Annotated in this window: 35 protein-coding genes; 26 read left to right on the top strand and 9 right to left on the bottom strand. The window is 46.2% G+C overall.

All coding sequences use genetic code 11. The annotated features are described in order from the left end of the window. The first annotated feature begins 206 nt into the window (after positions 1-206). The 20 genes from QME20_RS16645 to mutT all read left to right on the top strand — a co-directional run bounded on the left by QME20_RS16645 (position 207) and on the right by mutT (position 24,358). On the top strand, positions 207-1,031 hold the full coding sequence (locus QME20_RS16645) for a hypothetical protein (RefSeq protein WP_281716278.1): 825 nt from the start codon (positions 207-209) through the stop codon (positions 1,029-1,031). A 491-nt stretch (positions 1,032-1,522) separates the two neighbouring features. Then, on the top strand, positions 1,523-1,981 hold the full coding sequence (gene mraZ, locus QME20_RS16640) for a division/cell wall cluster transcriptional repressor MraZ (RefSeq protein WP_012519465.1): 459 nt from the start codon (positions 1,523-1,525) through the stop codon (positions 1,979-1,981). Next, complete coding sequence (rsmH, locus tag QME20_RS16635) at positions 1,978-2,919, top strand: 16S rRNA (cytosine(1402)-N(4))-methyltransferase RsmH (protein WP_014950437.1); 942 nt, start codon at positions 1,978-1,980, stop codon at positions 2,917-2,919. Before mraZ ends, rsmH begins: the two co-directional genes overlap by 4 nt. Further along, positions 2,916-3,251, top strand: a complete 336-nt coding sequence (ftsL, locus tag QME20_RS16630; protein ID WP_014950436.1) for a cell division protein FtsL — start codon at positions 2,916-2,918, stop codon at positions 3,249-3,251. The genes rsmH and ftsL overlap by 4 nt, the downstream gene beginning before the upstream one ends. Continuing rightward, positions 3,248-5,023, top strand: a complete 1,776-nt coding sequence (locus QME20_RS16625; protein WP_281716277.1) for a penicillin-binding transpeptidase domain-containing protein — start codon at positions 3,248-3,250, stop codon at positions 5,021-5,023. The genes ftsL and QME20_RS16625 overlap by 4 nt, the downstream gene beginning before the upstream one ends. Further along, the gene (locus QME20_RS16620; protein ID WP_281716276.1) at positions 5,013-6,578 is read left to right on the top strand and encodes a UDP-N-acetylmuramoyl-L-alanyl-D-glutamate--2,6-diaminopimelate ligase; all 1,566 of its coding nucleotides are present in this window, start codon (positions 5,013-5,015) and stop codon (positions 6,576-6,578) included. The genes QME20_RS16625 and QME20_RS16620 overlap by 11 nt, the downstream gene beginning before the upstream one ends. Continuing rightward, positions 6,575-7,984: a UDP-N-acetylmuramoyl-tripeptide--D-alanyl-D-alanine ligase gene (murF, locus tag QME20_RS16615; protein WP_014977225.1), complete on the top strand. Its 1,410-nt coding sequence runs from the start codon at positions 6,575-6,577 to the stop codon at positions 7,982-7,984. Before QME20_RS16620 ends, murF begins: the two co-directional genes overlap by 4 nt. After that, a complete protein-coding gene (gene mraY / locus QME20_RS16610; protein WP_014950432.1) occupies positions 7,978-9,060 on the top strand; it encodes a phospho-N-acetylmuramoyl-pentapeptide-transferase in 1,083 nt (360 codons plus the stop codon). The genes murF and mraY overlap by 7 nt, the downstream gene beginning before the upstream one ends. Positions 9,061-9,081: 21 nt before the next feature. Then, on the top strand, positions 9,082-10,623 hold the full coding sequence (gene murD / locus QME20_RS16605; RefSeq protein WP_156086810.1) for a UDP-N-acetylmuramoyl-L-alanine--D-glutamate ligase: 1,542 nt from the start codon (positions 9,082-9,084) through the stop codon (positions 10,621-10,623). Then, positions 10,623-12,047, top strand: a complete 1,425-nt coding sequence (ftsW, locus tag QME20_RS16600) for a cell division protein FtsW (RefSeq protein ID WP_049586055.1) — start codon at positions 10,623-10,625, stop codon at positions 12,045-12,047. The genes murD and ftsW overlap by 1 nt, the downstream gene beginning before the upstream one ends. Continuing rightward, positions 12,040-13,158, top strand: a complete 1,119-nt coding sequence (gene murG, locus QME20_RS16595; protein ID WP_014950429.1) for an undecaprenyldiphospho-muramoylpentapeptide beta-N-acetylglucosaminyltransferase — start codon at positions 12,040-12,042, stop codon at positions 13,156-13,158. Before ftsW ends, murG begins: the two co-directional genes overlap by 8 nt. After that, positions 13,158-14,603 (top strand): UDP-N-acetylmuramate--L-alanine ligase, encoded by a 1,446-nt coding sequence (gene murC, locus QME20_RS16590; RefSeq protein ID WP_014950428.1) that lies wholly within the window; start codon positions 13,158-13,160, stop codon positions 14,601-14,603. Before murG ends, murC begins: the two co-directional genes overlap by 1 nt. A 1-nt stretch (position 14,604) precedes the next feature. Further along, on the top strand, positions 14,605-15,588 hold the full coding sequence (locus tag QME20_RS16585) for a D-alanine--D-alanine ligase (protein WP_014950427.1): 984 nt from the start codon (positions 14,605-14,607) through the stop codon (positions 15,586-15,588). A 2-nt stretch (positions 15,589-15,590) separates the two neighbouring features. After that, positions 15,591-16,361: a cell division protein FtsQ/DivIB gene (locus QME20_RS16580; protein WP_014977223.1), complete on the top strand. Its 771-nt coding sequence runs from the start codon at positions 15,591-15,593 to the stop codon at positions 16,359-16,361. A gap of 7 nt (positions 16,362-16,368) precedes the next feature. Then, complete coding sequence (gene ftsA / locus QME20_RS16575) at positions 16,369-17,598, top strand: cell division protein FtsA (RefSeq protein ID WP_014980043.1); 1,230 nt, start codon at positions 16,369-16,371, stop codon at positions 17,596-17,598. Positions 17,599-17,706: 108 nt separating this feature from the next. Continuing rightward, positions 17,707-18,873 (top strand): cell division protein FtsZ, encoded by a 1,167-nt coding sequence (ftsZ, locus tag QME20_RS16570; protein WP_014980042.1) that lies wholly within the window; start codon positions 17,707-17,709, stop codon positions 18,871-18,873. Between the two features lie 214 nt (positions 18,874-19,087). Continuing rightward, positions 19,088-19,999: a UDP-3-O-acyl-N-acetylglucosamine deacetylase gene (gene lpxC / locus QME20_RS16565; RefSeq protein WP_014980041.1), complete on the top strand. Its 912-nt coding sequence runs from the start codon at positions 19,088-19,090 to the stop codon at positions 19,997-19,999. Between the two features lie 207 nt (positions 20,000-20,206). After that, positions 20,207-21,085 (top strand): M23 family metallopeptidase, encoded by an 879-nt coding sequence (locus QME20_RS16560; RefSeq protein ID WP_278711813.1) that lies wholly within the window; start codon positions 20,207-20,209, stop codon positions 21,083-21,085. Between the two features lie 181 nt (positions 21,086-21,266). Further along, a complete protein-coding gene (gene secA / locus QME20_RS16555; protein WP_014980040.1) occupies positions 21,267-23,975 on the top strand; it encodes a preprotein translocase subunit SecA in 2,709 nt (902 codons plus the stop codon). Continuing rightward, complete coding sequence (mutT, locus tag QME20_RS16550; RefSeq protein WP_049586068.1) at positions 23,975-24,358, top strand: 8-oxo-dGTP diphosphatase MutT; 384 nt, start codon at positions 23,975-23,977, stop codon at positions 24,356-24,358. The genes secA and mutT overlap by 1 nt, the downstream gene beginning before the upstream one ends. Positions 24,359-24,477: 119 nt before the next feature. On the opposite strand, the gene QME20_RS16545 is transcribed toward mutT, so the two are convergent. The 9 genes from QME20_RS16545 to QME20_RS16505 all read right to left on the bottom strand — a co-directional run bounded on the left by QME20_RS16545 (position 24,478) and on the right by QME20_RS16505 (position 32,186). Continuing rightward, positions 24,478-25,350: an aspartoacylase gene (locus QME20_RS16545; protein ID WP_281716275.1), complete on the bottom strand. Its 873-nt coding sequence runs from the start codon at positions 25,348-25,350 to the stop codon at positions 24,478-24,480. Positions 25,351-25,570: 220 nt separating this feature from the next. Then, positions 25,571-25,798: a DNA gyrase inhibitor YacG gene (yacG, locus tag QME20_RS16540; protein WP_014950407.1), complete on the bottom strand. Its 228-nt coding sequence runs from the start codon at positions 25,796-25,798 to the stop codon at positions 25,571-25,573. Between the two features lie 133 nt (positions 25,799-25,931). Beyond that, positions 25,932-26,684 (bottom strand): cell division protein ZapD, encoded by a 753-nt coding sequence (gene zapD / locus QME20_RS16535; RefSeq protein ID WP_281716274.1) that lies wholly within the window; start codon positions 26,682-26,684, stop codon positions 25,932-25,934. Between the two features lie 243 nt (positions 26,685-26,927). Then, positions 26,928-27,539: a dephospho-CoA kinase gene (gene coaE, locus QME20_RS16530; RefSeq protein WP_281716273.1), complete on the bottom strand. Its 612-nt coding sequence runs from the start codon at positions 27,537-27,539 to the stop codon at positions 26,928-26,930. Between the two features lie 20 nt (positions 27,540-27,559). After that, positions 27,560-28,453 carry an A24 family peptidase gene (locus QME20_RS16525; protein WP_281716272.1) on the bottom strand — a complete coding sequence of 298 codons (894 nt, stop codon included), beginning with the start codon at positions 28,451-28,453 and terminating at the stop codon, positions 27,560-27,562. Positions 28,454-28,505: 52 nt separating this feature from the next. Further along, a complete protein-coding gene (locus QME20_RS16520; RefSeq protein WP_281716271.1) occupies positions 28,506-29,714 on the bottom strand; it encodes a type II secretion system F family protein in 1,209 nt (402 codons plus the stop codon). Between the two features lie 71 nt (positions 29,715-29,785). After that, positions 29,786-30,211 (bottom strand): prepilin-type N-terminal cleavage/methylation domain-containing protein, encoded by a 426-nt coding sequence (locus QME20_RS16515; protein WP_281716270.1) that lies wholly within the window; start codon positions 30,209-30,211, stop codon positions 29,786-29,788. A 569-nt stretch (positions 30,212-30,780) separates the two neighbouring features. Next, the gene (gene nadC, locus QME20_RS16510; RefSeq protein WP_131138172.1) at positions 30,781-31,635 is read right to left on the bottom strand and encodes a carboxylating nicotinate-nucleotide diphosphorylase; all 855 of its coding nucleotides are present in this window, start codon (positions 31,633-31,635) and stop codon (positions 30,781-30,783) included. 32 nt (positions 31,636-31,667) lie between these two features. Beyond that, the gene (locus tag QME20_RS16505) at positions 31,668-32,186 is read right to left on the bottom strand and encodes a TIGR02281 family clan AA aspartic protease (protein WP_014950400.1); all 519 of its coding nucleotides are present in this window, start codon (positions 32,184-32,186) and stop codon (positions 31,668-31,670) included. A gap of 183 nt (positions 32,187-32,369) precedes the next feature. Between QME20_RS16505 and ampD the strand changes: the two genes are divergently transcribed. From ampD to lpdA, 6 genes are all read left to right on the top strand, one after another. Beyond that, on the top strand, positions 32,370-32,909 hold the full coding sequence (ampD, locus tag QME20_RS16500) for a 1,6-anhydro-N-acetylmuramyl-L-alanine amidase AmpD (protein ID WP_075176912.1): 540 nt from the start codon (positions 32,370-32,372) through the stop codon (positions 32,907-32,909). Between the two features lie 42 nt (positions 32,910-32,951). Then, entirely contained in the window at positions 32,952-33,854 is a 903-nt protein-coding gene (ampE, locus tag QME20_RS16495; RefSeq protein ID WP_278344526.1) for a beta-lactamase regulator AmpE, read from the top strand. 365 nt (positions 33,855-34,219) lie between these two features. Continuing rightward, entirely contained in the window at positions 34,220-34,966 is a 747-nt protein-coding gene (gene pdhR, locus QME20_RS16490) for a pyruvate dehydrogenase complex transcriptional repressor PdhR (protein ID WP_014950397.1), read from the top strand. A 211-nt stretch (positions 34,967-35,177) separates the two neighbouring features. Next, positions 35,178-37,853: a pyruvate dehydrogenase (acetyl-transferring), homodimeric type gene (gene aceE / locus QME20_RS16485; RefSeq protein WP_239218153.1), complete on the top strand. Its 2,676-nt coding sequence runs from the start codon at positions 35,178-35,180 to the stop codon at positions 37,851-37,853. 21 nt (positions 37,854-37,874) lie between these two features. Next, the gene (gene aceF, locus QME20_RS16480; protein WP_281716269.1) at positions 37,875-39,926 is read left to right on the top strand and encodes a pyruvate dehydrogenase complex dihydrolipoyllysine-residue acetyltransferase; all 2,052 of its coding nucleotides are present in this window, start codon (positions 37,875-37,877) and stop codon (positions 39,924-39,926) included. Positions 39,927-40,058: 132 nt separating this feature from the next. Then, positions 40,059-41,480, top strand: a complete 1,422-nt coding sequence (gene lpdA, locus QME20_RS16475) for a dihydrolipoyl dehydrogenase (RefSeq protein WP_014950394.1) — start codon at positions 40,059-40,061, stop codon at positions 41,478-41,480. Positions 41,481-41,597 lie beyond the last annotated feature (117 nt).

The raw sequence follows: 41,597 nt of genomic DNA, 5'->3' as shown, positions 1-41,597 counted from the left end.
ACCCCAGAGTAGTGAGGAAAAGACCGACTAAATACCCCACAAAGAAAAATGCCAGTCAGCTTAACTGACTGGCATTACGCAAAGTTGCGGGTTTTTTTGTACCTAAAATTCACGTTCAGACTTCGTCATGTTTCGTTCAGAAACCGTTAAGTTTTAATGTCTTATCTTACACCTCGTTCCCAACACATTTTTTAAGGACAAAAGACATGAACACTAACACTAATAAGCTAAAAACTACGCTAACTGCACTATCACTTATCACAGCTTCAGTATTTACAGTCTCAGCAGCACATGCAGCTACACAAAACGAAGTACAGTTTACCGCTGTCGATCCTGAAGGATTCGATGACAACCTCTACGGTGCAAGGTATGTGCGCTACCTGGAAGAAGTTAGCGGAAACAGCGGCGCTTACCTTATAAACCCTTATCTTCAGCGTGTATCGAGTTTATCTGGTGGTTACGCCAATTTAGATGGAGCCGACTTTTTTAATCTTGGAGCGACGTTTTACATCGATGAAAACTTAATGTTAGCAATCGAAGGGGTTCATAGGAAATGGAACAATGGCTATGGCGAATCTGATAGCACCGACATAAATGCTAAGCTGGGTTACAACTTATCACATGAGTGGCAAGTTGGCGCAGGTTTGACTTATCAGCACTTCAGCACTGAATATGCCTTCGAAGATGACGTGTTTGAAGCTAGCGGTAACGAATCTTCTGCATTAATTTTTACTCGTTACACAACTGTTGGAAAGGAGGGTAAAGGCTGGGACTTTATGGCCGAGTATATAGCTGAAAGTAATGACGTTTTTTATGGCTCAGCTCGTTACTTCTTCAATAAAGGTTTCAGTGTTGCTGGCTTGTTCACCTATTCAGATGCGCCAGACGGCTTTGTAAATGAAAAGGCTGTTGGAGTAGCACTCGATTATTGGGTCAATGAACAGTTTTCAATATCAGCAAGCTATGAAACGGATATTGATGGGGAAGAAAGCAGTGACGTTGCTTCACTTTCAGCATCCTATCGTTTCTAAGTAAGAACTCCCTGATTATTGCTATGCGTTAGCACGCGTTGATGTAAATGCAGTGAGTTAGCACTAGTCGTGTTAACTCACTCGTTTTTTAACGTGCTGATGTGGCGCAGCTGTTTGAATTACGACTCAGCATACGCGCAATACCGCTGAAAACAGCGTTAAACATAATCGTGAGATCCCGCCGCTTATTTACAGTCAAAAACAGCAGTTCATCGATTAATTACACCTTTATTTTTTCTCACCTGAATATTTTTTAATCTTTTTTACACGCCTAATCATACACTTCCTAAAAATACTGTATATCCAACCAGTTTAAACCCAGTGTTTATGCGGCCTTCACGCCTTTTTTCTACTTGACAGTGGGGATCATTGATACCTAAACTGTATCTCAGTGGGTAAATGTGGCGAATTGTGGATCAAATCATCATCACTTTGCAGATTAGTACTCAAAAAACAAGAAAACCAAGAGCAAATAATAAAAGGCTAGGGGAATGTTCCGCGGCGCTAACGCAATCAATCTGGATACAAAAGGCAGACTGGCTATACCGACGAAGTATCGTCAGTCGCTGCTGGATGATTGTCAGGGACAACTGGTCTGCACAGTCGATACACAACAAAGTTGTTTGCTACTTTACCCACTTCCCGAATGGGAAGAGATTGAGCTTAAACTATCTAAACTTTCAAGCATGATCCCAGCCGAGCGTCGCTTGCAGCGATTGCTACTAGGTTATGCTTCTGAAGGTGAGATGGATAAAAGCGGGCGCATTCTTGTTCCTACTCCACTGCGAAGTTTCGCAAAACTCTCAAAAGAAGTCATGTTAGTTGGTCAGTTAAACAAATTCGAAATTTGGGATGCCGATATTTGGGCACAACAAGTTGAAGCTGATATAGACACCGAACGCAAAGGCGAATTTGAACTTACCGAACGATTACAGGACTTTTCTCTATGACGCAGCCTAGCGAATTTAAACATATTTCAGTATTGCTTGATGAATGCATTGAAGCCCTAGCGATTAAACCGAACGGTATCTACATTGACGCCACTTTTGGCCGTGGGGGGCACTCAGCACATATTTTGGATGCATTGGGTGAACACGGGCGTCTCATCGCCTTTGACCGTGATCCGCAAGCAATCAAAGCGGCAGAACGCTTCGCTGATGATAAACGTTTTAGCATTATCCACTCACCGTTTGGTGATATGGCAGAAGAAATCGAAGCGCTGGGACTAACCGGTAAGATTGACGGTGTGCTTATGGATTTGGGGGTGTCTTCACCTCAGCTAGATGATGCCGAGCGTGGTTTTAGCTTCCTTCGTGACGGCCCGCTGGATATGCGTATGGACACCTCACGTGGACAAAGTGCTGCAGACTGGTTGGCTAACGCCGAAGAACAAGACATTACGCAGGTTATTAAAGAGTTTGGCGAAGAGAAGTTCGGCAAACGCATAGCCCATGCCATTGTAAACACGCGCAAAGAAACACCCATTACGCGCACAGCTCAGCTAGCCAAAATTATCGACGAAGCGGTTCCTGTAAAGGATAAGTTTAAACATCCGGCAACCCGTGCATTCCAAGGTATTCGCATTTATATCAATGCGGAACTTGAGCAACTTCGTGTTGGCCTTAAAGCCGCGACACAGGTGTTGGCGAAAGAAGGACGTCTTGCCGTTATTTCGTTTCACTCTCTTGAAGACCGTTTAGTAAAACGCTTCATTAAAGATCAAAGTAAAGGGAAATCAGTACCACACAACTTACCGATCACTCAGGCTGAAATAGATGCAGATAAAGTGTTAAAAGCCTTGGGCAAAGCGATAAAACCTTCAGAACAGGAGATTGCGAACAACGTTCGCTCTCGCAGTTCGGTATTACGTGTGGCAGAAAAGTTATGACCAAAGCCGCGCCAGACAAGGCCAGCACTAATTTTAAATTACTGCTAATAATTGTATCAGATTTGACCCGCAACAAGTTGCGGGTTTTGTTGTATTTAATGGTTATCACAAGTGCCATGGCAGTGACACTAAGCAGTCATCACAACAGACAGCAGGTCATTGCCCTTGAAGACCTTATGCAAGAGAAAGATGAGCTTGATGTCGAGTGGCGTAACCTAGTGCTTGAGCAACGCGCGTTGACCGAGCATAACCGCATAGAAAACCTGGTTGAAAAACAGTTAGAAATGTACCGTCCAACCGCAGACGATGAAGTAGTGGTGAAGTTAAAATGAGTACAACAGCACTTTCTCGTAAGCGTAAAAAAACCGGTGCAAAACAAAATGTAACGCCAAGCCTAGTGCACTGGCGCTTTGTCGTTGTGCTTGTTGTTATTATGCTAGTTTTCAGCGTGCTAGCCGCCCGTGCAGCCTATATTCAAGTTATTGAGCCAGACGAGCTAATTCAACAGGGCGACAACCGCACACTAAGAACCCGTGACATGCCAACCTATCGCGGGCTCATTACCGATAGAAATGGTGTTGAGCTGGCGGTGAGTGTGCCTGTTCGGGCCATCTACGCAGATCCTAAGGTTATCCATGAAAACAACGGCTTCGAGGAAGAGCGCCGTTGGGAAGCGCTGGCAGATGTACTGCGCCAAGACGTCAATGAACTCAAAGAAAAAGTGGCAAACCCCAAACGCCGCTTTGTTTACTTGCAGCGTCAGGTGTCGCCTGCCATGGCAGAGTACGTTGATAAACTGGACATTCCAGGCATTTATCTTCGCCGTGAAAGCCGCCGCTACTATCCTACAGGTGAAGTTTCAGCGCAGTTAATCGGCGTAACCGATGTTGACGACACGGGCGTTGAAGGCTTGGAACGCATGTATAACGAGTGGCTAACGGGCACGCCGGGTTCTCGTAAAATACGCCGCGATGCGAAAGGCCGTCAGGTAGAGATCTTAGAAACAAAATCAGGCGAAAAAGCCGGCGACCTGCAGCTGACTATTGATCAGCGTATTCAGGCACTTGCTTATAAAGAAATTAAAGAAGCCATGATTTATTACCAATCAAGCTCGGCTTCCGCCATTGTCATCGATGTAAAAAGCGGTGATGTGTTAGCCATGGTGAATGCACCGTCATTCAATCCGAATGACAGAAGCGATATTTCTGCGCACAGAATGCGTAACAGGGTTATTACCGATGCGTTCGAACCAGGCTCGGCGCTAAAACCGCTGGCCGTCCTTACTGCATTAGAGTTCGGTGAAGTGGAGCCTGAAGACTCAGTAAACACTCATCCAGGATGGATGCGATTAGGCGGCAGCCTAGTAAAAGATTCGCGCAACTACGGCGAACTAACGCTAGAAGAAATTATTCAGCATTCCTCAAATATGGGGACGTCGAAGCTGGCGCTTTCTGTGCCTAAACAGTTTCTGCTGGATACCTATTACAATATGGGCTTAATGAGCGATACCGGGCTTAATATGGCGGGTGAGAGTAGCGGTATCTTTCATGAGCGCAGCCGCTGGTCTGAATTTGAGCTAGCCACGCTGTCATTTGGATACGGCATTTCGGTTACCACTGCACAGTTGGGGCGTCTTTACGCAACGTTGGCGAACGGCGGTATTAAAACACCGCTTAATGTCATCAAGTCGCCAGAGCAACCTTCATGGCAGGCTCAATCTGAGCGGGTGATCAGCGAAGAAAACGCTAACGCTATTGTTCAAATGATGGAAAGCGTAACCCAGCGTGGCGGCACAGCAACAAAAGCGTCGGTACCAGGTTATCGCGTTGCTGGGAAAACAGGAACAAGCCGAAAAGCGGTGGCCGGCGGGTACGGCGAAGAGTACGTCAACATTTTCGCCGGTATCGCACCTGTGTCTGACCCCAGGCTAGTAACTATTGTATTGATCAACGAACCTGGCGGTGATTTGTATCACGCGGGGGATACCGCTGCACCTGTCTTTTCATCAATTATGGGTGGCGCACTGCACATGTTAAACGTTACGCCCGATGACAAGCAGGTTACATCTAGCCGCTTATTGAAAGGAGGTCAAAGTGGTAGTTAGTGCCTTTATTCAAAGTATAAAAGCTTTATTGGCGAAATTTGGTGTAGACGCCCCAGATATCCGCATTGAAGGTTTAACGCTAGACAGCCGAGAAGTGAATACACGCTTAGCGTTCTTGGCAATTAAGGGCCACGAACGCGATGGTCGAGATTTTATACCCCAGGCAATAAGTTTAGGGGCCCGTGTAATTCTGGCGCAAACTGAAGACAGTAGTGCCCATGGTCAGATGGAAATGCGTGACCACAGCGTCATTATCTCGCTGTATGAATTACCACAAATGCTCTCTGCATTAGCTGCTGCATTTTACGACTACCCTGCTCAGAAAATGACGACGGTAGCAGTGACAGGGACAAACGGAAAAACCTCTACAGTTCAATTGCTTACCCAGCTTAAGGATGCGTTAGGTACACGTAGTGCAAGCATCGGAACTCTAGGGAGCAGTGTGTTTGAAGGCGATGAAACCCAGTGGTCGAACACGCCGGCAGCAAACACTACGCCCGATGCCATACGTATGCAGTATTTGTTGGCAGACTTTGTGCAAAGTGAAGTGCGCCATACGGCCTTCGAAGCAAGTTCTCACGCATTGGTTCAAGGTCGGCTTGGTACAGTAAAAACCGATATCGCTGTTTTCACCAACCTTACTCGAGATCATCTCGATTACCACGGCACCATGGAAGAGTACGGCAAAGCCAAGCGCTTGCTGCTTCAGCAGCCAGGTTTAAAGGCTGTGGTATTAAACGCTAATGATGATGAAAGTAAGAAGTGGGATGGTGCAGCAGATAAGTCGATTACACGCATCTGGACAGGTATAGACGAAAGTGGTCAGGATGGAAGCGGTGAAAGTGAGTACTTGCGAGAGCATAACAATCCTCAAAGTCGCCATTGTTTCGCCACAAATGCTTCTTATCATGCAGGTGGATGTAGCTTTGAACTGGTGAGTTCGTGGGGAAGCGCTGCTATTTCGCTGCCACTATTCGGAAAGTTCAATATCAGTAATGTATTGAGTGCTATAGGTACGTTACTCGCTGAAGGTGAGCGTTTTGATGACGTGGTTAACGCGGTAAATGCAATCACGCCTGTACCCGGGCGAATGGAAGTTTTCCCTGTAACGGGTGCGGCTAACTTGGTGGTGGACTACGCGCACACACCAGACGCTCTGGAGAAAGTGCTGTTAAGCGCCAAATTCCATACAACGGGCAAAGTGTGGTGTGTGTTTGGCTGTGGCGGGGACAGAGACAAAGGCAAGCGACCGTTAATGGGGCAGGCTGCCGAGGTTGGTGCTGACGCTATTGTGATCACCACAGATAACAGTCGCAGTGAAAGCCCTGAATCTATCGCCGAGGATATCATTGCGGGTTTGAAAAACCGTGAGCTGGCAGTGTCTATTCCCGATCGCGAGCAAGCTATTCGTCATTGCCTTGAGCATGCGCATGAAAGCGACATCATCATCGTGGCCGGAAAAGGACATGAAGATTACCAAATTATCGGTGACAAAAAGACTAACTATAACGAACGTGCAGTTGTGGCGCGACTGCAACAGGAGTACAGCAAATGATAACAACAACGCTGTCATGGATAGCCGAAAAGGTTAATGGAAAATTATTGAAAGGCGCTGCTGACGTTGAAGTGTCTGCAGTAAGTACCGATACCCGCACCCTAGAAGATGGCGCAGTTTACTTGGCCTTGAAAGGTCCGAATTTTAACGGCCATGATTTTATTTCAACGGCGGAGAAAGCGGGAGCAAGTGCGGTTATTGCCAGTGAAGACGTAGCAACCTCGTTACCTGTCATCATGGTTGAAGATACCAAAGAAGCACTTGGTCTATTAGGTGCGGCAGTAAAAGCTTATGTGGCGCCCAAAACGATTGCGATTACCGGAAGCAGTGGCAAAACCACCGTAAAGGAAATGTGTGCCGCTATTTTGGAGCGAAGAGGCAATGTATTAGCCACAAACGGTAACTTCAACAATGATATCGGTGTGCCGCTAACCCTTCTACGCCTTGAACCTCAGCATGAATATGCAGTGATGGAGTTAGGCGCAAATCACATTGGTGAAATCGCCTATACCACGAACCTTGTTAAGCCGGACGTCGCGACTATCGTAAACGCCGCCGCTTCTCATCTAGAAGGCTTTGGAAGTTTGCTAGGTGTAGCGCGCGCCAAAAGTGAAATTTTTAAAGGCTTAGGCAGTGACGGCGTGGCGGTAGTCAATGTTGATAGCCAGTTTTCTGAATTTTGGCAAGGCAAACTTAAACAGACCAAAACGCTAACGTTTTCGCCCCAGCAGAAAAACGATGCTGATTTTAGAGCAGAAGATATCACTATTGGGCTAGATGGGTGCGCCGCATTCCACTTGGTTTGCCCGCAAGGAGATATGTCTATTCAGCTTACTATTCCTGGCGTTCACAACGTGGGGAATGCCCTTGTCGCTGCGGCATTAACGCTGCAAGTTGGCGCCACACTAGAAAACGTGCGCGACGGCTTACTTGCCATGAAGCAAGTTAGCGGCCGCTTGAATGTAAAGCAGCTTACCGAACAGGTTCGGCTGTTAGATGACACCTACAACGCCAACGTGGCGTCTGTAAATGCGGCAATTGATACGCTAAGTAGCTTTTCAGGTATCCGCGTTCTTGTTCTAGGCGACATGAAAGAGTTGGGTGAAAAAGCGCGTTTTTACCACGAGCAGGTGGGGGAATACGCTAAACAAAAAGGAATTAATTACCTGTATACCATGGGTGTTTTGAGTCAATCAGCCAGTGCTGTGTTTAATGAAAATGGTGGCCATTTCAGCGATGTTGAAAGTTTGTTGGCCGCAATGGAGAGTGATTTGTTAGTGCAGCAGCGCGATATTTCAATTTTAGTTAAAGGTTCACGCAGTTCCAGAATGGAACGTGTGGTAGAGGCGGTAGAGGCCTCTGCGCTGGGAAAGCACGATAGCCGTCGGGAGCGAATAGCATGTTAATTTGGCTAGCCGACTGGCTGACACAATTCGATTCAGGGTTTAACGTATTTTCATACCTTACCCTTCGTGCAATTTTAAGCACGCTGACCGCATTGCTTATTGCCATTCTTATTGGCCCTAAGATGATTCGTTACTTGCAGCGTATGCAAATTGGTCAAACCGTACGTGACGATGGCCCGCAAAGCCATTTGTCAAAATCAGGCACACCCACTATGGGCGGGTTACTTATACTCGCAGCAATTGTAGTAAGCGGTCTGCTTTGGGCTGACCTGACTAACCGTTATGTTTTGGTAACCCTTACCGTGGTTGTGGCCTACGGTATTATTGGGTTTGTTGACGACTACAGAAAAGTGATCCGCAAAGATTCGAAGGGGCTTATCGCCCGTTGGAAATATTTCTGGCAATCTGTGGTTGCGTTAGGCGTCGCATTCTATCTATACAGCAGTGCAACAATAAGCGCTGAAACCTCACTACTGGTGCCTTTCTTCAAAGAAGTGTTCCCGCAGTTAGGTGCGTTCTTCATCATTATTACCTACTTTGCCATTGTAGGCACAAGTAACGCGGTAAACCTTACCGATGGATTGGATGGACTTGCCATTGTGCCCACTATATTGGTGGCAGGCGCATTTGCCATTTTCGCCTATGTGACAGGTAATGCGAACTTTGCTGAATACCTGAATATTCCTCATATTCCGCTTACCAGCGAACTGGTGATTGTGTGTACCGCCATGGTCGGTGCAGGCTTAGGCTTTTTATGGTTTAACACGTATCCGGCACAAGTATTTATGGGTGACGTTGGCTCACTAGCGCTAGGCGGCACACTAGGTGTGTTAGCTGTATTAGTGCGCCAAGAACTCGTGTTAATCATCATGGGTGGTGTTTTTGTTATGGAAACCCTGTCGGTCATCCTTCAGGTAGGTTCTTACAAATTGCGTGGCCAGCGTATTTTTCGTATGGCGCCTATTCACCATCATTATGAATTGAAGGGCTGGCCAGAGCCGCGCGTAATAGTGCGTTTTTGGATCATTTCAATCATTTTGGTGTTGGTGGGTCTTGCTACCCTCAAACTTAGATAAGCGGTAAAGAGATAAATCGTAATGTCGTATAACGTACGTGAGCATAGTTATGTAGTCGGTGGCCTAGGTGTTACAGGTCAGGCTTGCGTGCGCTTTTTTTTGCAAAAGCAGGCAACGGTTAAAGCATTTGATACCCGTGCTAATTTTACTCTAGTTACCGACCCTGATTCTGATCTTGATACCGACATGCAAGCGTTTATGGCAGAGAAGGTCACTTGCACTGCTCTAAGCGAAGATTACTTTGATGGTGTAGACACCTTGGTGTTAAGCCCGGGGCTTGCTCTGAATATTGAACAAGTGGCTTTGGCGCAAAAGTGTGGTGTTGAGGTGATCGGCGACGTGGAATTGTTTGCCCGATTAAATGCCTCCACGAGTGATGCTATGCCAGCTAAGCGCGTAGTAGGTATAACCGGCTCTAACGGTAAAACCACGGTTACTTTATTAGTGAACCATCTGCTCAAAAGCTGCGGCGTAGAAAGTATTGAAGCGGGTAACGTAGGTCGCCCTGTGCTTGAAGCGCTTCAAAGTGATGCAGATGTAGTGGTGATGGAGTTATCAAGTTTTCAACTTGAAACAACGTCTAGCTTGGTGCTCGAAGCTGCAACTGTCCTTAATATTTCCGATGATCACCTAGACCGTCACGGTACCCTTGAAGCCTATATCGATGCCAAGCATCGCATTTTTGATAACGCGAAATCTGCGGTTGTGTGGCGAGACGGTGAGTTTGTAGCGCCAGACGAGCAGATTATTGCTGACGCTAAGGGTAATGCTGCATCAAATGCAGTATCTGATGGCGAATCTAATGCTGTATCTAATGCCGAATTTAATGAAGACGCGCTAGCGTCAAAAAATATCGTTGAATATGGACTGGGAGAGTCGACCACAGGGTTTGCGATTGCGTCTTTTAACGGTGACGATAGTGCTCGTGACGATGAACAAAGTCTATATATAACGTTTAAAGGCGAAAAGCTTATTGCCCTTAGCGATATTCATTTGGCGGGCATGCACAACGTACTAAACATCATGGCTGCATTGGGTATCTGCCTTCAGCTAGGTGTTTCGCCAGCGCTCGCGGTTAAACATCTACACAGTTTTAAAGCTGCACCACATCGGTGTGTGGAAATAGCCCGCGTAAACGACATCCGCTATATCGACGATTCCAAAGCAACCAACATTGGCGCCACGGTAGCTGCCCTTGAAGGGTTAGCTCCGACTATACAAGGGAAGCTCATTCTTATTGCAGGTGGTGACGCTAAAGGCGCTGATATAGCCAGCCTCTCGCCTTATCTAACTAAATATGTATCGCACGTGTTTGCTTTGGGCAAAGATGCACACCTGTTTGAAAAGAGTTTTGCGCATACAACTCGTGTGGCAACGATGAAAGACGCCGTAAAAGCAGCAACAAGACTTGCTGCCCCTGGTGATGTTGTGCTGCTTTCGCCTGCGTGTGCAAGTTTAGATATGTTTAAGAACTATATGCATCGCGGTGACGTGTTTAAACAAGATGTACACGACCTACTTAATCTACACAGTAAGAACGACGACGCTGTGGAGGCCACATAATGATTGCTGCCTCTACCAAACTTAGCGCGTTATTTGCCGCGAAGCACGACGGACAACCTTCGGCAACGCACCCCTATGACGTGACGCTTATCTTAATTGCGCTCGCGCTAATGAGTATTGGCATTATTATCGTCACCTCGGCGTCGATGCCGGTGGCCGATAGGCTGCACGACAACCCCTTCTATTTTGCTATTCGCCACGGTATTTACATTGTTGGGGCGATCGTTGCCGCTATGGTAGTGCTGAATTTGCCCATGCAGTTTTGGCGCATGACCAATCCCTATCTTCTGCTCGCGGCCATCGCGCTATTGTTAGCAGTTCTGGTAGTGGGAAGAACTGTAAACGGGAGTACCCGTTGGTTGGCGATTGGGCCTATAACCATTCAAGCTGCCGAGCCTGCTAAGCTCTTTTTCTTTGCCTATTTGGCGGGTTATCTGGTTCGCCGCTACGAAGAAGTGACCGAAAATCTAAAAGGATTTATTAAACCCCTTGTCGTGTTCTTTGCGTTAGCGATGCTATTACTGCTACAGCCAGACTTAGGTACCGTCGTTGTGATGTTTGCAACCACGATTGGCTTGCTGTTTTTAGCGGGTGCACGACTTTGGCAGTTCTTCGCACTGGTGTTTGCAGGCATATTGGCGGTTGTAGCGCTTATCGTGTTTGAAGAATACCGAATGAAACGGGTTACCTCCTTTTTAGACCCTTGGGCTGATCCGTTTGGCGCTGGTTATCAGCTAACCCAGTCTTTGATGGCCTATGGCCGCGGTAACTGGTTTGGGCAAGGCCTAGGCAATAGTTTGCAAAAACTGGAATTCTTACCCGAAGCACACACTGACTTTGTTATGGCCATCTTAGCGGAAGAGTTAGGCTTTGTTGGTGTGCTTGCCGTACTCGGCCTAATTTTGTGGATGGTGTTGCGTGCGCTGAGCATTGGAAATAAGGCACTTGAAAAAGGGCGAGCGTTTGATGGTTACATGGCTTACAGCATAGGCATCTGGTTCAGTTTCCAAACGGCGGTAAATATTGGTGCAAGCGCAGGTATTCTGCCAACAAAAGGGTTAACACTGCCGTTAGTTAGCTACGGCGGCTCGTCACTTATCATCATGTCAGTAGCAGTAGCCATATTACTTCGTATCGATTTTGAATTACGGGTTGATGGCGTACAGGCGATTGGCCGGGGCGACAGCAAATCCGGTAAGAGCAAGGCCCGCCGTAAAAAGCCTATTCCTACAAGCGCGTCGCAAACTAAAGCGTCACAAGCTGAAGGTGAGGCAAGTGTAGAGAGTGGGGCCGATGAAGCGGATTTTTCTACAGCGACGGTTGAAGCTAAACCTAGCGCCAAAACATCAAGTGCAGAAGATGAAGGAAAAGCTGGCATTAAAGCTATACTCGCGCGGGTAGCGCAGGAGGCTGATAATGGCTAAGCGTTGCTTAATTATGGCTGGCGGTACAGGCGGGCATGTTTTCCCAGGCCTTGCAGTGGCAAACGCGCTTCGAAAGGAAGGTTGGGACATTCATTGGCTAGGCACCGCCGAGCGGATGGAAGCGCAAGTTGTGCCTAAGCACGACATACCTATTCACTTTATTCCGGTAAAAGGGCTTCGTGGCAAAGGTGTTACGGCACGTCTTCAAGGTGCTGTTGCGTTAGTTAAAAGCTTATTTTCTGCAAGGCGAATTATAAAGCGCCTTCAACCTGATATCGTTGTTGGGTTTGGCGGTTACGCTAGCGGCCCTGGTGGGGTTGCTGCAAAAAGCTTAGGTATTCCCGTTATTGTGCATGAACAAAATGCGGCGGCAGGCATGACCAATAAGCTTCTTAGTAAATTCGCAAGTCGCGTGCTTCTGGGCTTTGACGATGCCAAAGAACAATTTTCAGGTGGCGCTACTAAGGTGCATACTGTGGGCAATCCTGTTCGTGATGAAATTTGGCAGGTGAAGCCCAAATCTGTAGACATTGACGCAGACGCTCGTGAAAACACCACAGAGCATAAACAAGGCCTTAATTTACTTGTTGTAGGCGGCAGTTTAGGCGCACAAATTCTCAATGAAACCGTGCCGGAGACTTGCGGGGTGCTAGAAGGTTTATCAATAAAACACCAGTGCGGTAAAGGCAACAGTGAAGGTGTCATTAAAGCCTACACGTCGGTGGGCGCAGATATGTCGAAAATCGATGTCAGTGACTTTATTGATGACATGGCCGCAGCTTATGAATGGGCAGACTTTGTTGTCTGTAGAGCCGGTGCGCTTACGGTAAGTGAAGTTGCAGCTGCCGGACGCGCGGCGATTTTCGTACCGCTACCTTTTGCGGTAGACGATCACCAAACAAAAAATGCGCAGTCGTTAGTTAAGCAAAATGCGGCACTGATGATTGCTCAATCTGTATTAAAAGAAAATTTAGGGCAGGCGGTGCGTCAGTGGTTACAACACCCTGAAGACTGCTTAAAGATGGGCGCTGTAGCAAAAACATGTGCAAGCACTCATGCCACGGAAAATGTAGTAAGCCACGTAAAAAGCGTGGTAGGAGTAGGGGACTAATGGTTTTTAAAACCCCATTTGAAAGCCCGCAAATGCGCAGGGTTAAAAATATATTCTTTATTGGTATCGGCGGTGCCGGTATGGGTGGTATTGCCGAAGTATTATTAAACGAAGGTTATGCTATTGCTGGCTCTGACATTCAAGAAGGGCCAATGACACAGCGGCTAAGCGAATTAGGTGCTGATGTGAAAATAGGCCACCGTGCGGAAAATGTTGAAGGCATGGACGTTATTGTGGTGTCTAGCGCCATCAACGAGCAAAACCCAGAGATTATCGTGGCTCGTGAAAAGCGCATTCCGATTATTCGCCGTGCAGAAATGCTGGCAGAATTGATGCGATTCCGCCACGGTATTGCGGTGGCGGGTACCCACGGCAAAACGACCACAACCAGTTTAATTTCAACGATTTTCGCAGAAGCGGAGTATGACCCTACGTTTGTTATCGGCGGTTTGCTTAACAGTGCTGGTACGAATGCGCGTTTGGGTAAAAGCCGTTATCTTATAGCAGAGGCTGACGAGAGCGATGCGTCCTTCCTTCACTTGCAGCCGATGGTTTCCGTGGTGACCAATATTGAAGCCGACCATATGGATACTTATGGTGGCGATTTCTCAAAGGTGAAAGATACCTTTGTTGATTTCTTGTCGAACCTACCCTTTTACGGGCAGGCCATCGTGTGCGGTGACGATGCAAATATTCAAGAGATTCGCCCTCGTATAGGCCGAAGTATTCTGACCTACGGTTTTGAATCTCACAATGACTATCGCGCAGAAAATGTTTCACTGTCATTCGGTAAAGCGAATTTTACGGTTATTCGCCCAGAACGCGAACCGTTAGATATAACGCTGAACCTCACCGGTAACCACAATGTGCTTAATGCGCTTGCCGCTATCGCTGTAGCAACGGATGAAGGTGTAGATGACGACGCTATCATTCGCGCACTAGCTAGTTTTGGCGGCATAGGTCGTCGTTTCGAGCAGCTAGGTACGTTTACTACCAGTAAGGGCGAGGTGTGTTTGGTGGATGACTATGGTCACCACCCAACCGAAGTAAGAGCGACTATCGCTGCGGCTCGTGCAAACTGGCCTGATAAGCGCTTGGTTATGGTTTATCAACCACATCGCTTTACGCGAACCCGCGACCTTTACGAAGACTTTGTTGAAGTACTGTCGAGTGTTGATGCCTTGTTGCTTCTGGATGTTTACGCAGCCAGTGAACAACCTATTGAAGGCGCTGACAGTAAAGCGTTGTGCCGCTCCATTCGTCAGCGTGGTCAAATCGAGCCTGTATACGTAGGTGACAAAGACGCCTTACCAGCTATTTTGGCGAATATCATGCAAGATGGCGACATCGTCATGACACAAGGGGCGGGCAACATCGGACAAATTGCTAAGCTCTTAGCTCGTCACGCGCTAGAGCCGATCACACTTGCAAAGGAAGGGGAATAGGATGTTTACACCTTCAGTAAGTATTCACTCACAGAAAACCCACTCGCCGAACGAGTATGGCAAAGTAGCTGTGCTGCTCGGCGGTGACTCTGCCGAACGGGAAGTATCGCTTAATTCGGGCAATGCGGTGTTAAATGCATTGTTACGACAAGGCGTAGATGCGTTTGCGTTTGACCCAGCAGAGCGACCTCTGACCGACCTTATCGACCTTAACGTCGATAGAGCGCTCATTATGCTGCACGGTCGCGGTGGTGAAGATGGCTCTATGCAAGGAGCCCTTCAGTTCCTAAAAATCCCCTACACGGGAAGCCGAGTTTTAGGTTCTGCGCTGGCAATGGACAAAATTCATACTAAGCAAGTGTGGCAAAGTTTAGGCTTACCCACTGCAAAATATGAAATTGCTGATAAAAGGCACTTTGAAGCTGGTAAGTGCAGCGCTATAATGGATAAATTGGGGAATGAAGTCATGGTAAAACCGGCCAGAGAAGGGTCGAGTATTGGCATGGCGAGAGTGACAAGCGCTAAACAGCTCGAAACTGCCATTCAGGACGCCTTTAAATACGATAATCAAGTCCTGTTAGAGCAGTATATAGATGGCCCCGAATTCACTGTTTCTGTATTGCAGGGACAGGCGTTGCCGTCTATTCGCATGTCTACTCCACATACATTCTATGATTATGCTGCGAAATATCAGGATAATACAACAGAATACTATTGCCCAAGCGGCTTGTCTGAAGAGCAAGAAGCACAGCTAGCAAAACTAGCATCCCGTGCTTTTGATGCTATTTCTGGCAGCGGCTGGGGTAGAATTGACGTTATGCAGGACAACCAAAGGCAGTTTTATTTGCTAGAGGCGAACACAGTGCCTGGCATGACAGAAAAAAGTTTGGTGCCTAAGGCAGCCAAAGTTGCAGGATTAACTTTTGATGAACTGGTATTAAGTATTCTTTCTACCAGTTTTGATGACGTTGCAAACAAGGCGTAAACGTGGCTGATACCAACACTAATCAAGGTAAGCCCGCTTCTGCAAAGAGCGGCAAAAGTAAAACGGCAGTGTGGGGCGGCGTCGCTTTCTTACTGTTTGTTATTGCTGGATTAGTGTTTGGTGGGCTTAAAGCAAACCAGTATTTGCAGGATGAACAGCAAATGCCGGTACAGGTTATTGATTTTTCTGGTGATTATCAGCACATCGATATTACCAAGCTAGAGCGGTTAATACGCAAGGCGCAGCCTGGAAGTTTTTTCGCGCTTGACGTCAACGAAGTATTTGAGCTTGTTGAAGCGCAGCCTTGGGTTTATCGCGCGTCAGTAAGAAAGAAGTGGCCAAATACGTTAAAAATTTATTTGGTTGAGCAGCAGCCGGTTGCACAATGGAATGAAGATTTGTTGTTAAACCCTTATGGCGATACGTTTAACGACGAAGGCGTGAAGTTAGACTTACCGCGCCTTTACGGCCCGGGTGGCAGCGAAAAAACCGCCCTTGAAGGCTACAACGCCATGCACGCGTTGATAGCGACGACGGATATGACGTTAGACGAGCTGTCCTTAAGCGAGCGATTTGCATGGCAAGTGCAGTTGAAAAACGGCATTAAATTGAATTTAGGACGTCAGGAGTTTATCGATAGGCTACAACGCTTTATTGATGTTTATCCACTTCTGGCGCAACAAGAGAAGGCGGTGAAATACGTCGACCTTCGCTATGACACGGGCGTAGCAGTCGGATGGAAAGACGACAGCGCCACAGATGAAGAGAGTTAAGGAAACCATGTCAAAACCTGCTGAACGCAATTTGATTGTAGGACTAGATATCGGCACCAGCCAAGTAAAAGCTGTTGTGGGTGAATTACTAGAAGATGATCAAATCAGTATTGTTGGCGTGGGCACCCATGCATCGAAAGGCATGGATAAGGGCGGCGTTAACGATTTGAACCTGGTGGTGAAATCGGTCCAGCGTGCAGTAAACGAGATGGAGTTAATGGCAGATTGCCGAGTGTCTTCAGTTTTTATGTCTATCTCGGGACGACACGTTAAGTGCCAAAATGAAAATGGCATGGTACCGATTAACAATCAGGAAGTAACACAAGAAGACGTAGATAACGTTATTCATGCAGCGCGCAGTGTGCCAATTGCAGCGGAACGTCGTCTACTACACGTGTTACCACAAGAATTTACTATTGATGTGCAGGAAGGGATTAAGAACCCTATTGGCATGTCGGGAGTAAGAATGGAAGCGGATGCTCACATTATTACCTGTGCCGACGATATGGCGAAAAACATGGTGAAATGTGTTGAGCGTTGTGAACTTAATGCCGATCAGCTGATCTTTTCAGCGTTGGCATCAAGTTATGCGGTACTGACTGACGACGAGCGCGAGCTTGGCGTATGTGTGGTTGATATCGGTGGTGGTACTATGGATATGGTTATCTACACCGATGGCGCTATTCGTCACACGGCGGTAATACCGGTTGCGGGTAATCAAATTACCAGCGACATTGCTAAAATATTTAGAACGCCTATCAGCAATGCAGAAGAAATTAAGGTGAATTACGCCTGTGCATTGAAGGATATGGTGAGTATGGAAGACAGCATTGAAGTGCCTAGCGTGGGCGGACGCCCAGCTAGAGTGATGTCTCGTCATACGTTAGCTGAGGTGATTGAACCTCGCTATCAAGAGCTTTTTGAGCTGGTACATGATGAAATTCGTGCCAGCGGTCTGGAAGAGCAAATCGCTGCAGGCCTTGTGCTTACAGGCGGTACCGCTAAGATGGAAGGTGCCGTGGAATTTGCCGAAGAACTTTTCCAGATGCCCGTGCGCGTGGGCAAACCCATCAACGTAAAAGGCTTGTCCGAATATGTTGATGACGCTGGATTTGCGACAGTCGTAGGACTGCTGCAATATGGCAAAGTACAATCTGACAATAAGAAGTCCAGTACGCAGAAGACCGGTGAAAGCTTATTTCATCGAGTGCAAAGCTGGTTTAAAGGTGAATTTTAATTTTATTTTGGGGGCGCTATAGCTACGGCATCAAGGCTAGCAGGAAGCAATTAGCCTAAGGGAATGACCTGGCGTAGTGTTTAAAAGACGTACAACCGGAGAGTAAGTATGTTCGAATTAATGGATAGTCACGGCGAAGAAGCCGTAATCAAAGTCATCGGTGTCGGTGGCGGCGGCGGCAATGCCGTTGAGCACATGGTGTCTCAAAGCATTGAAGGCGTAGAATTTATTGCAGTTAACACCGATGCACAGGTGCTTCGCAGCTCAAGTGCAGACGTTACACTTCAAATTGGCTCAAGTGTAACAAAAGGGTTAGGTGCGGGCGCCGATCCGAACATTGGCCGAGAAGCAGCACAAGAAGACAGAGAAACCATTCGTCAGGCGCTAGACGGTGCAGATATGGTTTTCATCACTGCCGGTATGGGCGGTGGTACAGGAACGGGCGCAGCGCCAGAAGTGGCAAAGATTGCTCGCGAAATGGGCATCCTTACGGTAGCGGTAGTTACTAAGCCATTCCCATTTGAAGGTAAGAAACGCACCTCGTTTGCGGAACAGGGCATTGTTGAGTTGTCTAACAACGTTGACTCGCTAATTACCATTCCTAATGAAAAGTTGTTAAAAGTAATGGGGCCAGGCACGCCGCTTCTTCAAGCGTTTAGCGCTGCAAATGACGTATTACGTGGTGCAGTTCAAGGTATTGCTGAACTGATTACCCGTCCTGGTCTAATCAACGTTGACTTCGCAGACGTACGTACCGTTATGTCTGAGATGGGTAAAGCGATGATGGGTAGTGGCGCTGCAAGCGGTCCAGACCGTGCTGAAGAAGCTGCTGAAGCCGCGATTGCCAGCCCGCTTCTTGAAGATATCGATTTGTCAGGCGCGCGCGGTATTCTTGTGAATATCACTGCGGGTCCAGATTTCGCCATCGACGAGTTTGAGACTGTTGGTAACGCCGTTAAAGCGTTTGCCTCAGAGAATGCCACAGTGGTTGTGGGTACAGTGATCGATATGGAAATGACAGACGAGCTTCGCGTAACGGTTGTTGCAACCGGTATTGGCGCAGAGCGCAAGCCTGACATTTCGCTAGTAAGCTCTGAAGGCTCTCGTCTAACACAGCCTGCAAAAGAATACGGTAACACGCAATCAAGTGAACCACGTTCTGCAGTAGGCGGTACAGAGGGCAATCAGGCGCTGAAGGCCGACGACAGTGCACAGCCAGAAAATGATTTGGAATATTTAGATATTCCTGCATTTCTTCGTAAGCAGGCAGACTAATTTAGCTGCCTGAAACGGAAGGGAATTATTTCGCGTTTGTGATGTCTCACCTAGTAAGGTGTATTTACACAACGTGAAAAATTTCGCGTGGATAGGTTGATTAAATACGTAATCTGACAGAGTTAAATCCGTCAGAACGGGTGTTTTTTGACATGTGAGTAATAACTCACTATAATTCGCGCCCGCTTTTTTTAATAGGTAAAAGCTTAAGCAGATGATTAGACAACGTACAATCAAGCAATCGGTACAAGAGACCGGAATTGGGCTTCATAAAGGGGAAAAGGTCACAATGACTCTCCGACCTGCGCCAGCAAACACGGGTATCGTGTTTAGGCGTGTTGACCTTGAACCACATGTTGACATACCTTCGCGTGCGAACGCGGTAGGTAATACCATGCTGTGTACGTGCCTGAATAACGAGGACGGTGTGACTATCCAAACGGTAGAACACTTAGCGTCTGCGCTTGCAGGTTTAGGTATCGACAATATTATTGTTGAAGTAGACAGTAACGAGCTGCCAATTATGGACGGAAGTGCTAGCCCGTTCGTATTTTTGCTTCAATCTGCCGGTATCGAAGAGCTAAACGCGCCTAAGCAATTTATTCGTATTAAAAAGCCAGTTCGTGTAGAAGATGGCGATAAGTGGGCCGAATTAGTGCCTTATGATGGTTTCCGCGTTGATTTCCAAATTGACTTTGATCATCCTGTGATCAGTCAAACTCGTCAGCATATGGTGATGGATTTTGATTCATGCTCATATGTAAGCGAAGTTAGCCGTGCACGCACTTTCGGTTTTATGCGCGACTTAGAGTACATGAATGCTAACAACCTAGCGTTGGGTGGCAGTATGGAAAACGCAGTGGCGTTGGACGAATTCCGCGTACTCAATCCTGAAGGGTTGCGCTACGACGATGAGTTCTTAAAGCATAAGATTTTGGATGCTATTGGTGACTTATACCTTGGCGGACACAGTCTAATTGGTGAATTGCGTGCGTACAAAACAGGCCATGGTCTGAATAACAAGCTATTAAATGCAGTACTTGCGCAAAAAGAGTGTTGGGAGTTCGTGACCTACGACTCGCAGGAAACAGCACCAATTCGTTATGCTCAGCCCGCATTAGCGTAAGAATTTTAAAAAGCCGCCTTACGGGCGGCTTTTTTTCGTATGGCATTTACTGAAATAAATGATACAGTAGCCGAATAATTAATATAAATTTCACCCATGTGACAAAAAACTATCGCTTAAAGGTTGTCGCCTTTGGCTAAAAACACATTCATCGTTGTATGAAGTGGTATGAAAAGAGTGGCGTGAAACAGCAATTTTCTTCGTGGTATGAAACTAACAATTACACTCGCTGGTAAAAATAAACGCTATAGGCACAGTATTAGTGTCCGTACGCTTGTGAGCGCAACCGTGCTCTCGTCTATTTTTATGCTAGTGTCGAGCCGTTCAACAGAATCGGTATCAGAAGATATTGCACGAGTTCGTTTGGCGCAGACTGAAGTCAACGAGCGACAAAAAGACGTTGACGCGTTAAAACAGCAAACAACGGTCAAATTACAAGCTTTGCTTTCTCACGTCGCAGAGTTATCTGCGCAGGCTACATTGCTAGACGAGAAAGGTAAGCAAATCGCAACAGAATTAGGTATGTCAGCGGCTGACCTGGACGCTTTCGTACCGGTATCGATACCGGATAACCTTCAAGACGATCCCATCCTTCACGAAATAGCCAAACTAGAGCAATCACTCGATTTGAAGTCTCAACAGTTGTCTATGCTTGAAAGTTTGGTCAGGGGTCACCATATCCACGAACAGAGCCAATTATCTGGTCGTCCGATAGAGTCAGGGTGGTTGTCTTCTTATTATGGTATGCGGGCCGACCCGTTTACCGGCGAACCAACTATGCACAAAGGGCTAGATTTCGCTGGTAAGGCAGGGGAAAACGTAGTGGCAACTGCTGCAGGTATTGTGACCTGGGCGGGTGATCGCTACGGCTATGGCCAACTTGTAGAAATTGATCACGGTGATGGTTTTGTTACCCGCTATGGGCATAACGACACCCTTACTGTCTCAATCGGCGACGTGGTAACCAAAGGGGAACCTATCGCTAAAATGGGCAATACGGGGCGCTCAACTGGCGTTCATGTTCACTACGAAGTAATAAGAAACGGAAAACAAGTCGATCCTCTGCCTTTTGTCTACAAAAAGTAGCATAGGTAGCAGCCAGGTAATTCTCGTAGACGGTGCCTTTATTAATTAAAAGTCATCTAAAACGAAGAAGCATAATTTTAGAACATCGCAAAACACAACGTGGTTACCGTTGTGTTTTATACGTTTAATTTAGCTGTGCACATTGTGCGGCGCCTCGACAAGTAGTGGAATAATAAAGCTAATGTTTTCAAGCATCCTTCGAAAAGTATTCGGTAGTAGAAACGACCGACTATTAAAAAAATTACGCAAAAACGTAGATGCCATCAATGCACTGGAAGCAGAATTTGAAAAGCTTTCCGATGAGGCGCTAAAGGCTAAGACAGACGAATTTAAAGCGCGTATTGAAAAGGGTGAAACCCTTGACGATATTCTTGTAGAAGCCTTCGCTACTGTGCGTGAAGCAAGTAAACGCGTATACGGCATGCGTCACTTCGACGTTCAGATGCTAGGTGGTCAAGTACTTCACCAAGGTAAAATTTCAGAAATGCGCACGGGTGAAGGTAAGACGCTTACTGCTACCTTGCCAACTTACCTTAATGCTTTGTCTGGCAAAGGGGTTCACGTTGTTACTGTGAATGATTACCTTGCTCGCCGTGATGCTGAGTGGAGTAATCAGTTATTTACTTACCTAGGTATGCGTGTGGGCTGTAACGTGCCTGGTATGTCGCCGCAGCAAAAGCGTGAAGCTTATCAAGCTGACGTAACCTATGGTACGAACAACGAATTTGGTTTTGACTACCTTCGTGACAATATGGCATTTAGCCCACAAGACCGCGTACAGCGCCCGCTTAACTATGCGGTAGTGGATGAAGTTGACTCAATTCTTATCGACGAAGCCCGTACACCACTTATTATTTCTGGTCAGGCCGAAGATAGCTCAGAGCTGTATCGCCGCATCAACACCATTATTCCTAAACTTGTTCAGCAAGAAAAAGAGGATGAAGAAGGCCAAGAGGGCGATGGTGACTACACGATTGACCTTAAGGCAAAACAAATTCATCTTACCGAGCGCGGTCAAATTCACGTTGAGGAAATTCTTCAACAAGAGGGCATGCTGCCTGAAGGCGAGTCGCTGTTTGCTGCAGGTAATATTTCACTGCTTCATCATATTAACGCTGCGCTTCGTGCACACAAGTTGTTTGCTAAAGACGTAGACTACATCGTTAAAGAAGACCAAATCGTTATTGTTGACGAGCATACGGGTCGTACGATGGAAGGCCGTCGCTGGTCTGAAGGTTTACACCAAGCTGTAGAAGCGAAAGAAGGGGTTCGTATTCAAAACGAAAACCAAACCCTTGCGTCAATTACCTTCCAGAATTATTTCCGCTTGTATAACAAGCTTGCGGGTATGACAGGTACAGCAGATACAGAAGCCTTCGAATTTAACCATATTTACGGCTTAGAAACGGTAGTTATCCCAACAAACCGTCCTATGCAGCGTAAAGATATGGCTGACCTCATCTACCTAACGGCAGAAGAAAAATACGAAGCCATTGTTGAAGACATTAAAGAGTGCGTTAAACGCGGTCAACCTACGCTTGTGGGCACTGTGTCTATCGAGAATTCAGAACTCATTTCTCGCATTCTTAAGAAGTCGAAAATTCCTCATAAAGTGCTTAACGCTAAGTTCCACGAACACGAAGCAGATATCGTCGCTCAGGCTGGTAAGCCAGGCGCGGTTACGATTGCGACTAACATGGCAGGTCGTGGTACCGATATCGTGTTAGGTGGTAACTGGCAGGCAGAAGTAGAAAAGATTGAAAATCCAACTGAAGCGCAAATCGAGAAGATCAAAGCCGAATGGAAAGAAAGCCATGACGCTGTGCTTGCCTCAGGTGGTTTACACATTATTGGTACAGAGCGTCACGAGTCTCGCCGTATTGATAACCAGCTTCGCGGTCGTTCGGGCCGTCAGGGTGACCCGGGTTCAAGCCGTTTCTACCTTTCATTAGACGACGCACTTATGCGTATCTTTGCCTCTGAAAAAATGGGCAACATGATGAAGCGTTTAGGTATGGAGCGTGGTGAAGCCATTGAGCATCCGTGGGTAACTCGCGCCATCGAGAATGCACAGCGCAAAGTAGAAGGTCGTAACTTCGACATTCGTAAGCAGTTGCTTGAATACGATGATGTGGCCAACGACCAGCGTAAAGTCATCTACGAGCAGCGCAATGAGCTGCTTGATGAAGGCGATATCAGCGAGACTATCGCGGCTATTCGTGAAGACGTTATTTCAAGTGTTGTCGATGAGTACATTCCGCCACAGTCTCTAGAAGAAATGTGGGATGTAAGCGGACTTGAAGAGCGCATGCGTGCCGATTTCGCCGTAGACTTGCCAATCAAGACCTGGCTTGAAAATGACGACAAACTTTACGAAGAGAAGCTTCGCGAGCGCATTCTTGGCGAAGTCGTTGATGCTTATAAGCAGAAAGAAGCGGTAGTGGGCGAGCAGGTACTGCGTCAGTTTGAAAAAGCGGTAATGCTTCAAAACCTAGACAGCCATTGGAAAGAGCATTTGGCGGCAATGGATCACCTGCGCCAAGGTATTCATTTACGCGGCTATGCGCAGAAAAATCCTAAGCAAGAATACAAGCGTGAGTCGTTTGCTTTGTTCTCACAAATGTTAGAAGCGCTTAAAGTTGAAGTGATCACTATTCTTGCGCGTGTAAAAGTACAAGCTGAAGAAGACGTGCAAAAAGTAGAAGAACAACGTCGTCAAGCTGACGATGTGCCAAAGAACTTCGAGCACGAAGAAGCGAACGCAACGCCAGAAGAGGCAAGTGACAAAGTACGTACGCAAGTTCGCGAAGGTGCGAAAGTGGGCCGTAATGACCCATGTCCTTGTGGCTCTGGTAAAAAGTATAAGCAGTGTCACGGCAAGCTCAAGTAATGAAAGTAGTACATGTTGCTGTGGGCGTTATCGCCCGCGGCGATGAAATATTCATTACTCTTCGCCCTGACAATGTTCATCAGGGCGGAAAATGGGAATTTCCTGGCGGTAAAGTGGAAGAGGGTGAAACCGTTCTACAGGCGCTTAAGCGAGAGCTTGCTGAAGAAGTTGGGATTATTGTGAACCGCAGCGAGCCTGTGATTGTGATCACCCATGATTACGGCGACAAGCAAGTGAAACTAGATGTTCATCGCGTGTGTGATTTTACCGGCGAGCCGCACGGCAAAGAAGGCCAACAGTCGCGGTGGGTCAAGGTAACGTCACTAAACGCTTCTGACTTTCCTGAAGCGAATATACCCATTATTAGCGCATTGCAAAAATAATAAAAACGGCCACATCTTAAAGTGGCTGTTTTCTTTTAGAGCAGTTCTATTTTTAGCCATTTCTTTGCGTTAGATTGGAAAATTAAGAACGCTCAAGATATACCCTTTCGGAGTTACACCTACAAGGTTATTCGTTCAGCGGTGGCAAACGCTACATCCAGTTTGAAATAAGCGGCTTCATTAATAAAGTGCGGGTAGGTTTCAGTTTCGTTTTCCCATAGGATATCTTTGCCGTCAAACGTTCGAAATACCGGTGCCCCAGGCATGAGAGGTTTGAAATCGTTATCTTGCAGTGAATGATGGATCATGGCGGTACGTTTTCCATTAGCATCTAACGGAAAAGACACATTATCGCCTAAACGAAAAGCTTCACAAGCAGGCAAAGCGTCAGTATTAATTTGCCCTTTATTATACGCGGCACAAAAATCCAATATTGCTTCAGCCATGGTTTGTGTTAGAAGGTAAACATCTTCTCTTAACACGCCCTGTGGCTGCCCACCCACTTCTATCATTACACCTTTCTTACCAGTGGTGCACAGGTAACCATGTTCAAGGTAGGGCTTTTCGTCTTCTACCAAAATGTTGGCTTCTGGCATTTGTTGCTTTACGTATCGCGCCAGCTGAATATGAAATTCATCCGCTTCCAAAATGATAAGCGTAGCACCCATTTCGCTGGTGGTGTTGTGAATATCAATCACAAAATCTGTGTTCGAATCACCCTTAGGCCCTAACTGTTGGTTAAGAGCCTTAGCAAGCTCAGCTTCTTTCGCAGAATTGTTATTCGATAAGCCTTCAAAGGTAAACTGACGGTTTAAGTCTTCGTCTACGAAACGAACGTTTGCCGCAATGGCCGCTCCATTGGCGATGCTTAACGAAACATTTAGCTCATTAAATCGCGAAGGTAGCCCAAACTGTTGCCAGTTTCGAATAAGCTGAATACCACTGGTTTCATTTCCATGAGTACCACCAACAAGCGCGATAGAATTAAACATTCATGTTCCTTTTTGTATAGGTTGAGGATGAGGAAGGCTGCGCAGCGAGCTATTGAGTAATATTGTGATGAATTAATACGTTCGCTGTCTGCGCATCTACCCACGACTTGGAAATCAAGTAAACCGATACTACACCACTGCGCTTTGTACGAGAATACGTCTTAGTGGAATTTACCTAAATACTGATGTTTGCCAAATTGTGCGGGAAAGACATCGCGTATTAGTGCTTAAAGAAGTCATCTGATTGCTGTGCTAGCATCGCCTCTATCTCTTCAACATCGATATGCTTGGGCGTTGCGTCTTCTGCAGGCTTGCCGGCTATTTTTCTGTCTTCAGCGGCCCATTCACCTAAATCGATAAGTTGGCATTTTTTACTGCAAAAAGGGCGATATTCGCTTGTTGGTGCCCAAACAACCTGCTTGGCACAAATAGGACATTTCACTTCCATTATTTACTCCAGTGAAATACGTCTAAACGGCGAAGTTTGCGATTTGCTATCACTACCGCAGACGGGAAATAATAAATTAAAGACTCGGGCCTGCTGATCTTTGCGGTACATCAAACATCAACAGGTCTTAAGTTTAACAGGCAGCTAAACGAAACTGAATACTGCTTTCCACTGCGCCAGATTGGCCCTCTTGAGGAGAAAATAGCATGAAGCGGAGTGCGTAACGGTATTTGTTGCCGCTAAGCGTAGGGTAATACCCTTCATCAACACTACATTTAACGCGAATTAACTCGTTTTTATCTTCTGCAGCGCCTTGATAAAAACCGTTGTCAGCAACCACATTGACAAATTGACCTCGTTCGCGAATGAACGACAGACTAACAGCAATAGCATCATCGAGTAAGGCTAACGTTTCAAGCCATTGCGCTATTTCAGCGAGGCGTTGTTCAAGGGGTTGTTGTAACCAAAAATGAAGATTGGGCAAATCGAAGCTACACGCGCCACCTGGAATGGCAAAGCGCTGCCTGATTGCGCTAAGCAGTTTATCTTCTTTCAAAGCACTACCAAAACGGCGGTCCGTTTTTAGCTTTTGTTTTAGGGTAAGCACGGTTTTTAGCGCTTGCTCTAAGGCGGCGCTGTCAATTTTCGGGTGCTTAGACCAATAAACCAAGTTATTTTCATGGGCTTCGAGGTCTTTGGTAAGATCGGAGCGAAGATCCAGTCTTTCAATGAGATCAAGTAATTCGAAAAGCTGTTCAAAGAACACCAGCTGCAGATGAGTATGTTCTGATTTAGCCGTAATCTTAAGTTGTCCAAGCAGCTGCTCAACACGTAAATAGTTACGTACTTTTTCCTTTAGTGGAAATTCGAAAACAGCGTGACCCATGGAACCCCTTAAAACACATAGACTTAGAGAAATGTCGCTAAAAATTTAGCTGAACAGTGAAAGGCAACAAGCCTAAAGCATCAAAGCGTTTAAGCCAAGTATACTTGTTCGCCAAATCTTTACTTTGACGTTAATTGGTCAAAAAAGTTTCAAAAATCAATCCGTAAGGCTGTAACGCCCTGCTTTTAGATAGTGAATTTAGTTATTAGGGATGTGTTTTTGCGTTAACTTCGTCTATCAACTTCACGCTTTAGATAGCAAAAGTAAGTGTTCATGCAAGGTCGAAACTTGCGAAGAGAGGGCGTTTAAGCTGGTGCTATTGTCTAATACATGGTCTGCAGCGCTCAGCCGTTCTTTACGGCTTGCTTGTGACGCCATAATACTTTTTATCGTTGCTTCAGAGCTACCATCTCGCTTTAAGGCGCGTTCAAGCTGAAGCACTTCAGGGCAGTCAACCACTACTACGTGGTTACACATTTCAGTAAGCTTGTTTTCAACCAATAGTGGAACAGACAATATGCAATAGGGGGAAGTCGATTCCATGATTAGCTGTTGCATGCGAGAACGAATAAGCGGGTGGAGAAGTCTGTTCAGCCAGGTTTTTTCATCTGGGTTAGCAAAAACCTTCTCTCGAAGTGCGGCGCGATCAAGGCTACCGTCTTCAAGCAAAATATGCTCGCCAAAATGCTCAGCTATTTGAAGCAACCCTTGTGAGCCCACGGCAACCACATCTCTTGCGACCTCGTCGGCATCCACGATGTCTATGCCAAACGACGCAAAAATATCAGTGGCAGCAGATTTACCGCTACCTATCCCGCCAGTAAGGCCTACTACAAAGGGGGTCTGCTTATTCATAATGCCGCGGCACCTTCTAACTAAAGTACGTAATCAAGGTAGGTGGTAATAATGGCATCTTTAAAAAGCACTGTCAGCCAACCCGCCACTGCGAGATAGGGACCAAAAGGAATTGCCAACGACTTGCCTTTGTTTTGAATCACCATTATGAGTATGCCTGCAATTGCACCTACAAACGAAGAGAGCAAAATAATAATGGGCAAACCTTGCCAGCCCGTATAAGCGCCAAGTGCGGCGAGCAGCTTGAAATCGCCATAGCCCATGCCTTCTTTGCCAGTGGCAAGTTTAAATAGCCAATACACAGACCATAAACTTAAATAACCCGCCGCTGCGCCAATAATAGCGTCGGTGGTGTCTACAAAAATGTGTTGCGTGCTCAACAGTAACCCCAACCACAGTAGAGGCAGTGTCAACTGGTCAGGTAATAGCATCTTATCTAAGTCAATAAACAGCAGAGCAACGAGTATGTAAGTAAACAATACGGCCCATAGTGCTTGCGATGTGACACCAAATTGATAGGCCGCAAACGTACAGGCTAAAGCAGTAAACAATTCAACCAGCGGGTATCGAACTGATATTCCAACTTTGCATTTAGCGCATTTACCTTTAAGGAACAGGTAGCTAATAACAGGAATATTTTCCCATGCGCGAATCTTGTGGCCGCAGCTAGGGCATGTGCTGTCTGGTTTTACAAGGTTAAATACTTCTTCTGACGCTGATGAGTTTTTATCGTGAGGTGTCGGCTCACCCTCGCTAAAATAGCTTTGGTACTCTTGCTGCCAGCTGCGTTCCATCATAATAGGCAAGCGGTAAATCACCACGTTCAAGAAACTGCCAACCATTAAACTTACAAAAAAGACTAGGGAATAGAATACAGCAGGGTAAAGCTGACTAAGCGTAATTATCGCGTCCATGGTATGTGGTTCTTATAATTGTTGATTTTCGTTCTTTTGGTGCTGAGCCACGTTATACCACGTTACCCATCTGGAATATAGGGAGGTACATAGCTACAATCAAGCCGCCGATTACCACGCCAAGTACGGCCATGATCATTGGTTCTAGTAGGCTAGTTAAACCGTCTACCATATCATCGACTTCAGCTTCATATATGGTGGCAATTTTGCTGAGCATTTCATCAACCGCGCCCGACTCCTCACCAATGGCAATCATCTGCGTCACCATGTCAGGGAATACTTGTGTAGCGCGCATCGCAACATGCATTGGCATACCGCCCGCCACTTCTTTACGCATGTATAAAATGGCTTCGCGGTATACTGCGTTGCCCGATGCACCTGCGGCGGATTCAAGTGCGCCAATGAGCGGCACACCTGCTGCAAAGGTCGTGGCTAAGGTTCGGGTAAAGCGCGCAATGCTGGCTTTTTTCAGTATTTCGCCAATAACGGGAATTTTTAAAATGTTGCGGTCTACAGTATCACGCAGCTTTTGGCTTCGCTTATAGGTGCGCATAAACATAAAGCCCGCACCACCAATACCTATAGCAATGAAAATACCGTAGTCTTGCACGAATCGGGAAATAGCCAATACGAACTGGGTGAAGGCGGGGAGTTCAGCCCCAAAGCTACTAAAAATTTCCTCAAACTGCGGCACAACGAAAATAAGTAGAATAGTTGTAACAATAAAAGCAACAACCAAAACCGCAATGGGGTAAAACATTGCTTTTTTGATTTTTGATTTTAGTGCTTCGGCCTTTTCTTTATAAGTCGCAATTCTGTCGTAAATGGTTTCAAGTGCACCCGACTGTTCACCGGTGTAAACCAAGTCGCAATATAGATCGTCGAAATAAAGGGGGTGCTTTCTAAGGGCCGATGAGAGCGGGTTACCTGATTTAACCTCATCGGTAATTTCGCCTAAAAGTTTCCGCATCGACGAGTTGGCATGTCCCTGCGCAATCATATCCAAGGACTGAATAAGTGTCACTCCAGCGGCAAGCATGGTGGCGATTTGACGAGAAATGACAGAGATGTCGGCAGGCTTTATCTTCTGTGCACCACCAAACAAAGGTTTAGCGAGCTTTTTAACCTTATTGGCAGAAATGCCTTGGCGTCGAAGCAGGTTTTTTGCTTCTGAGAGTGATGTTGCGGCAATTTCGCCTTTACGAGCTTGGCCGTGACGATCCTTTCCTTGCCAAGTGAATATAGTAGCTGCCTTTGCCATTACCGTATGCCTTTAAAAATTGAAACAAAAAAGCCCAGTGTAGACCGGGCTTTTTCTATGCATTTACCTTGTTAGCAAAGTGTTGCAGGAGTACATGTTGCATCCCAAGTAACGCGACCGTCAGTTAGGTCAGGCTCTAACTCATATGTTGCCGCGTTGCCAGAATTGTCTTCGATACCTGAGTCAGGCGACGCAGTTGCAGTGATAACACCGTCGGCAGTAGCAACACCTACAACACTACCAGCAGCTGTTACATCAGTAGGAATACCGTTTGAGTTACCTGAACAGCCAGTAAGCGTGCCGGTAGTCTGCGCACAAATCTCAACTGCAGTCTTCGCAGCAGCCGTAGCATTGGTCACTTCAGTAAACTTCGCTTTTTGCGTGTAGTTTTGGTAAGCAGGAAGTGCGATTGCGGCAAGGATACCGATGATTGCAACAACAATCATTAGTTCGATTAGGGTGAAACCTTTTTGGTTTTTAGTATTCATGTTCATCATGGTTTTTCTCCGGGACGTGTATAACACGTAAAGTTTAAATCTAATTCAAATTGACGTTTATACCCGAGTCGTCCATTTAACGCCCCTGGTACTTGATACTCAGTATAGAATTTTATTTGTTACTGACAAGTATAGGCAAATATACCTATGTCTAGCTTTTTCAGTATGACACGGTTCGCCGCGCCTTGGCAGGCTTTATCACTTGAACTTTCGTATAAAAGTTAATGACTTAAGTGCGTATGTCTATCTATACACAAAAAGCATTATCGAGAAATGACTGAACAGAATGACGAGTAATCGTATTGTAAATTATACATCTACTCGGTGATTTAAAATCACTGTGCAACCTCAACCATTAAGGTCTCAGTAATTAAAGCCACAGTATAGGGAAGTGATAATTGCGATAACGTAAATTTCACTGAAACACTGTATCTTTATAATAAAACACGTGCAAAAAAGAAGCCGCGTTATAAAGGTGGAAGTACAAGGGGATAAGCAACACATTCGCTTACCTAATGTTAAATCCACCTTTACAGCTTTTAATTTGGCTCTTTATCTTTCTTGCTCTGCTATGACAAATTAATGCGCAGCGACAAATCAATGGCCTGAACGTGCTTGGTTAAAGCTCCAGATGAAATGTAATCTACGCCTAGCTTAGCGAGAGACGCCAGTCGTTCATCAGTAATGTTTCCTGATACTTCCAGTTTACATTGACCTTTGTTGAGCGCCACTGCCTGTTGGATCTGTTCGTTAGAAAAATTATCCAGCATGACAATGTCGGCACCTGCACTAAGGGCTTGTTCAAGCTCGGTTAAGTTCTCTACTTCTACTTCAACGGGCTTGCCCGGCATCATTGTTTTCGCTCGGCTTACGGCTTTTTCGATGTTTCCGCAAGAAAATATGTGGTTTTCCTTAATTAAGAATGCATCGAACAAACCCACACGATGGTTTTGACCACCACCACAACGCACCGCGTATTTCTGTGCGTGCCGCAAACCTGGCAACGTTTTGCGGGTATCGAGAATTTTAGTGTTGGAGCCATCTAAATACTTAGCGTAAAAGGCAGTAACAGTGGCGGTTGCCGACAGGGTTTGTAGGAAGTTAAGCGCCGTACGTTCTGCCGTCAATATCGCGCGAGCAGAGCCTTCCAAACTAACCAGTACGGTGTTGGCATCAACTTTGTCACCATCTTTTACATGCCACGTTAGCGACACCGACTCGTCGATTAGTGCAAATGCTTGATTTGCCCATGCGATTCCACAAACCACGCAAGGCTCTCGCGTAATAATAGTGGCTTTTGCATTGACGCTTTCATCTATCAGGTTCGCCGTAATGTCGTTTGCAGCAATTAATTCGCCGCCAAGATCTTCAATAAGCGCGTTCGATACTTGCTCTCGAATCGCTTGCATGTCTGGTGATGTCATCTTCATCGCTATGATCTATGCTATCTGTGTATTTAAAGGGTACGCAATATTAACCATTCTCCGCGCTGAGTAAACTCTAATTGGCGAAGAACACTCATTCCCAGCAATATATGGTCATCTTGCATACCGGGGTTTAAGTTTGCTTTTACATCGCGCACCACAATTTCACCAATGCGCAAAGTTTCAATGGTCGATTCGGCGACTCTTACCACGCCGTTAGCTGTGCTGGCTAACCCTTCTCGACCCGCTTTGAGTTGAAGCTTGTTAGCCAAATGAGCGGGAACGGCCACGTCAGTTGCACCTGTATCAACAAGAAATACGACTTCCTCACCATTAATATAACCTGTTGTCACATAGTGACCTTGGCGATTTTGCTTAAGTCGGACTTCGGTTTGTGAACCAATACGCTCTGATGTTGGTTCGCTATTTGGGTTAATTTGTTTTTCTAGAAGATCTGAGAAAACAAAAACCAGTAGACCAAAACCGCAAATCCAAGCAAGCGCAACCATCCATTTACCCGTCGACGCTGTCGGGTCTTGTTGTTCATTCATGCTTCTACCTTTCTTATAATAGCGGTGCACCGCTTTTCGTATTGCTAAATACTCGGCGTAATCTCTTAAGCAAAGGACTAACGTGCTGATTAGCTTATTAGAATGCAATGTATAGCCCTATACACTTATATCCATATACAATGTAGGCTATAACGCAGAAAATCAATTATCGAAGCAAATACTATGGTGCTTTACAACGAAGCAAAGTACACAGCAAGTCCGCATTATGATGCCCGTCCTGACAGCGCAGACGTTAGCCTGTTAGTGATACACAATATTTCACTACCTCCTTCACAGTTTGGTACGCCGGGCATTCGCCAATTGTTTACCGGAACCCTCAATCCTGATGAACATCCTTTCTATAGAGAAATTGCTGGGTTACGGGTCTCTGCTCATTGTGTAATTTATCGAACGGGTGAAATAGAGCAATTTGTGCCCTTTGAACAGCGGGCATGGCACGCGGGCCTGTCTTCATTTCAAGGCCGCAGCCGCTGTAACGACTATGCTATAGGTATTGAACTTGAAGGTACTGATACGTTGCATTACACCGATGCACAGTACCAAGCCCTTGGCGAACTCACTGATTTTATTACGAGATACTATCCTCGGATCACTTTAGGGCGTATCGTAGGCCATAATGATATAGCACCAGGGCGAAAAACTGACCCTGGTGCATCTTTCGATTGGGCAAGATATAGAATGCGCGTTGCTGGGTTTAAATAATTTAACTAATCCGCACTGCAGAAAAAAGGAAACTCAATACCTATGATGTTAATGAGCTTGCTATTAGTTCTCAGCCTCGAGCGGTTGATAACAAAAACACCTAATTGGCATATTGAAAAGTATGCCGCTCAATATCGTGCTTTTCTTCAAGATAAAGGGTTGATTAAGTTTCAAGAAGGAAATGAAGGTGAGGAGGGGAGTAAAAAGGCCTCATCCACAGCACTTTATTTCTTTCTTTTACTTCCCGCTGTAGTGCTGGGAGCAATTGAATACTGGGTACTTGGCGCATTTCTTACGTTTATAGAGCAAAGCATAATTTTGTTCATCTGTATTGGCTGCCCTGCATTGCGAGCCGTCTACAAGAGTTTTTTGAATGCTGCTGACCGAGGTGACCTTCAGGCGTGCAGTATGTACACCGACCAATTAGGGCATTGTGCAAGTCAATCAGACAGTGACGGAAGTGCGGGTACAGAAGGCAAAACTTTTGGCCAACACCTTACCTGGCTTAACTATCAACACTATGCCGCTGTGATGCTGTGGTTTATTGCTTTTGGTGCACCTGGCGCGCTGTTTTATAGCTTGAGCCGAAGCACAACCGAGGCATTGTGTGATGCAAATCACCCTTTAAAAGCCGCTGCGGGAAGATTGATGTTTGCGCTTGATTATATTCCTGTTCGCGTGACCGCTTTTGGCATGCTGATGATGGGACATTTCTCACGAGCGTTGCCTGAGTGGATTAAGTATGCACTTCAGTTCGATGTACCTGCATACGATGTGCTTACACAAATTTCTTCGAAAGCTGAGATTCTAACGCCTGATGAACAGCAGTTGCAGGCTGAAAATGCAGCAATAGAACCGAAGGTGCTTGTAAAGTTAGCAAAACGTAATGTTATTTTTCTTCTTGTAATAACATCAGCGCTCACGCTTGTAGGCAGTCTTGCATAGTCATTATTTTTAACATTTACTAGCCTACTTGGCTTAGAAGGGCGTTTGGTCTATTTATTAATTGTATGTAGATCAGGCGCTTTGCCCCTATTACTGCATTCTCCCTTCCTCATCAGACCAGTTTGCGGTTACTGATTTTTCTTAACAAATTCAACAATAAAGCTTAACACCCAGCAAAAGGTAAATGCTTTGCTATGCTTGTGAGTATTTACCTCGAAATCGATCTGCCTTAAACTAGATAGGTAAAATGGTATTACCAATTGTGTTTGTGATTAAATATTCCACGATTATTTTTTACATTCACCGCTCTTATAACGTCGCTATTGTTATAGAGCACGGCTTAAATAGAAGGATACGTAGCGCGCATGCGGCAGCAGCGAAAAAAACTCTCTGATGTGATTACCGAGCAACTCGAGTCAATGATACTCGACGGTACGTTATTGGCGGGTCAGAAATTACCGCCAGAGAGAGAGCTTGCGCTTGAATTTGATGTATCGCGCCCTTCGCTTAGGGAAGCCATTGGTAATTTACAGGCACGTGGGTTGGTAGAACGTAAGCAAGGCGGCGGTACGTTTGTTAACCGCAACCTTAACTCAGCCATGACAGACCCCCTAATGGACTTAGTTAGCCAGCGTCCTGAAACTCAATTTGATTTGCTTGAATTTCGTCATGCGCTTGAAGGGATGGCGGCGTACTATGCGGCACTTCGTGGTCAACCTGAAGATTACAACGCATTGAAGCAAGCGCTGAACGACGTACCTACGCCTAAAGCGCACGAAAGCAAGCGTGCCCAAGCTGAGGCGCTAGGACAGTTTTATATCATTATGGCAAGAGCATCACACAATATGGTGTTGTTGCACGTAATGAGCACCATGCAAAGCATGCTGGTGGACAATATTGAACGAAACTTTGACATGCTGGCAGCGCACCCTGAAGCGGTGGAAGACATTGCTAAGCAGCGTCGTGAAATTGTAGAAGCCATTGCTTCTCGCGACCCTGAAGCTGCGCGTCAGGCATGTAATACGCATTTGGCGTTTATTGAAAAAACGCTATTAACCATTAATCAACGCGATACCCGCGTACAGCGCGCATTGCGACGATTAGAGATTTAGTTACTAGTCTGACCTTTTATAAGATAAGGGCTAGATAGCTATTCATTCGCAGAGGCCGGTCAGGTTTTTCCTGTGCCACTGCAAAAGCAGGTGAGCCAGATTGGGTCACTGTGAGTACAACGTAATTTAGTTTTCCTTCTTTCAGCGCCTTTAAGAGTAGAGGCAATGCTAAGGGAGGATTTTCTATATAAGCAAAAAATAGGATGGCACCATGTCTGATATGATGCACCAAGATGTAGATCCTCAAGAAACTAAAGAGTGGATTGATGCGCTTGAGTCGGTTTTAGAAGAGGAAGGCGTAGAACGCGCCCACTATTTACTCGAAAAACTTATTGATAAAGCTCGTCGCAGCGGAGCGCATCTACCGTATGACGCAACTACTGCCTACATCAATACTATCCCAGCAGCGCAAGAGCCAAAAATGCCTGGTGACTTGACCATCGAAGCGCGCATCCGTGCGGCAATTCGTTGGAACGCATTGATGATTGTATTGCGTGCATCTAAGAAAGACCTAGAGCTTGGTGGTCACATTGGTAGCTTCGCATCATCGGCTATGCTTTACGATGTTGGCTTTAACCACTTCTTCAAAGCGCCTAACGAAAATCAAGGCGGCGACTTTATTTTCGCTCAGGGCCATATTTCTCCAGGTATTTATGCGCGCTCATATATGGAAGGCAACTTAACTGAAGAACAGTTAAACAACTTCCGTCAAGAGTGTGCTGGCGATGGTCTGTCGTCTTACCCACACCCTCACTTGATGAAAGACTACTGGCAATTCCCAACCGTATCTATGGGTCTTGGTCCACTTCAAGCTATCTACACAGCGCGCTTCCTTAAGTACCTAACTAACCGTGGTATCAAAGACTGTTCAGGTCAGCGTGTTTACTGCTACATGGGTGACGGTGAGTGTGATGAACCAGAGAGCTTGGGTGCAATTGGTCTTGCTTCTCGTGAAGGCCTAGACAACCTAACGTTTGTTATCAACTGTAACCTTCAGCGTCTAGACGGCCCGGTACGTGGTAACGGCAAAATTATCCAAGAACTTGAAGGTACGTTCCGCGGCGCTGGCTGGGAAGTAGTGAAAGTTATTTGGGGTAGCTACTGGGATGAGCTATTAGCTCGTGATAAATCTGGCAAGCTAATTCAGCTTATGGGTGAAACGGTAGACGGTGAATACCAGAACTGTAAAGCCAAAGGCGGCAAGTACACCCGTGAAAACTTCTTCAACAAGTATCCTGAAACAGCGGCACTTGTTGCGAACATGTCTGACGACGACATCTGGCGCTTGAACCGTGGTGGTCACGATCCAGTTAAAGTATTCGCGGCTTACCAAAAAGCCATTGATACGAAAGGTCGTCCAACGGTAATCCTTGCTAAAACGGTTAAAGGTTTTGGTCTAGGTGCATCAGGCGAAGCACAAAACGTAGCGCACAACGTTAAGAAAATGGACGTTGATTCAATCAAAGCGTTCCGCGATCGTTTCAATATTCCTGTAGCAGACGAGAAAATTGCTGACCTGCCATACTTCAAGTTCGACGAAGACAGCGAAGAAATGAAGTACCTTCGTGAGCGTCGTGAAGCACTAGGCGGTTACTTGCCTTCTCGCCGTGAACAGGCTGAAGAGCAGCTTGAAATTCCTGAGCTAAGTGCATTCGACGCCATCTTAAAAGGTTCAGGTGACCGTCAAGTATCGTCAACCATGACGTTCGTACGTGTACTTAACGCGCTATTGAAAGATAAGAAAATTGGTAAGCGTATTGTGCCAATTATTCCTGATGAAGCCCGTACATTTGGTATGGAAGGCTTGTTCCGTCAGGTAGGTATTTACGCCAATGAAGGCCAGAAATACGTACCGCAAGATGCCGACCAAGTAGCTTACTATCGCGAAGATAAGAAAGGTCAGGTATTACAAGAAGGTATTAACGAGCTAGGTGCAATGGCATCGTGGGTTGCGTCGGGTACATCTTACTCAACGTGTAACGCTACCACTATTCCGTTCTACATTTACTACTCAATGTTTGGTTTCCAACGTGTTGGTGACCTTGCATGGGCGGCAGGCGATAGCCAAGCACGTGGTTTCCTTTTAGGCGCAACTGCGGGTAGAACCACACTTAACGGTGAAGGTCTACAGCACCAAGACGGCCACTCACATGTTCAAGCGAACCTAATTCCTAACTGTATTACTTACGACCCAACGTATGGTTACGAAGTAGCAGTTATCGTTCAAGACGGTCTACGTCGCATGTACGGTAACAATGAAAATATCTTCTATTACCTAACGTTGATGAACGAGAACTATCAGCACCCTGCAATGCCAGAAGGTGATGATGTTGCTGAGCAGATCATTAAAGGTATCTACAAGCTTGAGCGTGTTGAAAACGACAAGTCTAAGCTTAACGTACAGCTGATGGGCTCAGGTACTATCTTGAACGAAGTGCGTAAAGCGGCCCAGATACTATGCGAAGACTACAACGTATCTTCTGACGTTTACTCAGTGACCTCGTTCAACGAGCTAGCGCGTGAAGGCCAAGACGTAGCACGCTGGAACATGCTAAACCCGGAAGCTGAGCAAAAAGTACCTTACATTGGTCAGGTAATTACGAAAGACGCAGGTCCTGCGATTTCTGCCACTGACTATGTGAAGAACTACTCAGACCAAGTACGTGCGTTCATCGAAACTGAATACCGCTGCCTAGGTACAGACGGTTTCGGTCGAAGCGATAGCCGTGAAAACTTGCGTACTCACTTTGAAGTTAATGCGTCATACATTGTGGTGGCATCACTTTACGAATTGGCTCAGCGCGGTGACGTTGAGAAGAAAGTGGTAGCAGAAGCCATTAAGCGTTTTGAAATTAACGCTGAAAAACTTAACCCACTTTACGCGTAAGCCAGATAAGGTATTTTACATATGTCAGATATTCAAAAGATTATCGTACCCGACGTAGGCGGTGACGAAGTTGAAGTTATCGAGCTATGTGTTGCCGTAGGCGACAACATTGAGGCTGATGAAGGCGTTGTTACTGTTGAAAGTGACAAGGCGTCAATGGACATCCCAGCACCGTTTGAAGGTGAGATTGTAAGCCTGACTGTATCAGTAGGCGATAAAATCAAAGAAGGCGATGTGATTGGTGAAATGAAAGTTGCCAATGGTGACAGTGCCGATAAAGGCGCGTCTGAAGAAAACGCTTCAGATGAATCTTCTAAAGAAGATGCACCTAAGCAAGAAGAAGCACCAAAAGACGAAAGCAAGTCAGAAGCAGCGCCAGCTGCGTCTGGCAGCAGCGAAGTAATTGAAGTTGCAGTACCGGATATCGGTTCTGACGACGAAGTAGACGTAATCGACGTATTGGTTTCAGTGGGCGACACCATTGAAAAAGAAGATGGGCTAATTACCCTTGAAACCGATAAAGCAACCATGGACGTTCCTTCAACACACGCAGGTACGGTGAAAGAAGTATTCATCAGTACTGGCGATAAAGTGAAAGAAGGTACGGTAGTGATCAAGCTGGAAGTAGCGGGCTCAGGCTCGTCTTCAAGTGAATCGGCGTCTAGCGATGCTTCTTCTGAAGCATCTGCACCGGCTGCGCCAGAAAGTGCAAAGCAAGAATCAGCGCCAGCGGCGTCTGCAGGTAGCGAGACTATCGAAGTTGCTGTACCAGATATTGGTGAAGACGGTGAAGTTGACGTTATCGACGTACTTGTATCAGCTGGCGATACCGTTGAAAAAGAAGACGGCCTAATTACGCTAGAAACTGATAAAGCGACCATGGATGTGCCGTCAACACATGCAGGTACGATTAAAGAAGTCTTTATCAAAGCGGGTGACAAAGTTAAGCAAGGCACCTTGGTTGTTAAGCTTGAGACCAGCGGTGGCTCGTCTTCAAGTGCAGCTGAAAAGCCTGCTGAAGCGCCTAAGCAAGAAGAGACTAAACAAGACTCACAGCAAGACGAGACTCAACAAGCGTCACAGCAGGAAGCCTCGCAAGGTCGCTCTCCTGTGCCTCCAGCGCCAGAAGCCAAGAATACAGGTAAAGCACATGCTTCTCCTTCGGTTCGCCGTATTGCTCGTGAGTTTGGTGTAGACCTTACTCAAGTTAACGGCTCTGGTCCTAAAAACCGTATCTTGAAAGAAGACGTTCAAGCCTATGTGAAAGCTGAGCTTGCGAAACCTCGCACAGCAGCAGCTTCAGGCAGTGCTCCTGTGGGCGACAGCGTACTTCAAATCGTTCCGGTTAAGCCTGTTGATCACAGCAAGTTTGGCGAGATTGAAGAACAAAAGCTTTCTCGAATTCAAAAGATCTCTGGACCGTTCTTACACCGTAACTGGGCGACTATCCCGCACGTTACGCAGTTCGACGAAGCAGATATCACTGAAGTTGAAGAATTCCGTAAAGAGCAAAACGCTTACCACGCGAAAATTAAGTCTGGTCTTAAGATCACACCACTAGTATTCGTTATGAAAGCGGTAGCGAAAGCGCTTGAGAAATACGAAGTATTCAACTCATCACTGTCTGACGACGGCGAGAGCTTAATCATTAAGAAGTTTATCAACATTGGTATTGCGGTTGAAACACCGGGAGGCCTTGTTGTACCTGTTATTCGTGACGTGAATAAGAAAGGTATTGAGCAGCTGTCTCAAGAGCTTATTGAAACATCTAAGAAAGCCCGTGAAGGCAAGCTTAAAGCGGCTGACATGCAGGGTGGAACGTTCACTATCTCTAGTCTAGGTGGTATTGGTGGCACGGCGTTTACGCCTATTGTAAATGCACCAGAAGTCGCCATATTAGGTGTGTCTAAGTCTGAGATGAAGCCTAAGTGGAATGGTAAAGAGTTTGAGCCGCGCTTAATGGTGCCGCTAAGCCTGTCATACGACCACCGAGTCATCGATGGTGCGGTAGGTGCAAGATTCTCTACTGAGGTTGCTGCAAACCTAACTGACTTACGCAGAATCATACTTTAAATAAAAGGTCGAAAAAGTTTACAATATCAGTAACATTTTCGACGATTTTATAAGCCCATTTGGTGGCATTTAGGTTATGCTATTACACAAAAGTAATAGCATGACCCTACAAGAACAGGATTGAGGTTCACAATGAGCGAAATTAAAACGCAATTGGTGGTACTGGGCGGCGGCCCTGGCGGTTATTCAGCAGCATTCCGTGCGGCTGACTTAGGTATTGAAACAGTTATCGTAGACTCTCGCGACACGCTTGGTGGTGTTTGTCTTAACGTTGGCTGTATCCCTTCAAAAGCCCTTCTTCACGTTGCTAAAGTGATGAAAGAAGCGAAGCACCTTGCTAGTCACGGTGTATCGTTTGGCGAGCCTACCATCGATTTAGATAAAATCCGCGAATACAAAGACGGCGTTGTTAAGCAATTAACAAATGGCCTTAGCGGTATGTCTAAAATGCGTAAAACCAAGCATGTACAAGGCTTCGGTAAATTTACAGGCGCAAACACCCTAGAAGTAAAAAATGGTGACGACGTTACTACCATTACTTTCGAGAAAGCGATTATCGCTGCGGGTTCTGAGCCAGTAAGCCTACCGTTCATCCCAGAAGATGATCGTGTAATCGACTCAACTGGCGCACTGGAAATGAAAGACATTCCAGAGAAAATGCTAGTACTAGGCGGTGGTATCATCGGTCTAGAAATGGGTACTGTGTACGAAGCACTTGGCTCGAACATTGATGTAGTTGAATTCTTAGATCAGCTAATTCCAGCAGCTGACAAAGACATCATGAAAGTGTTCATGAAAGACTACAAAGACAAGTTTAACATCATGCTTGAAACCAAAGTGACTGCGGTTGAAGCAAAAGACGATGGCTTGTACGTAACATTTGAAGGTAAGAACGCACCTGCTGAGCCAGTGCGCTACGACAAAGTACTTGTTGCTGTTGGTCGTAAGCCAAATGGTAAGCTAGTTGGCGCAGATGCAGCTGGCGTAAACGTTGACGAGCGTGGCTTCATCAACGTTGATAAGCAAATGCGTACTAACGTTGACCACATCTTCGCAATCGGTGACCTTGTAGGTCAGCCAATGCTTGCGCACAAAGCGGTTCACGAAGGTCACGTTGCAGCAGAAGTTATTGCTGGACAGAAGCATTACTTCGACCCACGTGCTATTCCTTCAGTAGCGTACACTGAGCCAGAAGTTGCTTGGGTTGGTCTAACTGAAAAAGAAGCGAAAGAGCAGGGCGTAAGCTATGAAACAGCAACGTTCCCATGGGCTGCTTCAGGCCGTGCAATTGCATCTGATGCAACTAACGGTATGACTAAGATGATTTTCGAAAAAGAAACGGGCCGCGTAATCGGTGGTGCTATGGTAGGTACCAACGCGGGCGAAATGCTTGGCGAAATCGGCCTAGCTATTGAGATGGGTGCTGACGCTGAAGACGTAGCATTGACTATCCACGCTCACCCAACGCTTAACGAATCAATTGGTCTTGCGTCTGAAATCTTCGAAGGAAGTATTACTGACCTGCCAAACCCGAAAGCGAAGAAAAAGAAGTAAATTAGCTTCTTTGTTCGAACTACGAAAAAACCGCTCATTGTGAAGTGACCCCATTAAGTTGGACTCATTTCTAAGCGGCAACCAAGGTCTGATTTCGATATTGTATCGGACTCAGGC

Source organism: Alteromonas sp. CyTr2, from assembly GCF_947311905.1.
Classification (GTDB): Bacteria; Pseudomonadota; Gammaproteobacteria; order Enterobacterales; family Alteromonadaceae; genus Alteromonas; species Alteromonas macleodii.
Note: the sequence above shows the minus strand (reverse complement) of the source record. Positions and strands in the feature narration are given on the sequence as shown.

Coding starts and splice junctions, on each gene's coding strand:
- QME20_RS16545 (WP_281716275.1), bottom strand. CDS start 25,350: ATGTTTAATTCTATCGCGCTTGTTGGTGGTACTCATGGAAATGAAACC.
- ftsA (WP_014980043.1), top strand. CDS start 16,369: ATGTCAAAACCTGCTGAACGCAATTTGATTGTAGGACTAGATATCGGC.
- QME20_RS16645 (WP_281716278.1), top strand. CDS start 207: ATGAACACTAACACTAATAAGCTAAAAACTACGCTAACTGCACTATCA.
- QME20_RS16625 (WP_281716277.1), top strand. CDS start 3,248: ATGAGTACAACAGCACTTTCTCGTAAGCGTAAAAAAACCGGTGCAAAA.
- mraY (WP_014950432.1), top strand. CDS start 7,978: ATGTTAATTTGGCTAGCCGACTGGCTGACACAATTCGATTCAGGGTTT.
- QME20_RS16525 (WP_281716272.1), bottom strand. CDS start 28,453: ATGGACGCGATAATTACGCTTAGTCAGCTTTACCCTGCTGTATTCTAT.
- murF (WP_014977225.1), top strand. CDS start 6,575: ATGATAACAACAACGCTGTCATGGATAGCCGAAAAGGTTAATGGAAAA.
- mraZ (WP_012519465.1), top strand. CDS start 1,523: ATGTTCCGCGGCGCTAACGCAATCAATCTGGATACAAAAGGCAGACTG.
- lpxC (WP_014980041.1), top strand. CDS start 19,088: ATGATTAGACAACGTACAATCAAGCAATCGGTACAAGAGACCGGAATT.
- nadC (WP_131138172.1), bottom strand. CDS start 31,635: ATGACATCACCAGACATGCAAGCGATTCGAGAGCAAGTATCGAACGCG.
- ampD (WP_075176912.1), top strand. CDS start 32,370: ATGGTGCTTTACAACGAAGCAAAGTACACAGCAAGTCCGCATTATGAT.
- murG (WP_014950429.1), top strand. CDS start 12,040: ATGGCTAAGCGTTGCTTAATTATGGCTGGCGGTACAGGCGGGCATGTT.
- ftsL (WP_014950436.1), top strand. CDS start 2,916: ATGACCAAAGCCGCGCCAGACAAGGCCAGCACTAATTTTAAATTACTG.
- ftsW (WP_049586055.1), top strand. CDS start 10,623: ATGATTGCTGCCTCTACCAAACTTAGCGCGTTATTTGCCGCGAAGCAC.
- yacG (WP_014950407.1), bottom strand. CDS start 25,798: ATGGAAGTGAAATGTCCTATTTGTGCCAAGCAGGTTGTTTGGGCACCA.
- pdhR (WP_014950397.1), top strand. CDS start 34,220: ATGCGGCAGCAGCGAAAAAAACTCTCTGATGTGATTACCGAGCAACTC.
- aceF (WP_281716269.1), top strand. CDS start 37,875: ATGTCAGATATTCAAAAGATTATCGTACCCGACGTAGGCGGTGACGAA.
- QME20_RS16585 (WP_014950427.1), top strand. CDS start 14,605: ATGTTTACACCTTCAGTAAGTATTCACTCACAGAAAACCCACTCGCCG.
- QME20_RS16505 (WP_014950400.1), bottom strand. CDS start 32,186: ATGAATGAACAACAAGACCCGACAGCGTCGACGGGTAAATGGATGGTT.
- murC (WP_014950428.1), top strand. CDS start 13,158: ATGGTTTTTAAAACCCCATTTGAAAGCCCGCAAATGCGCAGGGTTAAA.
- rsmH (WP_014950437.1), top strand. CDS start 1,978: ATGACGCAGCCTAGCGAATTTAAACATATTTCAGTATTGCTTGATGAA.
- secA (WP_014980040.1), top strand. CDS start 21,267: ATGTTTTCAAGCATCCTTCGAAAAGTATTCGGTAGTAGAAACGACCGA.
- QME20_RS16520 (WP_281716271.1), bottom strand. CDS start 29,714: ATGGCAAAGGCAGCTACTATATTCACTTGGCAAGGAAAGGATCGTCAC.
- mutT (WP_049586068.1), top strand. CDS start 23,975: ATGAAAGTAGTACATGTTGCTGTGGGCGTTATCGCCCGCGGCGATGAA.
- lpdA (WP_014950394.1), top strand. CDS start 40,059: ATGAGCGAAATTAAAACGCAATTGGTGGTACTGGGCGGCGGCCCTGGC.
- coaE (WP_281716273.1), bottom strand. CDS start 27,539: ATGAATAAGCAGACCCCCTTTGTAGTAGGCCTTACTGGCGGGATAGGT.
- ampE (WP_278344526.1), top strand. CDS start 32,952: ATGATGTTAATGAGCTTGCTATTAGTTCTCAGCCTCGAGCGGTTGATA.
- zapD (WP_281716274.1), bottom strand. CDS start 26,684: ATGGGTCACGCTGTTTTCGAATTTCCACTAAAGGAAAAAGTACGTAAC.
- aceE (WP_239218153.1), top strand. CDS start 35,178: ATGTCTGATATGATGCACCAAGATGTAGATCCTCAAGAAACTAAAGAG.
- QME20_RS16560 (WP_278711813.1), top strand. CDS start 20,207: ATGAAACTAACAATTACACTCGCTGGTAAAAATAAACGCTATAGGCAC.
- murD (WP_156086810.1), top strand. CDS start 9,082: ATGTCGTATAACGTACGTGAGCATAGTTATGTAGTCGGTGGCCTAGGT.
- QME20_RS16515 (WP_281716270.1), bottom strand. CDS start 30,211: ATGATGAACATGAATACTAAAAACCAAAAAGGTTTCACCCTAATCGAA.
- ftsZ (WP_014980042.1), top strand. CDS start 17,707: ATGTTCGAATTAATGGATAGTCACGGCGAAGAAGCCGTAATCAAAGTC.